Below are 57,671 nucleotides of genomic sequence, written 5' to 3'. Positions count from 1 at the left end.
GGTCGTGCGACGAATCCCCGCCGAGAACGGCGGGACAAACAAGACCACGAACCTGCTGACAGTGTGCTCGTTCTGCGAAATCGATATCAAGCAGACGGGACGCTTAAATCTGCCAGAGTCAGCGAACCAAGAGCCAGCAAGCAGTCCCGAAACGGACTCCCACAGAGTGCTTGCGTTGCAGAGCGAAGTCCCGATCACCGAGGAAGTCGAGGGCGAAACGGAGGGCAACGGGCAGTCTCGCAATGGCCCTCGTTCGGAGCCCAGCCACATTCAGACACAGTCGAAGAGTCCTCTTGCAATCACCACGACGACCGAGGAAAGCGACGAGCAGTCCGTCCAGGACGACACCGACGGGCGTGCTGGATGGCGACGGCTATTCGTCGCATCTATCGGAGGCACAGCGATGTTTCTGGGATATCTCTGTGCGATTGCTGTCGCCATTCCCTTGCCCTCGCTTGCGGGTGATGTAGCGTTCTATGGCCTCCCACTGGCTGGGCTCGTGGCGGGAGTCCGATGGCGACTGTCGACAGCTGCTGCATCCGTTTACATGATTTTGATGTACGCTGGAATCTGGCAGGCCTCCTCGGTGGAGCCGTTCATATCAGTACTGGCGTGGGTTCCTGTGGTTGCGCCACTGAGTGGGGTTGCCTACGGACTCATAGCCGAGCGTACTGAGTTCTCGCTGCGGAACCTGCCCTCAGATCCGCGATTGATGATCCAGCGCATTCGTTGACGAGATATACGCCGACAACTGGTCCACGACCGAAGGGTCGAACGAGTCAGAAACGTGTCGCACGTTCCACAGTCCAGACTGATACACCTCAGATTTCGGCGAGTGATATCCAAGCCAATCGAGGTCTGACGGTCCTGCAGATCGACGATACCTCGACACCATCGCGATGGTATTTGACTCAATCTCGGCCCTGTCGCACTCTGGTCCGGGCTTGCCCGGAACGTCAACCCACAGAAACGGCAGATCCCGGATGTACTCCGACACGCGCTGTTCGAGTTCATGTTCCTGCTCGCGAACAGTCGTTGTTCCCTCGTCGGGATTCGGTTCGCCCCAGTGGGGAAACTCGTCGTGCCAGCCGTGCTTCTCGATCAGTGCCCGTCCGACGTGGAGACGGAAGATTGAGCCACGATGGTTGCCACCGCCGGCGTACTTCCCTCGAACATTGCCTCGGTGCTGCCGGAGTCGGTTCCAGAGCGTGTTCGACGAACCGGTACTGATGCCGACGGTGCCGATCCGCGAGAGTCGCCAGTCGACCGCTGTCGTTGCCCGAAGGTCGCTTGCTGGCGAGACGAAAAAGTACACTCCTCGGTCGGGCCAGTCCAACCGCCCGTTGACATCTCCGAGGTAGTACGGCCCTCCAATCTGGTCACGCAACTCTGCTAAGACACTCAGAAACTGTCCGACAGGACTGCCACCTGACGCTGCTGTGGAACGCATATTCGACTCCCTCGCCCATCAGGGGAGTCACAAAATACGGCTCTCAAGCACGTCTGGAAAGACACCGCTCCGTCTCAGCTGGCACCTTCGACGGCGTCGATCAGCCTCGCAGCCGTCTTCGAGATTCGGTCCAGCCGGTCCCGCAGCGTCTCCGGTGCGTCGCCGTCCCACGCCGCGAGGTAGAACGCCGAGTTGTCGGGGTCCAGCCCGAAGTGACGACTGACCACGTAGGCGACTGCCTCAGCCTCGACCTCACGCTTCGACCGCTCCGCCTCATCATCGACATCGAAGTGAAGCTCTGCATGAGCGAACTCGTGAATCAGTGTACTCGCGAGGGCGGCCCGATTGTCCCGGTCAACTGCCTCCACCATCGGATTCGTGGTCATGACGTTCCGACGCTCGCAGACACCCCGTGCAGACCCATGCTCCCATTCCTCCGAGGCGACGATTCTCGCGTCGACGCCGATCTCGTCGGTGGCGTCCAACAGATCCTCGACAAGTCCATCCGGGTCGCCGTGAGCTTCTGTCTCCAGTTCGGGAAGTGGCTCGCCCTCGGTCTGAGAGATATCGAACACCGACGTTGGCCGGAACCCGACCAGTCCCCGCCGCCACTGCTCGGGGTCCGTTTCATCGTACTCGCAATCCGTGTTCTCGTGATACGACGGCGAGTTGCCGCATTCGGGGCACTTCTTCGTGATAATCGGAGCCCAGATCCAGATCGCGTCCTCGCCTTGCTGGACGTAGCGGTCGAACTCGTCTTGCCACGTATTGTAGCCGGCGACTCGGGTTGCTTCGGGACACTGGAGCTTGATGAGTAGCGTGTTCCGGGCCGAGTAATCGTGGAACTTGCTCTGCACATCGAGCCACTGCTGGAACTGCTCACTGGTCTGCGCTTCGTTCGTGAGGTCGGCGAGGTCCTCGACCCACGCATCGAGTTGGTCGCGCATCTCCTCGTCCCGGGAGTCGGACTCGTCGAAGGTGCAAGTGGTCTGCTGGCTGGACGACTGCTCTGGCGTGTCTGACTGTATCGTTGACATTGGTCTATCTTCGGGACGCGCTCTCGGGCACGCCCCCGCACCTCCACTGGGGGGGACAGAAAATCGACTGGCTGACTGAGCGAGAGCAGAGTGAGCTGGCTACCTGTACCGCTCCGGCGGGCAGAAAACGATGTGGACAGCCGAGCCAAGGTTGTACCACGATTTCGGGAGGACAGAGACTTCTAGTCCCCACTCGGCAGCGAACTCGAAGACGTCGAACCAGAGATTGTGGGGCGGCTCTGTGGAATCCAATCGCTCGATATTTCCCGGATAGACGTGCATCGAGTACAACGCCGGCTCGCCATCGTCAAGCCAGAGTGTCGAGTGGTCGTCTGCTGGCGGGCTGTGAGGCGGCCCCTTTGGGTCGCTGTCGGCGTCAAGCGGCGAGTGGGGGCACTCGTCGTCGCCCGTAATGAGACGCCGTATGCAGGCTGTCTCGGTAGGCGCATCGAGGTCGAAGGCTTGCACGAACGCATCGCGCTGGTATTCGCCCATGATCGCGCCGAGCGCTTTCCAAATGTCCGCCCACGTTGGGTCCTCTGGCTCGTGATCGAGGTAGTCGTGGACGGCCTCGCGCAGCTGCCGGTACTCGTCCCATGCCGGGACAGGCTCGTTCGGGCCGGGTGTCGGCCAGTCGGTGCGGTCCATACGCTTTGGAAAATTCTGATGGGGTATCAACTCTCGGGACGCGCCAGCACGCCGCGTCAGAGCAGGAACGTTGCCGCTAACCAACACTGAGGAGGGTGTCATAGAAGAGTTCTCACACCGTGATCACGGTACTTCCCGGATTGTCTCCGCGTTCGTAGTTTGTGATTGCGACGACGAGGCGAAGGCTCAGCGCAAGAAACACTTGCGCTCGTGCGTGGACGCGGCCTCGGGCGTGCGTTCGCCCGAGGCCGCAGTCCTTGACTGATTCATTGGTTCGTTCGACTCCTGTCCGGCGGTTATACGTCTCGTCTAGCGTCGATTGCTTCAATTGAATGCATTCACTGTGTTCCTCGATTCGATCTTCGACTCTGTACTCGATGTCTTTCGGGTCGTCAGTGTTTCGTGGGTTGTACGGAGCGACTGGCACGACCCCTGCGGCCAGCAGGTGGTCGTGCCAGTCGAGCGTGTCGTAGGCGCTGTCACCGAGCATCCAGACCGGTGTATCGACGGCGAGCGCGTCACGCGTGACGCGCATCGCCGTCTCCTCCGGCGCTTGCTTACTCTCTGTGAACTCTGCTGCGATTGGAATCTTTGAGCCGGTCGAGACGATCGTGCAGCCGTAGCCGTGGTAGTACTCTTCAGCGGTTGGATCGTAGCACTTCGACGCATCTGAATCAGCGGGCATCGCCCTCACGTCGGTTGAATCAATGCAGTAGGTCACGTCGAGCAGGCCGCGCCGGGCGGCCTGCTCGACGAGTCGGTCGAAGACATCGTCAACGACGTGTTCGAGGTCAGTGAGGAAACGATCGACCGCGTCTCTCGACGGCGGTCGATCGAAGCCACAACTCAGCCAGACAACCGTGTTCCGAAGCTCTCGTTCAACGGGACGGATACCGTAGATATCGTGGTAGTAGCAGTGGAGGAAGCCACGCATCATCTCTGGTGGCTCGTGCTCTCGTGTTCGCCCCGTCTGCGCCGGGGCGAACACGTCGAACTCTGCGAGAAATTCGAAGGAGAGATGCTCAAACAACGCTAGCGTTTCGGTCTCCGCGACATTGAAGAAGGTCTCTATCGAAGCATCATCTTGCAGGGTCGCTGAACTCATACCACCTCAGCGTTTACCCTGCTCTTTGGTGTGGTAATCGTTCTATGACACCCTCAACACTGAGTGGAATATGGGGCACTGTGTTGGTTAGCCTGCGAGTCGGCTACTCCTGGGTACCAGCCTCCCATCCCTTGTGGAAGTACACCAGCGCCATGTCGGAGTCAAAGCACTGCCCGGACGGAACGTGCTGCAAGACTTCGTGTTCTGGAATTGGCTCAACGACGCCCTCGTCAAGCAGACTGGTAACCACCTCACGGCCTCGTGGCTCGTCGATCTCGACGGTATCGAGACGCCGTCGGTCACGGTCCTGTGCGATCTGTTCGCGCTCGAAGCGTTCGTAGTCTGGAACGGTCTGGTCCATAGAGGAAAATCCCCTCACCCAGCCGGGGAGACACAAAATCAGCGCTAACCAACAACTGCGAAGTATTGCGGTCGCTGTTGGTTAGGACACACCACCGTTTCCGCAAAACCACGGGGAGCCGAGTCAGTTCGGGAGCTTCGGTGCGATCACGAACTGCATCGCTCCATCGGCGTCGGGGAACTCCGATTTCAGCACGAGCGGGACTGAGTCTCCGATATGGAGAACCCGATTCGTGCCGTCTGGCAGGCCAGCATTCGCCGATTTGACCAGCGACGAGTCAAGTTTCACTTCGACATCCGCAGGCTCGAAGGCGATGAGATCGGTGTCGTCCCACCGGTAGGTCATGCTGTCAGTGTCACCGTCTGCGGCGAACTGCATTTCTCCGGTATCGGAGTCAACAGAGAGGTCAAACCGGTCGGCAAGCATATCCGCTGCCTCAAGACCGAGCGAGATGTCATCTGGACTCAGATGGACGGTTGCCGGGATGTCTATCTCTGGCATCTCGACAGGGTAGCGGAGCGATTCAACCGCCTCAAGCTCGATGGTGCGCGTTATCCCGTCGATATTGATTTCCAGTGTGCTATTCGCTGCATCGAGTGCGAACTGTGCAAGGTCGCCTGCATCGCCGACCGAGAGTGCATCCCGAACCCTACCGACGTCCACTCCCAGTGTCCCCCTCCCTGCATCGAAGGAGCTGAACGAACTTGCAGAGACACGCAGGTCAACCATCGCGTGCCCCTGCTGGTCGGCCGCCCGGATGGCGATTCCCGACTCTGCAATCCCGAGTCGCGTCTTGTCTGTGACCGTGCCAGCCGCCGCGAAGATCCGCTCAAACAACTGGACCTCGCCGCTGATCCGAAGATGCTGCGGGGCATCGAGCGACAGGAGGTCCGCAGTGTCGAGTTCTGCGTCACCGTCCGCCGGCGTCTCTGGCACGCTCGTTTCGGCGTCGGTGGTTGCTGCTTCGGTGCTACTGGCCGCTGTAGACTGTGACATTTCGATTTCCCTCCACTTGCCGGAGGGCACACAAAATATGCCGTTGGCGGCGTCGATGGGACGTTTAGTGTGAATACGATTCTGTATCCATCAGGGTGGAAGGGCTGCTCTGTTGGTGTGCGTACTACTCGTCTACGTACTGGTATGCCGGCTCTCCGTAAACCAACTCATAAACCTCGTTCACTGCTCCCGGTATCTCGTCGATACGATCCATATCTCCGTCAAGTGTGTCGAGCGTGAACCGCTCTTCTACATCGTGAACAACATCGTGGCGAATACCCCCGATATGTTGAATCGTACTCGCTGTCTCCTCACTCACCACCCCACATTGACCCAATAACTGCTGTTTCGAGAAGTACTCGTTAACTTGACTCTTCAAAGTACCTCCTGCTTTTTTCCGGTCTTCCTCGGGCAGGATAAGCGGCATTGCTTCCTCCATTAAGTCGTCCAGTAGCTCGTACGCCATTGAGTACGTCACCGTGAGGTTGTTTCCGATGGTAAACTTCCCCGCATCCTCGGCCATAGCTTCGATTTCCTCGTCATTGAGGTCATCGTGGCTTTCCTCAAACTCGTTGTACATATCCCGCGCAGTCTCCTTGTACACGCTCGAACTTCTCGAGATGTTATCGGCGATCCTGACTGCCGTGATGTAGTGATACTCGTAGTCTGCAATATCGTCGCTGTTGCCTTCCACCACGTAGCGAGAAGCCGCTGCGCGAATCACGTCGGACATTTCAAGCGGGTTCTCATCAGCGTCAAACTCGCTCTTATCAAGTACTTCCTTGATGTAGTTGTGGATGTCGTATCGCTCAGAACGAACTTCATCATCAGTATCAGCTCCCATATTGGATGGCGTGCAAGTGTGAGACTAATACTTCCCGGTTTGCTGAACCGGTATTGAGTAATGCTCGAGGTACTGGGAATTTGAGTTGACTGGGCGGATAATCGTACATCTGTACTGACACTGTCGTCATGAATGTGGTCGCCTTACTCACGACGACCGGTCAGGGGACGACTGCCGCGAGTCGATGGGTATGGTAGTCAACTGTCCACCGCGAGTAGTTCCGTGTGATCCGGTACTCGCGAACGACTGCAACGTCTTCCAGCGACTCTTCAGGTTGTTCCCACGTAAACTCGTAGCCGGCGATCACGTCTCCCTCGTCGAGATATCCAACCGGATGCTCCGGCCCGTCCCACTCAACCGAGATTGGGTCGCCACCGCTGGGGGGCTGGACTCCATGGCCTATCCCCGCCTGGATGATGGATGGGTCGGATGTTAACCCGTGCAACTGTGCTAAGTCACTAGCCTTGATCGAAAACTTGTCCTCCTCGCCGATGAACGAGTGCTGGGTTTGCCCGCGTACTGTTGCGTGCTCTACACCCTCGATATCGACACCGAGAGCGTCGGATAGCAGGTGGGCAAACTCAGCGGCTCCCGTGCGGACTGTTTGGTTCTGTTCCTCGATCTGTAGGGTTGTCTCTGGCGTCCGAAGCTCTCTCGTGTATGGGTTCTCCGGTCGCTCGACGGGCATACAGCTGCACAAGAGCGTCCCTTCTGGACCCGTCAGAATCCACGGCTGTTTCCCACACGGGATAGCGGTATATTGCGACGCAGTGTATCGGCCACCGCCAGTGAGGACTCGCAATGCCTTTTCCAGTGCTTGGGCGTCGATGCCGTACCCGTAGCTGTCAGCGAGTCCGTCGACGAATGTGACTCGGGTGTCAATAGAGTCGAACTCGCCGTACGTGTTTGGGATTTGCAGGAGGTCGCCAGTTGCGTACTGCTCAACGTAGTCTCCGATGTCCCCGCCGACGACCCACCGGGTTTGCTGTTTGGTTGCTCGACCAGCTGACGTGTTGATTGACGACGCCGGCCGCTGCGTTGTCAGCCCCCAGTCCTCGTCCGGGGCGACCCAACTGCTGTCGTCGCGATCAGGAGCGCGACACGTCGTCGCACATCGGGCGATGCTTGCGGCATCTGGATCGAGGTCGTTGTCGGCGCTGTCTCCGTCTCCGAACGTACCGAGTGAAAGGTCAGTCATCCTCTCACCCGACAGAGGAACACAAAATTTTGGACTGGCTCACGAGCAATACAGAGAGGAATTCGGCTGTTTCGCTGTGCTTGGTAAGAGCCGACCCAGAAGGAGTGTTTCAGAGTCAGAAACACTCTGTGGGGCTTGATTATCCACTGGCCAGTATATGCAGGTAGCCGCCGGTCGGAGCAGTCCCGGAAAAATATCCGACACGCTTGCCTCATCACTCCCCAACTGACCCTCTGTGGCTGGCGACCGCCAAGTTCCCTCTGTCATACCCTCTTCACGCGCTCTATTCCCCATCTTCCACTCTTATCGATTCATTGGGCTTCCAGAGCCTACCACGTTCTCGCTATGAGTTATACTCAAATCAGTCCTATACGTACGCAGATACTGAAGCCCGACAGACTTCTTGCGGCGTCAACTCATTCATAAGCTGACCGCTTTTTGAATTCTTCCACTCCGTGATTAGAACCCACAGGGAACACGGTGAAACGAGACAGACCGACCTACTCGGCTGGCAGGGCCTCGACGGCATACTTCTCAGCCAACTCCACAATATCATAGACGTGGATCCCCGATTTGAACCATAGCACACGGTCATCTATTCCATCGAAATCCCCAGATGAACAGTCTAAGCGCTCAGATACAGCAACAATGAGATTATCTCGGTTCGCCTCGCGTATCTTCGCCAGCTTCTCATCAAGATACTCGGGTGTCCAGAAGCCAACAATCTCGAATATAACTCGCCGGCCGTCTGGATGTTCAATAGCGAAGTCAGGGAGCATAACCTCTGCACCTAAGTCCAGCACGTCATCTTCCCGGACGAGTTCCCAATCCGTGTTCGCACGGTCCCACTTCTGGGCGAGTGTCCGTTCTACGTCAGAGTCGAAATCGCTCTGCGCAGCGTAGTGTGAAGACAGGTCGTCAGTGTCATCAAGCGCAAAGGAAAGCGTCTGAGTCGTCGATCCACCCCCATCATCCAGAATGTCGGCCTCCATCTCCCACCGATCACATAACGGCAGTGCTGGCAGAAAGTTCGCCATCCGTATCCCATACTTCCGCGATTTCGAAAAGAGGGACGCCGCCCCATCTAAGATAGCTTCGTATCCGTCTGCTGCATCGGTACTCCTCACGCGTTTGCCGTTGCTGTCGATTGGGTAGATGCGGTGCATCAACCCGAATAACTTCACGTAACTGAATACCGTCGCAAACGAGTCCCAGACCCGCACCCGCATCTCGGTCGCATCGTAGAGGACAGCCTGTGCTAACGCCAGATTATAACGGGTGAGAAGCCAGTCAGGCGTAATTGTATCCGCTGCATATGATTCCTCACTATCTCCCGTCAGTTGAGTCGTAGTCGATGACTCCTCTGCATCTTGGCATTCATCGGAAACACGGTGTCCAAACCGAACAAGTCGTTTGTGTTCCTCCAAGTCGGCGTACATCCCCTGGTGGCACTCTTCGAGTGTGATACCCAGCGCATCAGCAACGGAACTGTACACTTCTAACTTCTGCGTGTCCTCACCGAGCGTGGGCTGGCGAACAATCGGATACGACTCATTTGCCTTCTCGAACAATCGCTGACGAATCTCATGTGGCTCAACTGGAGCAACCGTCTCGAACTCACACTCATCTTTCAGCAGTTTCGCCAGCCCTTGGACGACCTTGTAGTCCGTATCTGCGATGGTGAGTTGGTCAATAGTGTCCTCCAGATCACCTTTCGGTTCACCGAGATGGGCCTCAAAAATCTGAATGAGTTCCTCGGCCGTCTCTCGATACTGTTGCTCGCTGGCGTCAATGAATAACGGCGTGATAGTATCCTCGTGTGTCCGTGAGCGTGCAAGATTAGCTGTCAGCATTCGTTGCCACCCCCTGTCGTCGCTGCTCAGAAACATATGTTTCCACCGTGTCTTCAGCAATAATCTCGTAGAGACGGGCGGGTTGCCTGTCGTCCGTCGGCCGGAGAATCCGACCTAGCCGTTGCGCATACTGCCGTTTCGAGGCACTTCCAGAGAGAATAATTCCGACATTCGCAGAGGGGACATCTATCCCTTCGTCCAGTACCTGTGACGTAGCCAACATCGAGTACTCACCCGTTCGAAACCGCTCCAATATCTCTGTACGTTCGTCAGTCTCAGTTTGATGGGTGATGCAGGGCACGACGAACTCTTGGGAGATCTCGTACGCGAACTCGTTATTGGCGGTGAAAATAATGGTTCGGTCGTTGTAGTGTCGCTTCAGCAGATTGTCGAGCGTATCCAGTTTCTTTGCAGCAGTACGGGCGATGTTTTCCGCCCGTTGCTTGGCAATAAGCGCCCGTCGTCCCTGCGGGTCATACGACGTGCGTTTGAGGAACTCCTGATATCCGTTCTCCTTCCAGAGCTCGAAATCGTGGCTGTCCACGTAGTCACGGTATATCTGGTACTCCTCGTCGTACGTTGTCCGTTCCTCGTCTGTGAGTTCGACTTGGAGATGAATAGTCTCGTATTCGCTGAGATACTCCCCAGCAAGTTCATCAACCGCCTCGCGATAGACAACCGTTCCAAGCAAGTCCTCTAATTCTTCGTGTGCTCCATCGGCACGCTCGTACGTAGCTGTGAGTCCGAGTCGATACGGTGCAATCGTCATCTCGGGGATCTGCTGATATGTCGGCGCTGGTAAGTGGTGTACCTCGTCTACAACGAGAAGCCCGAACTGATCGCCATACTCGTTGATATAGCGGTAGGCAGAGTCGTAGGTTGTCACCGTGATGTCCGCTATATTATGGCTGCCACCACCGAGAACGCCCACGCCGTCTGGGAGCTGGTCACCGAAAGCGTTGGTGAGAGTCGCGTGCCACTGGTTCATCAGGTCGATGGTTGGCACGACTACGAGCGTACTCACGCCCGCGTCCGCGATAGCTTGGACGGCGAGGAACGTCTTCCCGCTCCCTGTTGGAAGAATGACACTCCCCTGTCGGCCATTGTCCTGCCACGCCGAGAGAGCGTCTTGCTGGTACTCCCGTGGTTCGATAGCGACAGACGGTGTGAGATAGAAGTCTGAGTAGGCACGAGCGTCGTCCTCTATCTCATCAACAGTCGCCGTGGATTCTTCGAGGGTCACTTGTCCATCGGACTGGGTTGCCCACTTTCGAATGGGACGATAGTGCTGCGCTTGCGCCCGATACTCGTCGACGCGATCATCCCATTCGGCATACGGCACAGCGTCAGGAGCGTCTTCAAGCAAAAGCGTGCCATCATCGAATGAGAGACGCATTCAATTCTCTCTATGCAGGTGGGATACTTGTCCTTGCTGGGGTAACATACCAACAGGGAGGACTACATTGGAATGTCGTCAGCGATTGAGCGAAGGTCGCTCTTTGTCGGCTGCCGTCCAATGTCGACGGAGTAGTCGCCGACCCAGAATCGAAACTGCTGGTGGTCAACATCGAAGTGGAGTCCACAGGAGACATCTGGTTCTGCCTGCTCGTACTCGGACTTGCTCACGTTCTCGCCCTCTTGAAGCGTCTCAAGCAGGTACTCGGCGGCGTGTGGGCGTTGCTTCATCGCCAAGATATGCTCGGTTGCCACGTGTTTCAGCACTTCTCCACCTGTGTCGTATCTGTCGCCGACCAGATAGAATTCTCCGCTGAACTCGTAGGATTCAACGTGGATGCTGAGAGCATATGTCTCGGCCATACGTGATTGTCGTCATTCTGTGACACAAACATTACGCCCCAGTTGGTGTTAGGACAAGTAATGACAACAGACCGCCGCCCTGACAAAATTGAACTGGATGAGCTTGATCAACAGTTAGCGAGCGCTGACGACGGAGATGTGACCGCCCTCACACGGGCAGTCGCAACGTACGAAACGCGGTTATCGACCGCACATGAGGACGGAGAATCCGACCGCTACCGTCGTATCTCAAGAGCCTATCGAGAACGACTCATCACCGTGCTTGACGACGCAATACAGACCGAAGGGTGGGAGATCCTCGAAGAGTTTCTCAACGCATACCATCCAGAGACAACTGATGGATTCCCACACGTGACGACAATCCTCCAGAACGTCACTGGTCGCTACCTCATCCGTACCCGACTGTCGGATAGTGTCGATGCTATTCCCGTTCCCGCTCTGGCGTTCTTCAGTTCGATTCTCGACCAAATTGAGGGAGATGGATACGATTTCATTAGAGAGGCACTTCATCCGTACGGCTGGGGAATCGGGCATCCTGACCACTCGGTTGCGGACAACATCCATCAGCACGCCTCAACAGGTCTTCCACTCGTGAATGCGATGCTCGAACACGCGTTCTACGCCGACCAGCATTCAGCGATAGAACTGCTGGAGCAACTGATCAATGACGAAGCAGTTCGACAGACGCTCCCATATCGGTCTGGCAAGATCTCGGGACCACGGTACCTGTTAGATGCTCCCGCCGGTGCGGTCAGCGAATTTAGCCCGACAATTCCACGGTACTGGGAGTGGCAGGAGGACCTTGACTACGAGTTTGTGTTAGACGCGGATGTCGAGAAACGGATTCGAGATATCGTGACTGAGGAAGGGATTGACGGCGACTTGCCCACCGACTGGACGATTGCTGACCTAACCCTGTGATGTGCCCTACCGCTGAATCTGAAGCTTAGGGAGTGAGTCGACAATATTTAATTGTTCGAGTGTTCGCTTTCTGAATGTATGACTGATCTGATAGTCAAATCTGGCGTACGGGAGACAGTGAACGACCACCCAATCTCGGCGGACTTCTACGAAGCTCTGGACGAAACGGTTGAAGAACTACTTGAGGACGCCGCTCGCCGAGCCGAAGCGAATGAGCGACAGACAGTGATGCCACAGGACTTGTAGGCGTATCTCTACGGAGACACTGACATTCTTCATCTCCGGTCGGTCACGATTCCACTGCTGATATCTGTGCAGGCATGAATCTTTAGCCAATCGTGTGTTTGTGACAAACTCCGAGGCCCATTGAAATCGTTGCGGGTCTTGTGATGCTATCACAATGCAGGTTAGATGCCAATTTTGAGTATACTTTCTGCGGCAGCGGTTGAGTATATGAACGGGTGCGGTTTATACGGTACCGTAGAAAGCACTAGCTTTTGCGAACCTCATGGGTTAATCCAGCCCTGTCCCTCAACGTTACCGATAGAGATTCTCGCGATGGCGAGCTTCGTGGACAACGATCTCGTTCTCTTCCTCGACAATGTCGACGAAGACACGGTAAGAGCCCCAGTTATACTTTCCGTCAGACTGACCGTTCCACGTCTGGTAATCCCAATCCATGGGCGACCGGAACTCCGCAGTAGCGACACGTTGAAGCTTCTTCTGAATTTGGGAAACGGCCTCGCTGTTCAACGTCTCGAACACCGTCTCGAATCCGCTTCGGAAGGAAATGTCGTAGGCCATGGGTGATTGTCCACACAGCCGCAGTTGCGACTGTGTAGGGAGGTTTCACCCTGTATGGTGGGCCAATTTCAGTTGGCCCCCAAGGCATGGCCTGTCTTGTACACAGACAAATATTGCCCAGACATATCAAATTACCGTGGGAGGGAAACACATAGATTTATATACAGCTTGAACCTGATGGATAGGTCGCTGGGTCAATTCAGATATCTTAGCCAAAGATATCAATAGCGACATCTACTCGAGAAATCCTATGTCCGATTTAATGGTGAATTGTATCGTCGTAGGTGAGTTTGACCACCAAACTATATCAGACTTTAACTCAACGGTTGTTACAATGCCATCAGGTTTTCTCCAGTCTCGTAGCGGACGTCCATGGTCCTACGATAGGACGGACGCCGAATTTGAGTTCTATCAAGGCGAAGGATCCAGTGCATTAGAGATTGTAGTCGTTAATCACGGAGAACGCCCGAACAAAGATTTCCTCCAGCGAACCTACACCGACCGCCGGGGCGGACGTGTAAACCCAATTCTCGTGGTCGCGCTCTACGATGACAAGGTGGGCCTGTGCGGGCCGAGTGGCGAAGACCCACCCGTGTTCCATAATGTCGACCGTGGCCAAGCCGAGCGCGTCTGTGATGCCGCCCTGAAAAAGCCAGATCGACACGTTGCTCAGGCTTTTCTCACAAACACGCTCCCACAACTTGACGAGGAATTGGCCGGTCTACGGAATCAGGGCCTTCTGTCAACGCACGAACTCAGGGTCGGTGTTCCGGACCGCGATGATTGGGAAGAAGCTACCGAACGCGCTCAACAAGCCCTCACGGACGACCCGCGAGACTTAGTGGAAGGCCTGAACTACGAGATTGACCGGCTTACAGACCAGAGCTACGTTCTTAAGGACACCAGTGACGGCCACGAGCGGGCGGTCGCTATGTTCCTTCAGGAGGACGAGTCGTTCGACCACAAACAGGATCGCTTCGTCAACAAGTCCCCAGTAGCGTACGCCCTCAACGAAGCCGACAAGCGAAACCTGGACTACGTTATCGGAAGTAGCGGTGACACGCTTCGACTGTACACGACGAACCCGGAGGCTGGCTTCGGCTCTCGCGGCCGCACCGACACCTACGTTGAGGTGAACACGAACCTCCTGGCCGACGAGAAGGCGGCGTACCTCTGGCTGTTGTTCTCGGCGAATGCCCTCCGCGATGATGGTGCTCTTCATCAGATTATGGAGGACTCGAAGGAGTACGCCTCCGACCTCGGAGGACGCCTTCGTGACCGTATCTATGACGATGTCATCCCTGACCTTGCGGAAGCTATTGCGGACGCAAGAGATATTGACAATCCAACGAAGGAGGAACTCGACCAGACCTATGAAATGGCTTTGTTTCTCCTCTATCGGCTCCTGTTCATTGCCTATGCCGAAGATGAGGAGTTCCTTCCACGCCGGCGCAACGGTCGCTACGATCAACATTCACTGAAACAGAAAGCTCACGATCTCCACGATCTCGTTCAAGAAGGTCGTGAGTTTGACGATTCTTTCTACGATCACTGGGACGATGTAATGCGTCTTTCGCGGGCGATTCACAATGGACACGAGGAACTTGGCTTGCCAGCGTACGAAGGGAGGATTCTCTCTGAAGACGCTGATGTCTCTGAGGCGGGCGCAAGGCTCGCGGATATTCGGTTGAACAACGCTGAGTTCGGACCCGTTCTTTTCCGATTACTCATTGACGAGAACGAGGACGGGTACCAAGGTCCCGTAGACTTTCGAAATATCGGTGTCCGTGAGTTTGGTGTGATCTACGAGGGGCTTCTTGAATCAGAACTTTCTGTTGCGGAACAACCTCTTACAACTGACGAGGAAGATCACTATCAACCGGTCGAAAGTGGGGGTCAGCAAACTCTCGGCGACAATAGCCAAGATGTTGTTGTTCAGGAGGGTGAAGTCTATCTCCACGGACAATCTGGTGAACGAAAAGCTACTGGGGCCTACTATACTAAATCTCGCTTCGTTGAACATTTACTAAACAACTCTCTTGACCCCGCGCTTGACGATCACATCGAGCGCATTGAGCGCCTCAGAGAAGAAGAAGGAGAAAATGCCGCCGCCAGGGCATTTTTCGACATCCGTGTCTCGGACATTGCTATGGGGTCAGGGCACTTTCTGGTTGGTGCCGTTGACCGAATTGAATCGAAGCTTTATAAATATCTAACTGAGAATCCGCTCACACCGGTTCAACAGGAGCTCGACAATCTGGAAGATACAGCACTCAACGCCTTTGATAACGAGGAATACGCTCCAAATATCGAGCGGGGACAACTCCTACGCCGCCAGGTTGCTCGAAGGTGTATTTATGGTGCGGATTTGAACCCACTGTCTACTGAATTAGCTCGGCTGTCTATTTGGGTGCATACTTTTGTGCCTGGTCTTCCCCTCACATTCTTAGATTATAACCTCGTTACAGGCGACTCACTCGCTGGGATTGGAACCTTAGATGAAATTGCGGAGGAATTCGGTGCTGATCCATCACGTATTGGCTGGGGTCTTTTTCCTGAACTTGAAGATACGATGGACGAGATCAGTGACGAGATTGAACAGATCGGTCGTCGCGCGGACAGTGACGCTGAACAAGTACGAGAGGCCAGAGAAACCCGTGCCGATATTGAGGAAAAGCTTGCTCAGGTAGAAGCACGCTTCGATATACTTGCCGCATCCAGGGTGGATGATGATATTGATACGGAGGGCATTTTGGATACAAGTGTTGATAGTGTAACTGATCTACCCAGTTATGAGAGAGCTCAGGAAGTTTTGGACTCTACGGATCCACTCCATTTCCCTATCGCTTTCCCAGAGTTATTCACTGGAGAAAATAATGGGTTTGACACTATTATTGGGAATCCTCCGTGGGAGGAAGCTACTTTGGAAGAAAAGGAGTTTTGGGCCAGATATATCCCAAATTTCCAGGCTAAATCCGATGAGCTACAAAAAGAATTGCGTGATGACATAGTTGATGATCGTCCCGAACTTTTGGAGAAATATAAAACTGAAAAAGAACGAAAACAAAAGACAGCCGAAATAATCAAATCTGGACCGTATGAGAGTAGCTCTGGAGGTGGTTCCGCCCCAGAATTATTTGTGTCCTTCCTAAGCCGATTCAATCAACTTGTTGGAAATAATGGCCATGTTGGTGCTGTAGTTCCAAGAACCGCATTTTCTGGAGACAATACTACCGCCTTTAGAGAAGATTTATTCAACAACTATAGAATAGATGACCTTACTGTCTTAGTAAATAATAATAATTGGGTGTTTGAGTCCGTACATGGCCAGAAAACAATCGCACTGGCTTGTTACGAAAAAACTGGAGAGCCGACTGACGTAGTCCCGCTACAGGGACCGTTTTATTCACTTGAGGAATATGAGGATGGGATCAAAAACCCACCTCACGAATTTGACTTAGAGACTATTCGAAGTCTAAATTCGGCTTTAGTTATCCCACTACCTCCAACAAAAGAGGCTGTTGATGTATTCGATAGGATGGTATCTAATAACAAGAAATTTGATTACAAAGACGGGGATTGGAGAGCCGTCCCAGTCACTCCGCTCAAATTAGCTCCTTATGAGGATGAAGTTTTGGACGACGGGACTACCCTTCTACACAGGTCAGAGTCACCGCCAGAGGATGATTTCATTCCAGTTGTCGGAGGAAAGTGTATCGACTTCTGGAAATATGATGAATCAAAGGTCAGTGTTTGGAGTGATCCGGACTTGATATATGACTATTTACAGGAAAAAAGAGAGACTTCATACGAGTACGCGGGTAGCCGTTCGCCCTTCTCTGATATGCCCGAAGACTGGGTATATGACAAATCAACCCTTCCATGCTATTCGTCCCGGGTAGTGTTCCGAGATTCAACAAATAAAACCAACACGAGGACAGTCATTCCCGCTCTGGTCCCTCCAAATGTCGCTATGTTGGATACAGCCCCATATCTAATTTGGCCGAAAGGGGACGAGAAAGATCAAGCGTATCTTATGGGAATTATGGGAAGTATCCCATTCGATTGGTGTGCCCGGACTTTCGTAGAGAGTCATGTTAGTTTTTATCTCTTACGAGGATTGCCAGTTCCGCGGGTATCTGGAGAGCATCAGTTAAGAAATAGAATTATCGAGCTCTCAGGTGCCTTAGCCGCAAATAATCAAAGATACTCAAAGTGGAGTGATGCTGTTGGGGTTGACTGTGGCTCTATTCCCGAGGAGAGGAGACAAGAGATGATGTATGAAGTCGATGCGGTGGCCGCACACCTCTATGGCCTAACCCGCGAGCACGTCGAGGTCATGTTTGAGACCTTCCACGATGGATGGGACTACGAAGAACGGTTAGAGCGTGTTCTCGACTACTACGCGAGCTGGGCGGACCGACTGGACCTCGACCACGCCAACCGCGAGGCGGAACAAGCGGCTGGCACCAGAAACGATGACTGAACGGCCACAGGTCGTCGACAACCGAGACGGCAACACACTTGCCACCGCTATCAACGCCTATCTCTCGGATCTGGATGAGCGGCTGGCAAACGACCCCGACCTCGACATTGTCACCGGCTACTTCAACCCGCGCGGATACTTTTCGGTCGCTGAGGGGTTGGAACACGTCGACCAAGTTCGGCTTCTCATCGGTGCCCAGCCCGATCAAGAAGGCAAGGAACGCTGGCGACAACCAGAGGAACCACGAGGGGAGGCGTACGAACGCAAGCGCATCGAGGAGGCACTCCAGACGCTGGATCAGAATCTCGAACGCGACCGGGACTTGCTTGGCTTCTCGCGTGATGTTGACCAAGGACTTCAGGAACTCGTGGATTTCCTCCGGAGCGACCGCGTTGAGGTGCGCCGCCACGAGGATAGCTTCGTCCACGGGAAGGCATACCTGTTCTCGGACAGTCAGGGGGCGATTGCTGGATCATCGAACTTCACCGGCGCGGGACTAAACTCGAATCTGGAGCTAAATCTCGGTACCTACGATCCTCACGTAACCGAGCGCGTCAACGACTGGTTCGAAGATCTCTGGGAAGAAAGCGAACCGTTCGACCTCGCCAGTCTCTATGAGGAACGATTCGAGCCCTACGATCCTCACCTCATCTACCTCCGGGTACTCTACGAGCGATACGGCGACGAACTGGAGGAAGAACGAGAGGAGGACGGAGGTGCCATCAACCTCACCAACTTCCAGCAAGACAGTGTCCGGCGGGCTAACCGGTTCCTCGACAAACACAACGGCGTTATCATTGCTGACGAGGTCGGGCTCGGGAAGACGTACATCGGTGGTAAGCTCCTCGAACAGTACGTCCAGGAGAACCGACAGCGTGCGCTCGTCGTCGCACCAGCGTATCTCCGGGACGGGATGTGGACACAGAAGCCGGCTGAATGGGGCGTTCAATTCGAGACGGTCTCCTATGCTGAACTCCGGAACGACAGCCAACTCGGCGGTGACGCCAACAACCTTAGCCTTCCCGTCGACGAATACCAGTTGGTCGTCATCGACGAAGCCCATGCGTTCCGTAATCCCGGAACCCAGCAATCCCACGCACTCCGGACGCTCCTCCGAGGTGATCCGCCGAAGGACGTGGTCATGCTCACGGCCACGCCGGTCAACAACTCTCTGTGGGACCTGTACTACCTCCTGAATTACTTCATCCGGAACGACGCCGCCTTTGCTAACGAAGGTATCCGGTCGCTTCGAGACCAGTTCAAGGAAGCCCAGGCGGAGGACCCGTCGGACCTCAGTCCCGATATGCTGTTTGATGTCCTCGACCAGACGACCGTACGCCGAACCCGGCGGTTCATCAAGAACCACTATGAGAACGCGACGATGCCCGACGGCGATGGTGGAGAAGTTCGGATTAACTTCCCTGACCCGAAGCCTCAGCGTGTCGATTACACTTTCACAGAGACGTTCGGCGACGAATATTTCCACGATGTCGCGGAAGGGCTGGCGGCTGGCGACCGTGATGAAGCCGAGCTCACGCTGGCTCGATACCGGCCATCGTACTACCTTGAAGGTGAGGAAGACGCTTCGGAACTCTCACTGGTCGGGCTGTTGCGGACGGGCCTCCTCAAGCGGTTCGAGTCGTCGAGCTACGCTTTCAAGAACACCCTCGACGGGATGATCTCGCAATACCAGATTGCACTCCAACTCATAGAGGAGGGCTATTTCCCTGAGACAAACGCGATTGATGAGTGGGTTGAAACGGATAGTGACGAAGGGATGGAGGAAGTCTTCGATGAGGCAAGCGACGGGAATATTTCGCTGGCGGCGGCGGATGCTGATCCCGCCGAGCTTCGGGCTGACCTGGAACACGACATCGAGATGCTGGAGCGGTGGCGTGATGGGGCACAGGCGGTCAGCCGAGACGATGACGAGAAGCTTCATGCCCTCCGCGATACGCTTGAGGACATCGTTGAGACGGCAAGAGAGGACGCTGAGGCTCGACAAATCTCTGACGAGGACATCGATTCGGCCTTCCGCCAGAACCGTAAGGTGCTGTTGTTCTCCTACTACGAGGACACCGTCGATTGGATTTACGAGTACTTGGAGTCCATTGTCAGCGAGGACGAAGACTTGTCGTGTTATGAGGGTCGCATCGCCGCTGTGTCCGGCGACGGCTCGAAGTACGGTGTCACACGCGAGGAAGCCGTCCACGGGTTCGCACCGAACTCAGGCGATGCCCCACCGGACGCCACTGACGAGTTTGATATTCTGATTGCGACGGACGTCCTGGGTCAGGGGGTCAACCTCCAAGAGGCGCGAAACGTCATCAACTACGACCTCCCGTGGAACCCGATGCGCGTGGTTCAGCGGAACGGGCGTATCGACCGCGTTAATTCCCCGCACTCGGAAATCTACCCATTCTCGTTCTTCCCTGAGGACCGACTGGATGATCTTCTTGAGCTCGAACACCGAGTTCGGGAGAAACTCACCCAAGCGGCCCGCTCAATTGGTGTGAGTGGGGGCGTTATACCAGATATGGAAACCCTCAATCAGAACTTCGCGGAGAAGGTCGAGGAAATCGACTCGATCCAGCGGGAGGAATCGGACTTCTACGAACAAGGCGGGGCTGAAGCGGCGGCGTATTCCGGCGAGGAATATCGTCAGGAACTCCGTGAGGGACTGGAGGAGCGCGAGGATCAGATCACGTCGCTTCCGTGGGCCGCTGGATCAGGATTCCGTGGTGAAGACCCAGGCTATTTCTTCTGTGCTCGGGTCGGGGACGAGGTCTTCATGCGGTTCGTCCCACACGAGATGGATGGGGAAGACGATCTCGTTCAAGACACGCTCACCTGTCTGAAGCGTATCGAATGCTCTCGTGATACTGGTCGGGCTCTCCCAGATGGAATGCGAGAGCAAATCTACGGTGCGTGGGAGACGGCACAGGAGGACATCTATCGCCAATGGCAAGAACAGACGGACCCGTTGAATGTTCAGCCAGACATCCGCCGACTGTTCCGTGAGGTCGGCCAGCATCTTCGTGACCACTGGCCGGATGATATGACCCAGGACGAGCTTCAAGAGACCGTCGAGGCGGTGGAGGCTCCTTGGGGCCGGAAGTACGAGCGTGAGCTTCGGGAAATTTACGAAGACGAGTCTCTCGGTCCTATCGACAAGTCACGGGAGCTTGTCGACAAGGTCGAGGAATTGGGGTTACAACCGTTCGAGGCTCCTGACCCACTACCGCCGATAGAGGAAGAAGAGGTGAAGTTGGTCTGTTGGATGATCGTGGCTCCTGAGGAAGATCAGGATGATCAAGAAGACCGACCGGGACTGGTGTCCCAGGTTACGTTCGACGTAGAATAACAATATCACCGGAGACAACCGATGAAATTTGATAAAATATTACAACGAAAGTCGTTCGCAAACGGAGAGTTCAACTTCGAAGATGTAGCACAGACCCAGGTCGGCCACGAAGACGGTGAATATGGGTACTTTATCATAGAGTCAAAGAGGAGAAAAAGAACACAAACAGGCACCAGTATCCCCTGGAATAACAGTGCTGTCATCTACTTTGAAGACCCCAGCCCATTCGAAGATATTTATGAGATACTCAACCGCCGGATAGGTTCTGAATTTGATCTTGAGGCCAGTACTGGATTCATACCAGCTGATGGGGAATATGAAGGCAAGGACACGGAAAACACGGACATCTCTGAGGTTCGTGTTGACGTTGAGGAATCTGGAATCAGCTTCTATTGCTTCGATGACTCACGGGATTTGATAGGTGCCGCATCAATCCCGATTGCGACCGCCTTCGAAGAAGGTGAATACACTGATGAAGAGAATTTGCAAGTATTCCATGCGATGGTTGAGGAAATCTCTGAAAGTTTCAACGACGCTCGTGAATCCCGAGAAGAAACTATGGACAAAGTACACGACACCGCGTTAGAGAAGGTTGAGCGGATTTGTAGTAGGTTCCACTCCGCGGCAAAACAGTTACGTGACACACATGGAAACTCAGATTCGTTCGAGATCGAGAACGAGTACTCCGTTCAATCCCTTCTACACTCTTATCTCAAGCTGGAGTTTGATGATGTTAGAGCGGAAGAATATAATCCAAGCTATGCTGGAAAACAGCCTCGTATTGATTTTTTGATTGAGGCTCACGATATTTTGATTGAGGTCAAACATGCCCGAGCTAACCATGGGAAAGACGAAATAAGAGAAGAGTTGGCCATTGACAAGGACCACTACCGAAAAGAAGACTATGACCAGTTGGTCTGTTTCATCTATGACCCAGATGAAATGATAACCAACCCAGACGGATTCATAAAAGATCTTGAATTTGATGAGCCTTCAATTACGGTCCTGATTTCTCCATAGAGACTCCGAATGCCATCAATCTCGATATAGCACTGATTGACCAAACTGGATTTTTGGACCCAAGTGGCTTGAGCAACCTGATTAACGAGACGAGGAAGCGGTATGGACCCGCCGGGAGTACATGAGTTATCTCACTCGTATCGGGGGAAGCGCAGGTGACCACCTTGCAGACAACCTTTCATCCAATGAATATGAAAGAGGATACTGTTTACTTGGCTTGAAATAGAGGAAGTTCGATTTGATCTCGTCCGTCATTATCAGGTCAGAGCTGAAAGGCGAGTGGATACTGTGGTCGTGATTATCGCCACAATCGGGGACGACCGCCGACCTGCATCTGTCCACGAAGTCATTAATATGCTCTCTGAGAATTGTCCGATAGCAAGATGGGGCACGTCTACTACCATCACCCTGTAGACAAGCAGTTCTCTCTCGATTTCGTCAATCCAGACGCCGAGAATATCGTGTCACAAATCGTCGACTACGACGGGGATGTAGCTGTGAAAGTCGTGGAATACGAACTTGAAACAGAGTTCTACGGTGTATACACATCTCGGGTCGGCGGCGGTGCAGTGAGCGAGATCGAACTTGACCTCAGTGACGCTCTCGCGGACATGACTGAGGACAATGGGACGATTGTCGCACGTCTCCTAGAGATATATCGTGCGCTCCTCTCACAGAACGAGGAAGAAGAGGGTACGCCTGTGGAGGCTTACAAGAACATCGACATTGAGGACCTCCCCGATGCGTTTGACGAGACGTCGTGGGAAGGGACGGCAACAGATGTCGCTGGTCGCCTCGCGTCGAACCTGATTCTCAAGCACGCTCTTCCTAACGCCAATCATCGGACCGCTGTGGCGCTGATACAGTTCTACCTGCGTCGCATCAACAGCGACTTTTCGATGCCCGAAACAAAAACCGAGATTGAGCCCGATACCTACGACTGGCGAGAGTGGGTCAACGAGTATATTAACGAATCAAAGCGTCTCCTGACTGTTCGGCGGAAGAACGTCCTGTTCAAACATTTGCGTGAGTTCGGAGCCACAACGCTTGAGCGGAAACACGAAGTCATGATCGATTTGTCAGAGTATGAGCTTGATATGTATCCGCATGAAGCGAAGGTATTCTACGCCGAAAAGCACCAAGACCTCTGGATAGAATTTGTGGAGAAAGCAGTCGAGCGAGCCGGCTTTCCAGAATTGACCGACACTACGGGGATATCTAAAGCAGAGTTCGCAGAGAAAATCCGGCGGCTTGACTAGCGGACTGCGTTAGTCTTGGAGAGTAGCGACTAATCGGCCAGTTTCCTTGGCCTCTTCGCTACGCGACATCCCATATGTCGCAAGCGCCTCGTCCACCGCTTCATCAAGGCTCATAGTTCACTTCAATATTAGCTGTGTGATTGTATAAACTCTTGCATCACCCAGCGTGCGCGCCATACAGACGTGAGAGATGTTCCTGATTATCGCGGTAATCACAACTTCGTAGAGGGAATCATCCAGATCGGCGGATTGCTCTCTAGTTTGCAGAATTGACGAGCGAAGTCTGCGTCGTCGTTGGATCGGGATCAAGCCCCAGCACGACCGATTTGGGGGGTTGGTAACGCACTGATTCGGTCCCAGTAGTCAGTTTTTCGAGCGTCATCCCCTGCAGGTGAGCGACCAGTGACAAGACCTGTCGACAATGGGGGTACCGGTCCAGCCACTCGTCGAACCGATCACCGCGTCCTGTCACAGCCAGCGTCAGTTCACCGCCGTAGTCGATTTCCCGGTGCCCCAATTCGTAGAGAACCTCGGCGATAACAGCCATTTCGTCGGAGAACGCCGGCCCGTAGGCGTCTATATCCACGTCAGGGGTAGGGGTCGTAGCCCGCGAACCACAGTCCTCACCATTGAATGACAGGCAAATCCGCCATTCCGTCGCTCGACCCGGCCCAAGATCCTCGCGTTGGATGACGCCGGCAGCCTCGAGGTCGGCAAAGTACGTCTCATTGTTCCGAAGCGTCTGTGTCGAGACGTCCAGAAGGTCGGCAAGGTCACCCGTCGCCAGGGGTTCATCGACATCCAGCAGTATCGCGACAGTTCCCGAGACAGATCGAGGGCCGATATCGGGCAAGAGTTCGGCGGCATCGAGCATCGACAGCGCATACCGAATGTCTTCGGTCGTGAGGTTCCGTGGCCGGTCCGTCTCGGCACCGAGATAGGAGACGGCCCGTGCCGCAGCGAAGGCATCGCTCGTCAGTGCATGGAGGATCGAAACCGTCTCTCGGGTCGGTTTCAGCGATTTGAGGCTGAGTTGCCGGGACAGCGCAATGGCGACGGCGTCGCGACGATCACCGTTGACGATATCGACATTCAGTATGAACGCTGAGAACCCGTCAGCCTCGTCCTGAAGATCGAGATACTCGTCAAGATTTTCGAGGTGCGAGCGCATCGAATCGACGGTCGGCCCGGCCAAGACCCAGCTGCCGGTCGTGTCACCGGTTGGGTCCGATGCGTCGACGTCGGGTGTCGCGAGAAGTTGAGACCGTTTCTCTTCGCGGTCCTCGTAGAGCACTCGGTACGCGGAGTAGAGCCCGTAGCGGCTGGACACAGCAGTCTGAGTGGCAATCATCTTCGCGAGGTGGTCCCGGCGGCGGCTATCCGAGACAGCCCAGTCAGGTACCTTGAGAACACGGGTGATATCGACACCGAGCATGTCGTAGATCCGGGACACCGTTCCGAGCAGCCCGTGTGCGGTCCGGGCCAGCATCGACAGGCCGTTGTTCTCGTCGTTGCTGTCGTCCTCAACGTCGACGTCAACACTCATCGATAGTAGGCCGTCGCGAGCCTGTCGAAGCCGGGATTGAAGCCCCTTCGCGTCGGCGTCTTGGTTTCGCAGGTAGCCCAGACAGCCGCCGTCCCGGAGTAGATACGGGTCAGTCACTGGGAGTCCATCAAGACCAGACCGGTCTGGCCCGCCAGCGAGTCTGTTCTGCGTTAAGACCTGCTGAAACGCCGGTTCTGAGAGTAACGCCGCACAAAGACGGACCAGTGTGTGGGCCTGGTAGCCGGCTGCTTCAACCTCGACAACGACCTCGTCGCGCTCCTCTAGGAATGAGTAACCGACCCCACGAGAGTCCCCAGTCGAGTCGACCGTGCGGGACGAGAGCGCGATTTCGCCGGGAGCGGCCGCCGAGACGGCTGCATCGTGGATGTGACCGTCAAGGAACGAAACGGACGATGTGGTGCTGGAGCCGCCGCGGGTGGCGGTCGCGGCCTCGCTGTCGGGCCGGTCCCCCTCCCCTCCTTTGGTGGTTGGGGTGTACACGGAACTGTGCGGAGATTTTGGGGGTCAGTAACGCCGGGTGAATCGGCCCGCTGGCTGGTACCCACTCCTTGCGTGCTCTCGTCAATACGGCCCGTACCGCCAGTAGAGGGGGCAGACGAGGTTTCGAGAGAGTAGTCCGGGTGTTCATCCAGCAACGCATAGCCCGCTGGCAGCAGGCGAACAGTCCGTTCGTGTGTGCCATAGGATGTCACCAGATCGGCGTCAGCCATCCGCTTCACCCACGCGCGTATCGCTTCGCGAGAGGACCACTCCAAGAGCGTGTGACTTTGGAGAGCATCGTAGGTCAGTTCCTCTTTTGAGGCCTCTGCGACGGCGTAGAGGCGCTTCCAGTCCTCATGGTTTGCCCCTCGGTCGGCCAAGAGGGTGCGTACGTGTTGCCGGCGGTGTTCTGTCCGGGTCGACACGGAGTCGGACCCATATAGGCTCGACTCTATGGAGTGAGTCACGCTGGCCGGCAGCACCTCATCAAACTCGGAGAGGAGATGACGCTGGACGCGCGGCGTTGCGTTCGTCAAGACGATCTCGATACCAACACTCAGCTCGACGAGGAACTCAACCAGACTCGTACGCTGTGTTCGAGAGAGGTCCCATAACTTACGCACGTCAACGGCAAGCGTGGGCTGGACGTCGGCGGCCTCAAGCATCTTGATCGGCCCCTCAAGCACATCAGCAAGCGATGAATGGGTTCCGATAGATGTTGTCCCACCGAGCTGGCGAGACACTTCTAGCAGCCGGAACCACTGCAACTGTGAGTCGGCTGCTTGGGCGGCTAGCGTCGCGTAGTGGTACTCGTCTTCCGTGCCGGGAATCTCGTCAGTAAGCGCCGTGACACCGCACTCTTCGATCAGTGTCGCCCGCCACTTGTCGCGAGGCACATCCGCGAGCAGTTGGCGTAGCGCTGTCAAGAGTGCATCCGAGAGTTGCGTGTCGGGCTTCCAGAGGGCGCGATTGAGAGCCGTAGGACTCGTTATGGCCTCTGGGCCGAGTGATAGTCGTGCGGTAGGGTCTATCGACCCCTCGGGGCGAACCTCGAAGCTCGTCATGTCCGGCGATTACGACAGTCTCACAGCTATCTGCCGACGCGACTAGGCCCAAACACAGCGCAGAGATGGCTCTCTCTGTTCGGGCGCAACGCTTATTTCATCACGGCAAGAAGCAGTAGGTGAGAACGATAGTAGGCTCACCTTTTCAGCCGGGGTCGTTGGCGCGACCCCGGCGTCCTGCCTCTCACCGATTAGCGGTGAGTGTTTTCCGTATGCTTGATGTTGATTTGGTTTGGCCGCTCCTGTCTTAAACACCGCGGCTAGTTTGTCTGCCGCACGTCAGACAAGAGTTAGTTGACTGTCTTGAGTGGACCAGCGATCCGCGATTGCCCTCCCCAGCTGTCGGCGGGGAGCGGTCCCGTCTCGCTGGTCCCTTGTTGAGTCGTTGCACCTGTATGTGACAATATCTAGTTATGTCATATGTATTTTTTCCTTTCACTTTGCCGACAGTATAGCCGAAACTATAATGACATATATAGCCTATATTCTAAATATTCTTTTAGTATCAGAATACTTATATTACTTAATTAATTATTCCTTCTCTACATATTTTCCACAGCCTGAGTATACATGGGTGCGTAAAACTACGTCATTCACGTATAATTCTACATATCAAAACCTAGAATGTTATATTCTGTTCACAAGTTATTTGGTCATTGCACTGTCAATATGTGCTGGTGGATTCAGGACAGAATTCACCAACTGTGTAAGAAAACCAATATAACGATACCAGCGGATTACCGGTGGGGAATCGGCGGGCAAGCAAGACCGCAAAATCAGAGACATCTATGTCAACACAAACCACAGCATCGAACGCATCGACCGCACAACCAACACTCTACACGCACGCGAAGCGGCGGTTTGCTGACGCCTGGCTCACGCCCGGCGTGCGACAGGCGACCCAACTGCTACTGCTCCTCACGCTGTTTGCTGGCTCGGCGATGGGCCAGACCGACGTCGGGAACATCTACTGTGACACTGCTGTCGAGGATGGCGTCAACGTCGTCTTCGGCGCACTGGCTGGTCTCGGCCTGCCAGCGACGATGGTGTTCGTCGGTCGCAGTGGCCTGTCGTACATGCGGGCCTCTGGCAACCCGAACCAGCAAAACGAGGCTCGCCGGGACCTCATCCTCTCGCTGGTTGGTCTCGGCGTCGTTGTGCTGGCAATCGTGGCTCCAGAACTCATCACGAAGTTCGGGGACAACGTCGGCTTCGGCTTCTCGGACTGTGTGACGCCATTCTGAAGATACGATGCTACCACTCCGCTCACTGCTGGTGATCGCGGCCCTTTGCTCGCTGCTCTCGACAGCCGCAGCTGCGGGGCCGGCGTCCGCTGGTGGCAACCCAGCGCAGATTGAGCGGGGGACGGCACACTCCTACACCGACGCGAGTCACGGTGGCGTGGGGGTACTCCAACAGAACGCCACCGCGCCGAGTGGCTCCAACAGCGAGGGAACACAGACGAATCGCACCGAAAACAACGAATCTAGCGTCCAAGACCCAGCAGGCAACGAGACAGCAGGCAACAGGACAACAGCCAACGGAACCGAGGGCAAAGAGTCCGTTGATCGAGGGCCAGCGGCGAACCAGACAGAGGTGAACAGGTCCGTCGAACTCGGAGCAAGGCAGAACCTCAGCGCGAAAGTCTCGTGCTACGAGAACGCCTCGAACCCGCCGGCCAATGCCTCTGTCGGGGACAACGCGACGGCAGGCGTCGTGCCCCCGAACAGGTCCTACAACCACAACCACACGTTCTTCCGTGCGCTGTGGTCTGGCGACCCTGACCATCCGAACCTTACGCGGGCCGACCGGGCCGAGGCCGAGAACGGCACGCTGGCCGTCCTCCCCTCTTGCACGGGAGATATGGTGTCTCGCGAGCCCTCGAACACGACGCTGTGGAACCGGCCCGAACACGACTCGTTCCGGACTGGCATCGAGAACGCCTCGTATCCAGTGAATGTCACGGATACTCGCTCTGGACTCTGGATTCGTGACGCCTACGTCGCGTTCTTCAGCGTAGAGCCGTCGACGGTCGTCCATCAAGAGGGAAGCACGGAACGGCTGGTCCGTCCGAACGGAACCGTGCGTGCCATCCACGACTATCGGGTGTACATCTCGGAGTTCTTCGAGGACGACTTCCGCGTCCTGAACACGTCGACGAACACGACGCTGTATGCCAACGGCACTGCGATGGACAACAGCACTGCCGCCCAGCCCACGCTCAACTACACGGAGATCAACGGGACCACGGAACTCCAGTTGGTCACGACGATCTCGACGAATCTCTCGGAGATTGGCGATGACGAGATTGACGAGTACGAACTGACGGTCACGGACTCACGGACGGTCCAGGTGGAAAATCTCTCCGAGCGGGCGATGGTCGTCGAGCCCGGCGTCGTCCCCAACGACAGAGGGGCCACGACCGACGACTATCGCATCGGGACTGTAATCCCCGGCAGCTGGCAGAGCGTCCAGTTCGATGGCGGATACGAAGTCCAGAGCAAGTGGCGGTTCTATACTCGCTCACCGCCCGGGTGGGAAAACTGGTCGGAGAACACGACGACGCCAGTACGACCGCTCGAAACCCACGCTGTCCGGACGACGGAAGGTCCGGCAGTCACGGTCAACCGCGTCCAAAATGAGAGTTCCGACGGCTGGCGGTTCGTACCGTCGCTCGAAGCGACGTATCCGACAAATGCGACGGCGAACACGACGGCAAACGCGACCACCAGGACGACGCTCCCGCCGGAGATTCGGATCAACCGTTCGGAGTCGTTCACGACGGCAGATCGGTTCACGATTCGGAGTGCGGAACAACTCCGGACGGAGAACTTCGAGATCAACGGACTCGTCCGCGGGAATAGCATCGAACAGCCAGCGGACTCGACGAACCCGACGCCAATCCGCGAGGTCAATATCACCTCTGAGGTCGTCAACTCGACCGACAACTCGACGGACCTGCTGATCCGGGTCGAACCGACGGCTGGCTTCCCGATTGCGGCAGGGAACGTCACTGTCGCAACAGGGCAGTCCCGGGTCGAACGGTCACTGTCTGGCGATGATTCGATTACGGTCACCGTCGACCAGGGCGAAGTCTCCTCAGCGATAGTCACGTATCGCCCGACTCAGATCTGGTGGGAGCAAGGGCGTGCTGTCCCGGTTCGGGATACACAAGAGCGGGTCGCCTACGAAGTGAATCTCCCAGATCTTGCGGAGTTCATCGACCTCGCTGTAGTGACGCTCCTGACGATGTTGCCGGCTATGCTGGCGCTGTATGGCTACGACGTCTGGATGAGAGGCAAATTTGTTGGTTGGTATAATCAATGACAAAGCAAGATATACCACGAAACAGCAGTATCGACCGCAGAACAGTGCTTGGACTCCTTAGCGGGAGTCTTGCCACGCTTGCAGGATGCAGTGGGCTGTCTGATGACGGCGGCGGAGGTGACGGAAGCGCCGGCCCGCCAGAAGAGCAGTCCGACTACATCGAAGAGACGTCGATTGAGATTGTCGAGAACGGCCGCCAATTGGCTCTGGAAGTGGCTGTGACCGATGAGATCGAGCCCTCATCGATCAGCATTATCACAGAGTCCGGTCGGGAGTTCGTCAGCGACTATTTCAGCCCCGGTGAAACCCGGACACGGCTCTCGCTAACAGAGGGAGAGGACTCGAATGAACCGCTGCCTCGGGGCCAGCACACGCTCTATCTCCGTGGTGACGACGTCGAAACTAAACTCCCACTCGAACTGGGCACTACGTTCGAAGTTGAAGAAGTCGTCCCTGGGACAAAGCGTCCGGAATTACTTGATGGTAGCCTAGGAGTCGTTATCCGGAATGTTGGAGAAAGAACTGGTGCAACTGCTCAGACCTTCGTAAATAACGAGAAGAAAGATGAGCTGTTTGTGCCGGTGAAGCCAAGTGGGATTGGTACTGTCGAATTCCCATTCCTTCTGAAGGACCGTGCATCTTGCATAAAAGTCGAAGAAACAGCTGAAAGAGATGAACAACTAACTGTCGGATTTCTTTGGAGCAACCCAGTTAGGCTTACTCAGCCTATCAGGTACGACACTTCTGACGGATGTGAAAGGACTCTAGCTGGCGAGCCAGAGGAGATCGCTGCAACTCCGGCAAAGACGGAGAAGGAGACGTAGCAATGCAGTCGGGAATTGGTGACCAAGTGCTTGAGGAAATTGTCGAGAGGGTAGTTGGAGAACTCTCATCGGCAATTGCAGCTGGTATCAGTGGCTTCCTCGATGACCTCAGAACGGATATCGTTGATTATCTCGATGGATTCTTCAACAGTATCATCGACCCGATGGTACGGACGCCAGCTCCTGAAGGACCGAATTCAGCAGCCCCTGTCGACATTGCATTTGAGTCTGCGAGTAATGCCCCTTGGGACTCGCTAATAGCGGGTATCTATTTTGAGGGGGTAGTCGGGCTGGCACTCGGGCTGCAGTTCATCGTCTTGGCGATGATTGGACTTAGATACGGGTCGATGAACCCTGTTATCCGGAAGAAACTCCTACGTCGGCTTGGGGTTGCATTTCTTTCGCTATTCTTCTGGCTGCCGGTGGCCTCACTGGGAACTCAGTTCTTCGACGCAATCGGTAATGCGACTTATAAATCTGGTCAGTCTGGAGAAGAGGTCGCTGCTCTCATCAGTTCAGCCCAGCAGATTGCAGAACTCAACCTTGGAATATTCCTTGTCGTCATCGTTGTCGGACTGTATGTCTACCTCAAGGCGGCGTTCATTTTCATCACCAGATGGCTGCTGGTCTTCCTGCTGACCCTGTCGATGCCGCTGGTCGCGACGTTCTGGGCGGTCGAGGTCTGGCCGCTGAACCGCTTCTCGGGACTGGCGAAACAGGTCGCCGGCGCGTACCCCGGAGTCCTCGCTGCGGGTATCCCGCCTGCAATCCTGATACGCATGAGCTTCGAGGCGACAAACTGGGGACTGGCTTCTGACCTGTCGCTGTTCATCAGTCTGGTGACGCTGTACTTGGCGGCAAAGTCCCAGAAGGTCCTCATCCAGCGCAGTAGCCGCGTGGCAATCCAAGTCAGCGAGCAGGCGCTCGCCGGCGGCAAAAAGCCACTCAAGATCGGTGCGGCGGCTGGTGGTGCAGCGGCGACAGCCGGCGCTGGCGCGGTCGGTGGCCCCGGCGCAGCAATGGCGACGGGTGGCACGATTCGAGCTGCCTCAGGCGCTGCAAAAGGGCGTGTCGGCAGTGCTGCCACGGGAGCCCAGATGGTACACCGCCAGATGGCAGCCAACCCCGCTGGCATGAAGAGGGGTTCCAGCAGCGGCCCCACCGGTTCCGGTGGCGGCAGTAGTCCCAACGGCTCCGGAGGTGGCGGCAACAGTGGCTCCGGCGGCGGTGGCTCCGGTGGGTCAGGCGGTTCCGCTCCACCCTCTGGTGGCGGCAGTGGCAGCAGCGGGTCTGGTGGCTCTGGTGGCTCACCGCCCTCCAGCGGCGGGAGTGGCAGTGGAAGTCCCCTCAACAGCCGATTCACCAACGGTGGTTCGTCCAGCTCGTCCGGCTCGTCCGGCTCGTCTGGCGACTCTAAGAGCGACGACACCCCGATTAGTGAACGCCAGACGAAGATGGAGCAGCAAACCAAGATGGAGCGCCAGACGCAGATCAACTCTGGCGATACCAGAGTCTACGAGTCTGACTCAGACCCGCCGTTCTCGGATGGGAAACCCGACGAAAACGGGACCGATACCGACTCTGGTGGGTCCGAGTCGTACGACTCGCTCAAGGATGTGTTTGCGACTGATGACGATATATTAGGGCCGGATGTGTACCGCGACGGCTTGCCGCACAAGGGGGATGACGACTAATGGCTGACTCAGAAGAAGAGTACAACACGAACATCATCCACGAATCCCTCGGAGATTCGACCAACTTCTGGGGCGACTACACGCTGGGGGAACTCATCCTGTTCCTCATCCCACCGTTTGGCTTCCTCGTCGCGATGGGAATGCCGTTCGTGCCAGCAGCGCTGTTCTTCCCCACGTTGGCACTCACAGCGGTCGTGGAAGTATTCCTCTACATCCTGCATAAAGTCCGGCCAGATCACTATCGCCTGACTGAGTGGCTGCGGGTCAAACTGTTCTGGCTCGTCAAAAAGAAGCAGTACACTCACGGCCAGGGGAATCAGGACACTCGGCAGGTCACGCGACTAGAGCGGGTCATGCCCCACGGCATTGAGTGCGTCGACGGAGCGTACGTCGGCGCGGTCGAAGTCGAGCCCGCCAATATGTCGCTGCAAGATGACGAAAAATGGGAGAAAGCCGTCAAGTCACTCACACGCCTGTCTGAATCCCTGACTGGGCGGGCGAAACTCCACGTCACGACGGCCGAAGTCGACAACGAGTCCCACATCCAAGCGCATATCGACCGACTCGACGACCCCGATGCGAAGAGCCATTCGATCTTCCGGGGCGTCCTCATGGAGTTCGTCAACCGCTACATCGACGACAGCGGCAACGTTGAGACTGAAACTGAACTCCAGCGGAAGTACTACATCGTCGTTTGGGTGACTGACGAGGATATTCACGACCTCCAGATGAACAGCGACTCCATCGCGGATTACCTGACCGGGATACCGGTCATTGGGCGGCTGTTCACTCGGTTCGACAGTGACACGCTTACTGACGCCGAACGAGAGGAGTTCAAGGCCAAGAAGCTCCACGACCGGCTCGAAACCGTCGACAGAGCAGTCAACAATATGTTCCGGTGTCGCAGCCGGTCGGTCAGCCCGCATGAGCTGGCGCACTTGACCGAGGACTACTGGGCCTGTGAAACCCGGTCGGAACGCGAGTACGAAGAGGCGGCCTCCGTCTCCCCGGTGACGTACTCGGCACGAGAACTCATCAAGCACGGCGAGGGTGCTGCAGCCCACGACGCTGCGGAGGGGATGGACACCGACGACGTCGGTGGGACCGACTACGAGGTCGACGAGACCGACTTCGTCTCCCAGTTGCATAGACCGGGAGAGAACCATCGGTCACTGGTCGCGCCGACGGATATCGAATGGGAAGCCGACCACGCCCTCATCGACCAAGAGACGTACACCCGGTGCTTCTGGATCGAGACGTATCCCGAGCATCCGACCAGTGGAATGCTGGAGCAACTGCTATTGGATACGGACCTTGCCGTCGACGTCTCAATCCACATCGACCCATACGACGCTGATACAGCAGTGTCGGTCATGAAAGAGTGGATCTCCTCGCTGAAGATGCTGCAAAACGACAAAGGAGAGTTGGAAGCGGAGGATATCGAACAGGAGGTCAACCAGGCAAAGTACATCCGGCAGATGGTCCGGCGGAACCACGCGTCGCTGTTCCGTGTCGGGGCGTTCATCCGGCTGACGGCTGAGACCGAAGAAGACCTCCGGAAGCAAACGAACCGGCTCGAAACGCTGCTGCGCGACTCGCCGTCGAACTGTGGCGTCAAGCGAACGACCCGCCGGCAGGAAGCAGGACTGGTGACCGTCTCGCCGATCGGGGCCAACGAACTCGGCCAGAATCGGCTTTCTTCGATGACCGGGGAAGCACTCGGGTCGCTGTTCCCCTTCTCGTCGAACTACCTCCGGATGGAGGACGGCATCGAGTACGGACTGCACGGGCACAACGACTCCTCGCTGTTGATCGACCCGTGGGAACTGGAAACCGGCCACTCGGAGCTGGTAACTGGAATGCCCGGCGGCGGGAAGACCCACGGCACGCAGGCTCGGGCGATGCGGATGCTGAAAAAGCGGTCGGACGTCAAGCAGATCTACATCGACCCGGTCGGGGATATGCACGGCAGCGCGAAGATGCTGGACGCAAAGACCATCACAATCAGCGGCGAGACGCCGCTGAACCCGTGCGAGATGCATCCGACGCCTCAGCATGTCCTCGAACAGTCCCCGGATATGCAGCCCGTCTCAGCGAAGAAAGACGAAGTGTACGGGGTCATCGAGAACTTCCTGCAATCCCGGGATGTCGATCTGGAGATGCACAGCGGCCTCATCACGTTCCTGATCGACAAGATATTCACTGAATCGGATATCGACCCAGCGGACCCGTCGACACATACGCCGGAGAACTCGCCGGACCTGAGTGACTTCCTCGAAGTCGTCGACCGCCTCCAGGAAGAGCCAGAAATGTTCCCGGGAGCGACGACAGAGTCCTCCCAGCAGAAAATCCAGCAGTACGCAAATGAACTCTCGATTGCGCTGCATCCGTTCCGGCCGGGGAGTACCTTCGGCAACCTCTCGAAAGAGTCGGACCTGCGGCTGATCGACGACAGCAGCAAGGCCGTCTATCTGGACCTCCAGCAGGTCGAAGGCTCGGGCAGCGGCCTCGGTAAGCAGTCGTTCATCATGCAGTTGCTGCTGAGCACGCTGTACCAGCAGGCGAAAAATATGCAGCAGAAGGTCGAGATCATCATCGACGAAGCTCACTACCTGTTCAACGACGACGCGAACTTGGAGTCGCTGAACCAGATTGCTCGGCACCAGCGCCACGCCGGACTGCGACTGGTGATGCTGTCTCAGACGCTCTCTGAGTTCGAGGACAAGGGAGCCGCTGAGGAAATCGCAGGAATGTGCCCGATCAAGGTGCATCACCGCGAGCCGGAACTGGGCGACGAAACCGCAACGAGCGCTGGGCTAACGAGCGAACAGCAGTCCTACATCCAGCACGCCGAAGCCGGCAAGGAGTCGCTGGGTGACGGACAGGGCTACTCACAAGCGCTGGTTCGCGTCGACGAACATGGCGATTACCCGCTGACGATCAAGACGTCGTGGGAGGAAAAGCAGATCATTGACCTCGACGCTGACGCGGAAGATGCGCTCGACGTTGTTGCTCACGAGGCTGACTCCCGCGCTGCTGATTTCGAAGAGTTCGTCCATTCCAAAGCAGTCGAGCAGGAGCTAGCGAATCGTGGATTGTCCCCGGAGAAGGCTGAACACGTCCTCAACGGACTCAGCGAAGACGAGTTGGTGGACGTGGTGTCTGTAGCACTTGACCAGACACAGCCAGAAGCAGTTGTCGCTGACGGTGGTATCGAGACAGAGACTGATGCGGAGTTCGGCACTACGGAGTGATTCACATGGATGAAAGTATCACATTCTCGATGAGCGCAGAGAAAAAGAAACAGATTGTAACGCAAGCTGAGAAGAACGACGAAACGGTAACTCAGTTCCTGCTTAAAGCGGCAGAACAGCGTATATCTCGTGAACTGCAGGAGCAACGTGCTAACGAACTAGGGGTTGCAGATGAACTGCAAGACCTTGCTGATAGCGTCACTGGCGAAGTGAGCGCTGCAACGGATATCGACACAGATCAAGAACTGTGTCACACTGTGGCATTGTGGGAGTTGATTTCGAGTAAGTATGATGCTGATACTCGGGCTGCCGCAATGGAGGAAGCCCCAGAGAAACTGCAGGAGCAAGTAGAGAAAGTTGGCGGAGGTGATGACTGATGACAGAGCGAGATGAAGTTCTTCAGATATACACGACCAGCGAAAACAAGGAATGGATCAAAGAGCGGGCTGAAATAGAGGGCAAGACGATCTCGGATATCGGCCACAGTCTCGTTGAAGAGTATATTGACCGCGAAACTGGTGAAACCCAGTTTGAGAGGTACGGGACTGATACGCAACTCGAACTCGTCATGGAGAATATTCGGAGTGATATCACGGCTGAGCTAGACGAGTTCAAAGCCGAGACGCTGGAGGAACTGAAGACGGTCCAGAAGGTCCGGACAGCATACACCATCGCTATCTGGAAACTACTGCAGGAGGACCACGATGATGCACATCTCAGATTAGCGATGAAGTTTGCGACCGACCGCATTGGACGGGAGCCAGCTACAGAGGCAACAAGCGAGGGTGACACAGACTCAGGAGAACAGGGTCGTGAGTCCTCGGTGGCGACTAATGCTGGGGGTGACGGTGCATGATACTGCCAACGGATTATCAGCGGAATGGAGCAGGGAATCTCGTTGATTACATCCGGCGCGACCGGGACCAGGACGCCGGCGCGACAGTTGACCTACGGAATCCGGCCGGGCGAGAACTGTCCGACCCAGAGGTGAATCGGTTCGTCGACAAGAGTCGAGAATTCGGATTTCAGCGGCATCTGATCGTCTCTCCTGACCCCACTGGAGAATACTCACCAGAAGAGGTGAATGCCAACACTCGGGAACTTATGAACCGCGAGTTCGCCCGGCAGCCGACAACTGACTACGTATACGGTGTCCACCAGAATACGGAGTTCCCACACGCACACGTCGCGGCAACTGGGGAACCAGCAGAGCTGGAGATGGATCGCGAAGATATCCGACAGATGCGCGAACAAGCAGCGGTCGTATTTGAAGAACCCGCTCGAACACGCGACCCAACGGCTGCCCCTCGCGATGCTCCGGAGGACATTGGCCGGGTCGTGGATGAAGAAGCTCGGGAGCAGTACCACGAGGCAGAACTGTCGCTGAACCCCGAAGCACAAAAAGCCCTCAAGCGGGCGACTGAGAAGAGCCAGCAGAAAGACGTCGGACACACGGCTGAGAAAGCGAGCGATGAGCGCCAAACTGAGCCACTCTCAGAACGTGCTGCGGAGAGAGCCGAAGAACAGGCGGCAACTGAACGCGAACCCGAAGTTGATATTGAACGCGAGCAGGAACCCGAACGCGAAGTCGGGTGGTGGCAGTGAGTTCTAGTTCCTCTGCACCACCGGGACAACGCTCTGGCGAAGTCCCGAATAGCCTCAAGTACGACAACGTCGTCGGGTTCGTCTGGGCCGGGTTCATGCTGCTTTTCCCACCGATGATCGTCGATAGTGACAAGGTCCTTCCGAAGCGGTTCTGGGCGTGGCGCTACATCTACCTCGGGTTCGGACTCATCAGCACGGCGTTCTTCTATGACGTGCTTGTCCAGACACCCAGCGCAGCGCTGTTGTTCCCGTTCGCACACGTTCTGGCTGCTATCTCAGTGGGGACACTGTTCGCTGACTTCACCGTGCCCGGCCTGTCACTGCCGATGGTCTCGTACTCGACCACGGTGATCCTGTATGCCATCTCAATCGGTATCGTGTTCTCAGGGGAACTACTCCGCCGGACCTCGCCGGAAATGCTCGCGATGAACCAGTGGGACCACGACGACGGAGAGTCCGTTGTCCCGCTCGAAGAAGTCTCTCACGAACACGAAGAGGCCGAAATGCCGTTCACGCTCGATCAAGATGTCTCTACAGCCGTCGTGGGCGAGACTGGGTCGGGCAAGACGTCGATGATGAAACTACTGGCCTACCAGTTCCCGTACTACAGTAACACGGCAGTCATCGCTCACGATACTGGCGAGGACTTCCAAGAGTTCTATTCGGAGCTGGGCTTTGAGGTTCAGCGCATCCGCCACGAAGATAGCGATGTGGTCTGGAATCTGTTCAAGGACGCCGATTCGGAGTCGGACTTCCGCGAGGTCGCCGGCGCGATCTTCGGCGAAGCCGACGGCCACGACCCGTTCCATCGGCCCGCAAAACAGACTTTCGCGGAGATGCTGATGTACCTGCATCTCAGCGCACAAAAGAACAATCGCCGTCACGCGCTCTGTCATGCCGATATCGTCTCACTACTCAACGAGGGCCATATCGCGCTCAAGAAAGCCCTTGACGAGTTCGACCGGCTGGACTCAGGTCATATCGACCCTGACAAGGGCAAAGGCGCACAGAACGTCTACCAGACTATCAAGGAGAACGTCGATCCCGTCTTCACCGGTGACTTCGGGGACTACGGGGAGTTCTCCCTGCAAGAGTACATCGAGAACCCGGAAGGCCGGGTCCTCATCATTGACTCGAACCCAACGGAACTGGAAACGCTCGGGCCGATGTACCAACTGCTCGTAGACTGGTCGATCCGCTACGCGATGAATGCCTCGAACCCGACAGTCCATATCCTCGACGAGATTGATGCGCTGCCGGCGCTCACTCAGGTAACGAATCTTACGGCGCGAGGCCGGAAACACAAGGCTCGGGCACTGGTCGGCGTCCAGACAATCGGCCAGCTCAAGGACACGTACAGTACAATCTCTGGGATTGTCGGCAACTGCCCGCAAGGCGTTTACTTCGGTCCGGGTGACAGCGAGTCGACGGACTTCATCCTCGACGAACTCGGCGAGAGTCGGCAGTATGACCGCTCCGAAATGGTGTCGATGAGCCACCAGGGGCGCGGCGAAAACCCGCGAACGCAGGCTCGGGACACGTACAAAGAGAAGGACAAAACACCGGTCACGTCTGGCTTGCTTCGAGACTTCCAGCCCGGCGAGTGCGTTGCCGTCTCTCGGACGACGTGGGTCCACGGGCAGTCTTATGAACTGGCTGATGTTCGCGATAGCCTCCCGGCGCAGGGTGCGGAGTCGCCGGGCAGTTCAGAACCGGAACCCTCTGAGGATGACACCGACATAGAGAGTGACAGCTGGTTCTCGTTCACTCGGGCCCGACTTGATGATGTGCTCTATGGGTCACTTGGTGAGGACGACGACGATGAGTCCAAAGAGAGTGGCCCGGATCGTGACGCCGAAGTCGAGCCGACCGTCGACGCGACAGACGGGTTGGGCGACGACGAGTCGACCGACCCACTTGACCAGACAACAGCAAACACTGCCGTCACGTCCCCGGACACAGACCACCCGAACCTATCAGATGAAGAATGTGAGTACGACGGTGGCGATCACGACCAGCAGTCCGACGACAACAGCGGTGACTTCTCCTCTGACGAGTCACCGAACCCCACCACTGATGAGACGGAAGCCGCTGAGAAAGGAGATGCTGAATCGGCCTCAGAATCAGACGCTACTGAGACTGATGAGCAAGACAAAACAGAGTCAGAAGAGAAGGGGCACGACCCGGCTGGGTTCATGTGACTGCCTCTCTACAGAGTAACGATACCATCTAAGAAATTCTATACTTTTGCGGATAATCTCTTGATCTCCCTTTGGTTGTTGACTGATAGAGTCCTTTGGCTGTAGCCCCTCAATAGAGCCATTATCAGATATCCAGTAAAGTCTCTCCAGCTAACTGATTCTGGGTGAAATCGCCAGACGGAATCGGTTTTGCTCCTATCTGAATCTATTAGCTAAGTGACTGATTCGTACAAAATCGCAATACGTGGCGGGTGTGATTCACCGAATAATTGGTCCTTTAACTTGCCGTGCTTTGCGGGGCGTTCTGAGAGCGATTTTTGCGAGAAATGCATAGGCAATCTAACAGTGGGAGAGCGGGTCGATAGACCCGACACAAACAGGGGTACGAATCCGCTCAGGCCACCTGTACTCAAACCTATTGGGGAACAGATATGTCTCACCTCACTCCCCAGAGTCCGACCGGGACTGCACACGGCAGGCCAGTCCCACCGAGCGCCATGTGAGTCCACTGCCCCAAGCACGTCGTCGGCCACCGACGTCCAGGGCCACGCCGATCACGACCACACTCGAGTTGAGCCAGTGCTGGCAGACCCACGCTCGACCCTCGCTCGCTTCGGCCCCTCGTGGCGCACACCTTGTCGCTCACCGGTCGGCGACCACACCATCATGTCCGGTGGTTTGTATCTGAAACCCAACAAGTACAACACGCCTTGTTTTCGCACTCTCCAAATACCGTAATTCAGTGTGGCATTCAGCTGGGGGACTGTCCGATTCCCGGCGGGGATCGCGCCCGCTACTGCAGGCACGATTGGACCGGCGTGAGGCGCGCGACCGCGCCGAGCGCAGCGCCCCGTCGTCCGAGTGAGTGAGAGTGAACGAGGACAGGACAGACGAGCATCGCGAGTCTGTCAGTGGCGTCGCGCGCTGGGACACTCCACCAGCCATCCAGCCCAGTTGCGCCCCGGCCGGCAGACCCACGCCTGCGCTACATCCGACACTCCGTGGAATCGGTATCTCGACGTGTGCCAGCTGGGGGAGCCAGCCCAACCCGGAGCTTTTTGAGCGATGACGGGCAAGTCTGAATCGCATCGTTCTCATGTCACAGCCACACTTTTCTCCAGAGCAACAGCCATCCGACCAGCGTCAGATTCCGAGCATGGAAACGATCGGGCCGGTCGTCGACGAAGTGATCGACATCGCCCGCCGAGAACTCGATGCACCGCTGTCAGTGAAAATCAAAACATGGGAGGATCGCGAGTTTCTGGTGCGTGTCAAGCACGGCTCAGCACCAGGCGTAAACACCCGGTATGGATACGAGACAGCAATCCAGTATCACAGTGATCGGGAAACCGTCGAAGCCTTCCTGATCGAAGAGGATACCCACACTGATGAAGCAGAACGCCTCCTGAAGATGGAACTCGGAACGATACCCGATCCAGTACCAGAAAAAATTGGGGAGTAGACGACTGATTTACTTGTCTGTCAGTTCTCGATGGCAGTCCTCACAGACCTGCTCGTACTCTTCATCGCGCTCTGGGTCGTAGAAGGACCCGGCGCGAAACCGCACGGGGTTGTACCGGGTATTGAAGACTTCCTCACAGCGTGGACACTGGACGTCACCCATTTGAGATATCACCTCCCAGCGGCCCTGTCTGGCCGCCACCCGCCTGCAGCCACACAAAATCGAGATGTTCCGCCCGGGATACCGGGACCAGAAACTGAGTCGCCCGTGCTCACCGAAGGAGTTGCTTGAGGCGGAATTTGAGCCGCCGTGACAGTGAGGCAGTGACCTTCGGATGCGTCGGGGGCAGTGCAATGTCGAATACGACCTCGGCGTCGTCTTCTGTGAAGGTCTGGTGACCGTGACTGTCTGCTTCTCTGTACGTCTCAAACTCTCTCTCGCAGTCTGGACACTCCCAGTTCATGGTTCTGACCGACGGCCCCAATTGGCCGCCACCCGCCTGCGGCCACACAAAATCGAGGTGTTTCCGCCCGAGACGCCGGGCCCAGAAAGCAACTAACCAACAGCTCCCCAGAGTGCGCCGACTTTGTTGGTTAAGACGAAGATTCCCCCACTCACCGGCAAGAGCGGTTCCCGTCCACTTCCCGGCGGCGGGCCGGGATCGCGCCCGCTACCGCAGGCACGATGGACCGCCGCGAGGCGCGCGAGAGCGCCGAGCGGAGCGTCCCGTCGGCGTCGCGCGCTGTCGCGACCCATCAACCACCCAGCCCCAGTTGCTCCTGGGCCGGCTGGCCCACGTCCACGCACACACCAGAACATCGGCTCTCTCACAGCCCCCACCAGACTGACCCACGTTGACGCGCTGGTGCGGTGGCGTACCAGTCCGTGCGCGCGGTTGTCTCGCCGCCGCCCGCTGTGCCGGAGGCGGCGGCGAGGCCGCGTGCGCGAGCACCGTCGCACCGCCCGAGGAAGCCCCCCGCTCGGTGGGGGACGCCCCCGGTGTCGGGCGTCAGTCGGCCGTCTGTCCGTTCTTCACATCCCGGTAGGTCGAGGTGAAGACCGTCACCGGCCCATCACCTTCGTTCTCAGCCTCGTCGTCTGAGTGGACCATGCCCTGATGAGTGGCGGCCCCATGCTCAGTGTCGAACAGGTCCGAACATCCGGGTTCAGGACAGCGGGCCTTGCCGAGCGTCACGGCGACCGCGCGGTCAGAATCCCGCTCGTTGGCCCACTGATGGGTGTCTGACTCGGCCTCCCACGACGCCGCCGTTCGACTATCGCCGGACGAACCGAACGAGCCGCCCCCGTGTCCGGTGGGCGCGGGACCGTCGCCGCGCTCGATGATGCACATGAGCGTGTCGCTCGTGACGGCCACCGTCTTGATACCGTTGTAGTCGTCGGGCTTGCCTCCGGAAATCCGAACTCTGTCGCCCTCGCGGAGCGTGCGCACCATCTCGCCGCCATGCATGGACTTGCCCCAGACCGTGACCTTCGCGCTCGTGCCCTCGTCGTCCTCGATATAGAGGACTTGGTACTGGTTCCGTGCGTCTGGCTCCGCGATGATGTGGGTCACTTCGCCCTCGACCGTACACTCGTAGCCGTAGGGCGAGACATCCGCGATAGGCGTGGGAGTTGCCAGTTCGTTCTGGGCCTCGTCCAAGACCGTAAAGGAAGCCTCATACAGGCTGTTACAGTCGCCCATCTGCCCGGACACAAGGGCCGCGAGTCGGCGGCCTGCTGCCGCTCGTGACAGACTGGTTTTGTCTGCCAGCGTCGCGGCCTGCTGGTTGACTCGCGCCAGCGTGTCGCGGTCCATCCACTGCCGGGGGTCAGCCGGGGAACGGAACCCGTCAGCCCGTCCGGTTTCCGCGTCGGTGAGCTGGCGAGCCGAGGCTTCGCGGTCGGCACCGTCGACGTGGGCGCGTGCGACCTCGGAGTGTCGGGCTTGCTCGGCTTCGCGTCCGTGGCGTTCTTCCTGCTGTTCCAGCGTTTCGCCAAAGCGCCGGTCCGGACCAACCTCGGTCGAGCGGGTCCAATCATATGCCTCCTCCTGCCGGGCGTAGAAGTTACCACGGCTATCGCTACCCCGATTCATCCTGAAATCGAGTTCGTCGCCGTGTTCGGTCTCTGCAACCGCCTCTAGAAGCTGTTCGGGGCCACCCTCGACGTGGGCCGAAAGGGAAACCGTCTGGTTGCTTGCCGATGCTTTCTTACCGCTGGAATTGCTAGCGTACATTGTCTTTCTGACACCACGGAAAGACACTTGTCGGGTGCTGCTACACCCGATTTCTGCGGCGTGAACTGCCCTGCCAGCGCCGCGTGCGTCGTGTCTTTCCGTACTTAATGGCATGGGTGCCGGCTAGTTAAAGGTAACGGACCATTTGGGTTGTTTCAAGTGCAATATTCGGGTGTCTGAGTGGTTTCTAAGCGGCGTCTTGTGTTTCGCGTTTCGAGGGAGAATAGTATATAAAGACTGTCGGTGGTTGACACCCCGGCGGGCGGTCCCATCGTGTGCGGTTGCGGTGAGCCAGCATCCCGCGCGGCCAAGCGAGTGCCGGATGGGTGAAAGCCCGGCAGCGCAACGAAGTGAGCAGCCCGGAACACAGCGACTGCAAGGAGCGTCCTCGTTCCGGCGAGGGAGCGCCGGCCGCGCGGGTTCCTCAGCCGGATCGCGCGCGACTCCGACGCGTGCGTTCGATTCTGCTGTGTTGTGCCGTAGCAGTCGGGTGGGACTGAAAGGGGCACGCCGCTGGCGCTTGTTGTAGTCGGGTCAGCGACCCCTATCCGAACGGAGTGAGGATATGTCGCTGAGCGACCGCCAGCGGCGTGGGGCTTTCAAGGTGTGCTGGTCCGACACCGAGTCCGTCGTCGCGATACCGTTTGGAGTGGTGCCGCCAGTCCCAGAAGTCCCGTCGAAGTCAGTCGTGCCGCCGACGTCAGCGTACCGAGTCCCGCCACCAGCAGTCCCTCAAGTCCCGCCATCCGAAGTGCTGCCTCCCCCGACACCGTCACGAGTGCCACACGACTCGCCTCCAGGCCAAGCAGTTCCAGAATCCCCTGCTCGCTACACACGAGACACATGCCACTCGCACCCTCTCCGCCGGCCATCGGTCCACGCACCGGCTCCGGCAAGAGCGAGCGTGCCGCCCAGCGGCGGCTGCCCGGTGGTCAGACGACACCCCAGCCAACCACCCGTCTCTGGCCGTCAGTCCCACGCCGACGCACACTCGTCTCTCGCTCTCTCAGCCCGCCTGCCAGCCCCACGCTGCTATCCACCAGTCATACCTCTGTTTCGCCCGGCCGTCTGCCCCACGCTGAGAGGGACCGACTGCCAGCGCCAGTGCAGTCGTGTCCCTCTCGCTCTCCAACCGCGCGCGACCCCGACGTGCGCGTCGTCACTCCCCGGAAACGCAGACCAGCGATTCTACATAACTCGCTGGTGGCCCTCCGCGCAGGTGACGACAGGCTCGGTACGCGGGTCACGAGCGCGTGGGTCTGCCTCGACGTCGACAGTCTCGGTCTTGACGATGTTTGCGTCACAATCCTTTCTCGGGCATGAATCAGGAGTCTCCGACATTCGTGTTCTTCACCAGCCAGGAACACACAAAATCGGGTTCGACGAAAACTGACTGCCGCAGCTCTCCCTCAGAAGTGGACGTCGGCGGGGACGATCCAGAGGTTATCACTCTCGTCCAGAAGCCGGTCAAGCTGCGTCCGATCGCGAATCCCGCATCCGTGTTCCTCGTACAGTGCAATCTCTGGACCCTTGGCGGCTCCGACTCTCTGGAACGCACATCGAGCGAGGTCTTTGTCGCGCATAATCTCCTCGTCTGAAAGCTCGTCGAGGGCATCTTTGACCGTCTGGAGATTACGCTCGAACGCTGACTTCGTTGTCTCCCAGCCATCCCCAAGGAGTTCTTGGCCGGCCTCGGAGTCGACCGGGGCTGCGGTCGGACGCTCGCCCCACCGGGATTGGCCTGCGACAGTGGAACTCTCGTCGAACGTGACGTAGTAGTCGAACACTGCGTTTGAGTGCCTGTCGACGCCGACCAAGTTGTCGAAAACGCCTTTGCCAGCGGCGAGTGCTGCGTCTGCTGTCGATGCCTCAACGAGCGCGTAGATGAGCATATGCATTGGTATATCGTGACCTGCCGGCGCTCCACGCACTGCAGTCAGTGCGACGCCGGCACCCTCGTCGGCGCACACAAAAGTACGCCACACGAAGCCGGTCTGACATCGAGCCCGCTCTAGAAGCTGGCGTCTTGCTTATAGGAGGCGAGCGAGGGACTGCTTGAGACGACCCTTCACGCCGGATGTTGTGAAGACTTCAATCTCGACGACACAAGAGCACAGTAGCAACAGCTCGCCACACGCGGGGCACTCCTCGTAGTCGCACAACCGATGATGTATCTCGCCGTGCTCGACGCCACACGCAGGACACGACTGGTCGCGCCACCGTTCGAGGTCGACGGTAACGGCCCGTTCGTTGCTCTGGAGGACTTGCAGCTTGTACGTGAGATACTGGCTCCCCTCGCCCCACGGGATCGGGTCATGGGCTTGCCCGTTGACGTAGTAACGCTTGTCGACACACGCCGACGCCGACCGTGGCCGGCGGCAGTCGGGACAACACATCTATCTCTCACCTCGGGGACGCCCCTGAAACACCTCGCCACTCGTCTGTGCCTGTCGGTGTTGGGCACGAATGTCTGGTCGGTCGTCGGCTTCGGTGCTTGGAGACTGTTCGTCGACGGACTGCTGTTCGGTGCTCATGTTCGGGAAACCCCTCACCCCATCGGGGGGACACAAAATACGGGTGAGTACGCGACCGACAGCACTCAGGCCTCAGCGACGTCCCAGACAGAGAGATGACCACTGGAACAGACGCCGGCGTGACGCCCGACAGCCATGCAGGGCCCGTACGCTCCGTCGACAGACGCGATGCGCTCGGCGTAGACGATCGGCGCGTCGCACTCGTCGGTTCTGCAGGTCATATGGTTGGATGAGTCAACTGGACATCACGCATCGCCCTCCATCGCTTGGTGACGGAGCTCACTTTCGTCTGGTAGATCCCAGCCGTGGTACTCGCGAGCGATGTGGTGCACTCGCCTGACGTTGCCCACGACGCCGGCTTCTGGAGACTACTGTGCCTCAACACGCTCTTTCAAAAACTCAGTTACGATTAATTAACTCTCCGCTACTAACTGGGTGTCTGCCGGTGCTACACACCATATTCCATATGAAAATCTGGAGTGTTTTGTTATGGCTTATATAACAAGTCGTTACTCATTATCTTAGGCGTGTCTTTGAGATATGGCCGCTCGGTATGTTTACGTACTGAATAGGCGGTTCTTTTTGACAGTTCTGAAAATAATCACCTTGCGAACTGTTCTGTGACACCTTACTGGCAGTGACATCCGTGGGCCGCGCACGGCGCAAAGTCCGCGCTAGCTATCAAATATGATAATTGTGCCCATGTCGTTTTTGCAAATGTCATAAAATAGCTAAATATGTCGAGTAGTGTTCAAGAGGCAATCCAAGTCCTCCATGTTGATGATGAACCGGACTTTCAGGACCTCACTGTGGAATTTCTTGAACGCGAAGACGAGCAGTTCAGTGTCGTCGTAGCTTCTGGTGCCACCGAGGCTCTAGAAATAATCGACAACGACAAGCCAGACTGTGTCATTTCAGACTTCGATATGCCCAGAGTAGATGGACTTGAATTTCTACAAATGATTCGGATAAAGTATCCACAACTCCCGGTTGTTTTCTTCACTTCGCAGGACCGTGAGACGATTATTGGTAGTGCTATCGCCGTCGGTCCCACAGGCTATGTAAAAAAGGAGGCAACTGCTGAACAGTACGAATTTCTAGCCGAACAGATTCGCAGTACGATGTAGTGACCAAACCGCGACTTATCGGACAAGTCGTAATTACGCTAACGTCGGGATTTGGAATTAACCACGACGTTCGTTGGACGCCGTAACACGCCTCGAAAAGTGAATAAGTTACGCGCGCTCTCTATCTACCTCAACCAAATATTCAATAACAAAATCCCACTCGTCGAGATCATAGTGAATCGTTGCGACGTGAGTCTTTGGCTCATATTCGCCTGGATTGATATTTGCTCGCACTGCGTCCCAGGCTGGTGTCTTGAGGTCCATTTTCTGACCGTGGTCGCTCTCATCGCGGATGTCCGGCGGTTCCGAATCAGTGGTTGAACCGAGGCCGCCAGCTTCCCTCACAACAATCTTTTCGTACCTCATACTGTCTTTACTCATCACCTTCCTTCCAGAGATAAATCTGCTCGTTTGACTCTGTTTCGACGGCGTCAATCATCGGGAGGTTGTCGGATAGTGACGCTGGATCGACCAGCGGTCATGCCGGACCAGTATTGCGACAATATGAGGGTGTCATAGAACAGTTACCACACCAAAGAGCAGGGTGAATGCTGAGGTGGTATGGACTCAGCGACCCTGCAAAATGATCCTTCGGTAGAGTCGTTCTTTAATGTCGTGGAGACAGAGACGCTTGCGTTGTTTGAGCACCTTTCCTTCGAGTTTCTCGAAGAGTTCGACGTGTTCGCCCCGACGGAGACGGGGCGAACACGAGAGCACGAACCCCCAGAGCTGATGCGTGGCTTCCTCCACTGCTATTACAAAGACATCTACGGGATTCGTCCTGTTGCAAGAGAGCTGCACAACACGGTTGTCTGGCTTGGCTGTGGCTTTGATTCACCGCCGTCCAGAGATGCGGTTGATCGCTTTCTCACCGATCTTGAACACGTCGTCGACGACGTATTCGACCGGTTCGTTGAGCAGGCCGCCCGCCGCGGCCTGCTCGACTTGACCTACTGTATCGATTCAACTGACGTGAGGGCGATGCCCGCCGATCAAGACGCGTCGAAATGCTATGATCCAACCGACGACGAGTACTACTACGGCTACGGCTGCACGATCGTCTCGACCGGACAAAAGATCCCGATTGCGGCGGAGTTCACAGAGAGTAAGCAAGCGCCAGAAGAGACGGCGATGCGCGTCACATGTGACGCGCTCGCCGTCGCCACACCGATCTGGATGATCGGTGACAGCGCCTACGACACACTCGACTGGCACGACCACCTGCTGGCTGCAGGGGTCGTGCCAGTCGCCCCGTACAACGCGCGAAACACCGACGATCCGAAAGACATCGAGTACAGGGTCGAAGACCGTATTGAGGAACACAGCGAGGACGTTCAGCTGAAGCAATCAACCTTGGACGAGACGTACAACCGCCGAACTGGAGTCGAGCGAACCAACGAATCAGTGAAGGACTGCGGCCTCGGGCGTGCGTTCGCCCGAGGCCGCGTCCACGCACGAGCACAGGTATTTATCGCCCTGTGTCTTCGTCTCGTCGTCGCAATCACCAACTACGAACGCGGAGACAATCCGGGAAGCACAATCATCACGGTGTGAGAAGAGTTCTATGACACCCTCACAATATGTTTAACACTAAACAGAACCATGACGAAGTTACTAATATCAACCGGAGGCTGCATGGGTGTTCAACGACGAACCGGGTGATAACGAGACGTTCCTGTATAAACTTGAACGGGAATCAGAAGTTCAGAAGCTCATCGCACACCTAAAACGGAGCAAGAAGACCTACGTCCGACGACGAGCGGCCACAATGCTGGGGAACATTGCAGAAATCTCGGATCCCAACGAGCGACGCCAGGCTGTCAAAGCACTGGTCAGCGCTATTAAAACGGATGAAGACGACAGCGTTCGAGCGGCTGCGATCGACGCGTTGTATCAGCGTGGCGAGGACGCGTTCGACTATCTGGTCGCAGAAATCGCTGAGATGGGAGGCTCAGAGGCAACTGAGCGAACCGCGACAACACTGCTAACCGAGTGGCTCTCAGCTGACCACCTTGAGTTCCGGATGGTCGCGGCGACGGCACTTGGCGAACGTGGTGCGACGGCGGCTGTCCCGGACCTGGTTAGGGCGTTAACTGACCCGGCCCCTCGCGTTCGAACCCGGGCTGCGCAGGCGTGTGGGCGACTGTCAGATCCGCGAGTCGTCCCACCACTAAGTGAGCGCCTTTCAGATGGTCGACAGCAAGTGCGGGAAGCTGCCGCTAACGCACTGGGGGCCATCGGCACGGACCGCGCGCTTGCAGAGTTGGTTCCCGTAACCCAGGCAGACGAGGAGGGGCTTCGGCTCATTGCGGTCGATGAACTCGGACAGTTTGGGTCGGTAAAACCTGTCGTGGTCCTTGTTGATGCCCTTGATGACGACTCAACGACGGTCCAGCGGGCAGCGATGCTCTCCCTGCTGGAGTTACTCACGACGGCCTCCACAGAGGAACTCGAACTCATTTGCGGGACCGTTGTCGACGAACTGGCTCGAGCAGATATCCAGGCAACAGTGCCGGCGCTACTTGATATCGCTGCAGACGGGACACGGCGGCGGTACCGGCAGACAGCGATTTGGTTGTTGAGCCGCATTACTGGTGACCGATATCGATCCGAAGTGATTGACTGCCTGCTCCCGGCTATAGACAAGCCCGACGAGGAAACCGCACAGCTAGCCGAAGCAGTGCTCCCAGAGCTACGGAGTCCCGAGTTAGAGAAGCGCCTTCGGGTGTATCTTAGCCGTGAACGTGGATCCGAAGAGGCACGGAGCCGCGCTCAAGCAGTTCTTGATGAGATATGCGACGGCTCCTCGGGAGAACTTGTGACAACGGGTGTCGACTATACATATGTCGACAGTCCGGCCGACTACACGAACCAGCACAGTTCGCGTGACTGACTGCACCTCTTATACGGTCCTAAATCGTGAACCCTTTGCCCGAATCTGCAGGTCGAACAGTTCCTTGAGTACGTTGATTTCTGATTCGGGCTGTGCGTTCGGATTCAGGTAATAGTGGGTGAGCGCATCCATGTTTGCCAGCCGAGAGTTTAAGACGTGAACGAACTTGAATGCCGTCTCAGTGTCGAATAAACGAAGTAGTTCGCTGAGAATATCAAATCCAACGGTTAGTCGCGAGTTGCTTGTTTGTTGTTCGTCCAAGACACGAACGAGCGTCTCACCAAGTTCGGTCATGCTTACTCCCTTATCCAAGATAGCGATGTCAAGTGGAGCCGCCTCCAGATCAATATCCGTAACATCGGCAAACGGCTGTGCTTTGGTCGTGAGGATCGTCGTCCAGGCTGGCCAGGATTGAAGCGCGTTGTCAAGAAATCGAACGCGCTCTGCTGGGTTATTAGTGACAAAAACTGCGACGTCTGCCGGCGATGTGAAATGCACGCGGGCGTTGTCGGCGCCTGCAGTTTCTAGTGGTGAGAGAATCAGGATATTACCGACCCGATCAATCCGGTCGGCCACATGAACACCAGAGTCGATGAGTGCGGAGACGTGTTTGAACAGGTGATTTTTGAATTTGGCAAGCCCCTCGTCGGCGTCGTAGCTCTGACTGGTCTGGTTGCAGTACGGGCAGTCCCACCTGAGGCTGAACTCGTCCGATTCAACGGTGTATTTGTAATGGGAGAGTAAGTGGGATTTTACTGCATCTACGAGTTCTGACTGCTTCGACGACCAGACTGTGAACTTACACTCCCGACACTGCCACTGATGGACCATTCGGGTAGGGTATAATTCACTTCGAGTCAGAAATAAACTTATCTATACGTTCTCTGCTGTGATCTAACCAAACGTAATGAGGGCGATACAGTCGATTAACTCGCCGACTGCTACTCAGCGCAAAGCGGTGGGCAAATATGGTGGTGTGGAAATCTATAGCTTATTGAATAGACTGCTCTATTGATCGCTCAGCTTTTCGCCGAAACACTCTAGGAAATCCGGCTAGTCATCTTGACATATACGGCTATGACTGACCCCGATTCACGGACCACGATGCAGGACTACCAGGCCGACATCGTCGCCGCACTCGACCTGGATGAGTTCTCGGCGGACGCCTATACGTCGGCACCGTATCTCGAAGCGGCCCTTGAGGCCGGCTTCACCGTTGTCGACCTCGCCACCGCACACGATGTCTCGAAGCGCTCCATCTATCGAGTGCTGGACCGCCACGACATCGACTACGAAACGCCACCCAAAAACGGCCCTGCCCGCCGGCTCTGGAACGCCCATCCCGACACGGTGCCCGGTGATGACTGATGGAAGCGACCGACGCAGCTGCGACCGTCGACGCTGGCGTGGACCCGGCGCTTGTGGACACAATCCAGCGCATCGAGGACGGTGATGTCCTCGTCGTCAATGGTGACTCTCGAACCTGGGATGTCACCGATGTCGTCGACCGGTCCATTGAGGACCCGAGCGACGCTCGCGAGTCCAAGCGCGTGTGCCGACTGTCCTGTGGGGCGTCGGTGTTCGGCCTGGAACTCGTCGCGTATCCGGACCGCTACACGGCGTCGATCCATGTGCTTGCGACCGAAGACTGGACTGAGGACGGCCAGGTGTTCGAGGTTCACGATGTCGAGATACTCACCCAGGATGTTCCGTGGGTGGTCGTCACCGGCGGCGCAGACCGCTACCATTTCCCGGACCCACAGGCAGCTGCGTTCGGTGAAGCACGGCCGGCCTGTGGCGGCGGCAACCCTGGGGCTTCGTATCGCGTTGTCCGTTCCAACACCGTCCGGCCCACATACTCGGGCTGTAAGGACTGTCTGCGCCACGAGAAACCCGTCGCGCTCGAGTCGGTCACGTGCCCCTCGTGTTCAAAAGCAATCTGCCATGGGATTGTTCAGGGTGGTGCAGTGGGGGCCGTCAACGGGCTGTCGATCACGTGTCCACACTGTGACTTCGACGGCGTGGTCGACGTCGACGTGGCCAGCGGCTTCGTCGGCGTGGACGATTCGACGGCATGACCCACGGTGACTGCTGACTCACAGCCGTTGAGCCGGTAAACTCTATGTTGCTATATCGAATATCTGTAGACTAGAGACAGATTGCATATCTGGATACAAAATCTAGATACAATATACAGATACACGATATGTGGGCCTGCACGCACATACAGATGACTGATCCGTGATGTAGAAACGGCGACTCAGAACTGTGTCTCTTGCCGTTCGGTGAAGGTCTTGTAGCCGTCTTCGCCGGCCTCGATGAGATCAGGCCGGACCTCCGCAAGTCCTGCCCGGACGAGCAGTCCCAGGACTGACCCGCGACTCTCCGAGTCGGTGGCATCTCTGTCGAGGTACTCGCGAACATCGGCCCCGACAGCATCGAGTTGCCCAGCCTCGTCGAGGCCACGGATCAACGCTGCGAGGTTCTGATCTCGCATGGTGAGGTTCGTCGGTACTTCGCCAGCATCGAGTTCTTCGTAGACGTCGGCGATGTACTCCTCTAACGACGACGCGTCGGGCTCAGTGTCTTGCTGCTGTGCCTCGCTTCGATGGCGTTTCTGTTCTTTCGACTGTTCGAGTAGTTCCTCTGGGTCGCGGTCGTCTGTAGTGTCGCTCATCGGTCTGTGAGTCTGCTCAGCAACTGTTCGGTGTTCGCACTGTACGCCTCACGGGCTCGCTTCCCGGTCGCATAGAGTTCGTCGTCAGGGACGGCGAAGAGCGTCCGGCCCGCGTTCTGGTTATTCCCTATGTCGGCGGTCTTCGTGACTGGTTCGCCGACGATTTCCGGATACTCCTCTGTCACATACTCGACGAACGACTCTGAGAGGGTCTCCTGACTACTGATTATCGTCGGGATGATCAACGCCAGGCCGAGGTCGACGTTGAGGTCCGCACTGATTTCCTCCAGCGTCGCATCCAGTTTCTGGAGTTGGTCACGCTCGAAGGCACCAGGCTTCAGCGGAGCGACGACGTTCCGAGCAGCGAAGAGGCCGTTGAGTGCGATGTTGTCCTCTTTGCCTGGGAGGTCGAAGATGACGAGGTCGTATTGTTCGGCGACGAGGTCCTCGACGAACCCATCGAGTTTCTGGTAGCGCTCTTCGAGGGGGACGTTCGCGAGATTGTTGTCCGCGCCACCCAGGCCTGGGTCAGCTGGGATGAGGTCCGGGCCCTCGTCGGTCGGGAACGTCATCCGGTCCAGAAGGTCATCGATGTTGTCTCGGAGGAACGCCCAGTCGTCACCGAAGACAGCCGAGATCGGGGCGTCGATCGAGACGCCGTCGTCGGCCGTCTCTTCGTCGACGATGGAGAGCCCGAAGTGTGTCGCGAGGTCGTTCTGTGTTCCGGCGAGGTCGACCAGAAGCACCTCGTGGCCCATGTTGTGTGCGGCAACGGCGATGTGGGCGGCGCTGGTTGTCTTCCCAACGCCTCCCTTTTCGACGTATGTTGCCGCCCGTTGTACTGATGCCATATACAGATACTGTATACATATCGGTGATACAAATATGTGCGTCAGACAGGCGTCCGCCCTGATATACTACTTGATACTTAATTTTAATCAACTCGACTGAACTTAACAGGAATTGTTATAACAGAATGACTATTGTTAATTGTGTATGCGTAAATGTTGGATTTTTGCACTTTTTGTTCTCTTACTTGCGGCGCTTACCGTTATCCCGGGTGCCTCTAGCCAGACATTGCCTTCCGACGCAGACATCCACGCTGGGAAAGATTCCACGTTCAAGACCACAGCTTCGCCGAGGGGGGGCCCAAACGGGCCGGTTGATTCCCGAGTGGAACGCGAGACAAAGGTGCCATATCGGATTACATCCGGTACAGCCGTCTGGCAGGGAGTGAGAGGCTATACGAACATCTCACCTGACTCCGAACTCGAAATCGAGATGGAGTCTGAGAGCGAAATGAACCGGTCCGTCCTTCGCCCGGAAGCTGATGTCAGACTTGTCGACACACACACTGCCATAGCGGACTTCAGCGAGTACTCCGCCGAGACGAACTTCAACGCCCAGACGCCCGATATTGACAGTGACAAGAACTTCAGTGACGAGAAAGGCAGTCGTATCGTTGAAGATAGGACGGCCACTGTGACCATCAGCGATCAGGAATCTGACGGTAGCGAAGTCGTCGTCGATAGCGCACAGCTGCCCGAGGGTGGCTTCATCGTCATCCACGACAGCACTCTCCTTGATGGTGGGATTCTAAGTAGCGTCATCGGGAACTCCGAGTATCTTGAGGCAGGCAGCCACGAGGACATCACGATCACACTCGACGAGCCGCAGGACGAGGACTTCGCGGCTATCGCGATGCCACACCTCGACACCAACGGCAACGAAGCGTACGACTTTCCGGACGCTGACGGTCCCTACACCGCCAACGGTTCCGCAGTTTTTGAGCGGGCAAATGTATCGGTGGGCACACCTACTGCCACACCAACTCCGACACCGACGCCCTCATCGCCCTCGGGCAGCATTTCGATCAGTGAGCAACAGTCGAACGGAGACACGGTTGTCGTTGACAGTGCTCGACTATCTGAAGGCGGGTTCATCGCTATTCACGACAGTACAATGCTGGACGGTGAGGTTGGAGAGAGTGTCATTGGGCATTCGGAATATCTAGACGATGGGTACCACCAAAGTATCGAAATACCTATCCAACGGCAGACTACCGAGTTCACGGCCATCGCGATGCTGCACCTCGACACCAACGACAACGAAGCGTATGACTTCCCGGACGCTGATGGTCCGTACACCGCCGACGGTGCCGCAGTTTCTGAGCGGGCAGATGTCTCGGTGGTCATGCCTACTGCCACACCAACGGCCACGTCAACGCCTGAACCAACGGAGATAGCTCCAGAGGGGACAACGGATGGTAGAGAGTCTGAGATACCTACCACAGCGACCGACTCGCGAACCGCGGTAGTCACAACCTCCCCCCAGATCACAACGGAACAGCAGACCGAACCACCACCTCCAGACTCGCTTCGTGAATTCTTCATGAAAATATTTCAAGCCATAGTCGGCCCAGAGATGCTTGTCGTCGTCGGGATCTCGTTAGTGACTGTTCTTATTGTCATGACGTGGCCCGAGGAAGATGACAATAACTGACACTATGACCCCGCTTGAACTTGCATCCCTGATCTGGCCTGTGATGCTCATCCTTGCAGCTACCATTCTGTTTTTATTATTGACTGCTGCCGCCGACCTCGGGGCGGGCGTACGCCGCCTCGGCACTGTAGCACTCCTCGTTTTGCTGGTCGGTTTCTATACACTTCCAGTACTCACGCTGCCAGTACGGTGGTTGCTGACGCTCTTTGGATTTGCAGCCCCAGTCGGGCTCAGCCTCGTAAGTATACGGATGGTTATAAAATCGACATGATCAGACCAGTTGTGCTGCAGGTTACCGCGTTTCTGGAGGTTCTCCCATCATGGCTTCCGACTGTCGCAATCTGTACGGGGGTGTATATGATGTTGGTTGGGATGAGCAACCACTATCTTGAGTCATACGTAGGACACGTCCCCCAATACACGTCCGTTCTAGGCAGCATAATCGTAATTTCCCTATCGACGAGTATCGCTGGAGCGACCTACGTATCCGTCATCAAGCAGGAGATGGTGTTGTTATTCGTCTTCTTTGCTTTCGTCTCAGGGCGGATGATCCAAGGGGCGATTACCGCCCGTATCATCCAGAAAGTCTACGGCTTCTTTTTCGGTCTCTCTGGTGAAGACAGCAGTGATAGCTTGGGTGGGACACTCAAAAGACTCCGCTTCCCAAAGTTTGGTGGTTCGTGTGGAGCAAAATTAAGGACCGGATTCTGATTATCACTGTATCTATGATAATTGTCTCCCAGACGACGCTGAGCATCTTCGCTGTCTACGCATTCGGTGACGGCCAGCTTATTCGAGCCATCAGGCGATTCTGGATCGGATTCTTTTTTCTCACTGTTGCTGGCATCACGTTCGACTTTCGGTATTTCGCCCCACCGGATTTCTTGGACTGCAGCGCTCGGATTAGTAATTGCGACGGCTGGCTCATTTTTGTACAGTCCCGCCGGGTTCTCAAACCTGACATCCGTTTTGGGCCCCTATCTGGAAAAACCCTGTCCCGGACTGGATGCGACTTCCGCTGGGCGCGTTTGGCTTTCTCGCCGGTTTCGTCTTCTGGGCGATTTTCTACAGGAAGCATGGGTAGTTGAACGGTTCCGTATTGTCGGTGTCGTACTTTTTTCTTGGATTCGTTGCCTGTATGCTGGTGATCAGTCGCTGCCAGCCGCCGTTGGTAATGGGTTACCTCGTCAAAACCACAGTTTGAGGCGGAAAATTCGTGGGAAAATAAAGGATCGACTCACTTTTTCAAATCGATTACCGTCCCGTAATTTGGTGTAAGTCCCATTAGAACATGGTGAGTCACGTGGAAATTACACTGTCGCTGCCACGTGCACATACCCTGCCCGTAACGGCGTCATCTGTGACGCAACCCAGTATGTACCGTACATAGGCGCGTTAGATGAGATGTCCGAGAGAGTCAGTTTCGTGAGCCAATTTTGACTGCTCCGGTGACGTGCCTGAGTGCTTTCCAGAAACGACTCCGGTGAGACGGCCTGTTGCATTGCGTTGAGCTTTGACCGAAGTTGGCCGCTCGTCGAGCGCACCAGCTCATCGTCTGGCCAGGAATACACTTCGAGCCCGTCGAAGCGCGTTGCGACTTGCTGGACCGTGTTCAGTTGTTCGAGGGCGTACTCGACCCAGTACTGGTGGCTGTCCTGCATCTGCTGGAGTTCTTCGACCACGTCGTCGTAGCCGGCTTGCTCGGCGGCAGTGAGACACTGCTGGAAATTCGCGCCACGGGGATTGATTGGTTCGTGGAAGACCACAACCTCACCAAGCGCTCTGAAGTAGCTGAGTAGCTCGTGAAAGTCGTCTTCGTCCATCGTGGGGTAATGTGGGTGACATCGAGACGAACACCGACACACCGGCCTGCTGGAGTTCGTCTACCGCTTGCAAGCGAGCCATCGTCGACGAAGATATCGACAAAGCAGGGCTAACATATTTGTGGGATATCGGACCGCTGTTGGTTAGCCATCGACACCTGTCCGACAGCATCGACTTTTCAGCGTCGCTTCCATCGTTTGATTGTCAGTTATTGCCGGAGGCGGCCTATTGGTTTCCCCTAGGTTCTTTAGCATACCTGCTACCGTCTAGAGCATTCGTCTTTAGCTAAGACTCACACCTCGGTTGTGTAGCGGTAGCGAGCGTCTCTTGTAAGATCGGTCGTTGTTGATGGATCTTCTGAGCATCCTCGATGAGCCGCTCCAGCAACGGTGGTGGTGAGTAGCCGAGGTACTCACCGAGTTCGTGGAGAACAAGCTGGGCGTGCGACCGGAAGGTCGCCGCCCAGCGTTCCGGTGGAAACACAATCTCGTCGTCAGCCTGCTCGGTGACCAGATCCAACAACTCACGGCTCACTAGCAGCGACAGCAACGCCGCATACAGCAAAATCTCCACCACAACAGGGTTGCTCGTGTCGAACTCATCTAGTTCGTATTGCGTCTTCAACTCACGAAACAGCGTTTCTACCTCCCATCGACACCGATACAGCGTCCCTAGATCTGCTGGGAGAAACTCTTCTCTCGGTAGATTTGTGATATACAGATGGTAGTCGTCGGCGTCCTCGTCCCGGACGCCGACGACGCGGAACCGCTTCGTGTCTAGCGACCGTGTTCGTACTGACCCCGCTTGAACTCCGCTTCGACCTCTACGTCAATGTACTCCCGCGAGAGATCACCGACCACGTCGTGGATCTTCTCTCCTTCCAAGGGAATGGCGCGCCCGCGCCATTCCCGTAGTTCCTCTGTTATCACCGGATTCGCGTTCTGCTTCAACCGGCTCACGAAGTAGCCGTCGTTCTCGTCGATCAGCGCAAAGCGGCGGTACTTGAAGTACGCTAGGTCGAACAAAACCAGCCGTCCATGCAGCCACGATCCCGTCTTGAACAGCGTGCTGTCGTGCGCTTTTTCATCGGTCACATCGATCCGTTCAATCGTCTGGTCGGTGGCATTGTGGAGCAGGTGGAGCTTCGCTCCAGCCTGCTCCTCGTGGCGAGCTTGGAACTCGTCGGAAAGGAACTCGTGCAACCGCAACACCGTTCCATCAGCGATCATCACGTCC

The 57,671-nt window shown here is 56.5% G+C and carries 51 protein-coding genes and 2 pseudogenes (1 of these 53 running past the window's edge); 25 read left to right on the top strand and 28 right to left on the bottom strand.

The window, feature by feature from the left end:
• Positions 1-733, top strand: the 3' portion of a protein-coding gene (locus Har1131_RS18040) for an HNH endonuclease (RefSeq protein WP_151148473.1). 152 nt of this gene lie to the left of the window's left edge; the window shows 733 of its 885 coding nt (coding positions 153-885); the start codon falls outside the window, past its left edge; its stop codon occupies positions 731-733.
• Here Har1131_RS18040 and Har1131_RS18035 read toward each other — a convergent pair.
• The 11 genes from Har1131_RS18035 to Har1131_RS17985 form a co-directional block, all read right to left on the bottom strand.
• Positions 698-1,450, bottom strand: coding sequence for a hypothetical protein (locus Har1131_RS18035; RefSeq protein WP_225308173.1), 753 nt, complete (start codon positions 1,448-1,450; stop codon positions 698-700). The genes Har1131_RS18040 and Har1131_RS18035 overlap by 36 nt on opposite strands.
• 74 nt (positions 1,451-1,524) lie before the next feature.
• Positions 1,525-2,487: an ArdC-like ssDNA-binding domain-containing protein gene (locus tag Har1131_RS18030; RefSeq protein ID WP_151147910.1), complete on the bottom strand. Its 963-nt coding sequence runs from the start codon at positions 2,485-2,487 to the stop codon at positions 1,525-1,527.
• A 99-nt stretch (positions 2,488-2,586) separates the two neighbouring features.
• Positions 2,587-3,135: a hypothetical protein gene (locus Har1131_RS18025; protein WP_151147907.1), complete on the bottom strand. Its 549-nt coding sequence runs from the start codon at positions 3,133-3,135 to the stop codon at positions 2,587-2,589.
• A 112-nt stretch (positions 3,136-3,247) separates the two neighbouring features.
• Complete coding sequence (locus Har1131_RS18020; protein WP_151147905.1) at positions 3,248-4,240, bottom strand: transposase; 993 nt, start codon at positions 4,238-4,240, stop codon at positions 3,248-3,250.
• 103 nt (positions 4,241-4,343) lie between these two features.
• Positions 4,344-4,601, bottom strand: coding sequence for a hypothetical protein (locus tag Har1131_RS18015; protein ID WP_151147903.1), 258 nt, complete (start codon positions 4,599-4,601; stop codon positions 4,344-4,346).
• A 123-nt stretch (positions 4,602-4,724) separates the two neighbouring features.
• A complete protein-coding gene (locus Har1131_RS18010; protein ID WP_151147901.1) occupies positions 4,725-5,597 on the bottom strand; it encodes a hypothetical protein in 873 nt (290 codons plus the stop codon).
• 124 nt (positions 5,598-5,721) lie between these two features.
• Entirely contained in the window at positions 5,722-6,441 is a 720-nt protein-coding gene (locus Har1131_RS18005) for a hypothetical protein (RefSeq protein WP_151147899.1), read from the bottom strand.
• Positions 6,442-6,601: 160 nt separating this feature from the next.
• A complete protein-coding gene (locus Har1131_RS18000) occupies positions 6,602-7,639 on the bottom strand; it encodes a hypothetical protein (protein ID WP_151147897.1) in 1,038 nt (345 codons plus the stop codon).
• A 500-nt stretch (positions 7,640-8,139) separates the two neighbouring features.
• A complete protein-coding gene (locus tag Har1131_RS17995; protein ID WP_151147895.1) occupies positions 8,140-9,492 on the bottom strand; it encodes a DUF790 family protein in 1,353 nt (450 codons plus the stop codon).
• A complete protein-coding gene (locus Har1131_RS17990; RefSeq protein ID WP_151147893.1) occupies positions 9,479-10,888 on the bottom strand; it encodes a DEAD/DEAH box helicase family protein in 1,410 nt (469 codons plus the stop codon). Before Har1131_RS17990 ends, Har1131_RS17995 begins: the two co-directional genes overlap by 14 nt.
• Positions 10,889-10,950: 62 nt before the next feature.
• Positions 10,951-11,310 carry a hypothetical protein gene (locus tag Har1131_RS17985; protein WP_064288229.1) on the bottom strand — a complete coding sequence of 120 codons (360 nt, stop codon included), beginning with the start codon at positions 11,308-11,310 and terminating at the stop codon, positions 10,951-10,953.
• Positions 11,311-11,370: 60 nt separating this feature from the next.
• Between Har1131_RS17985 and Har1131_RS17980 the strand changes: the two genes are divergently transcribed.
• Positions 11,371-12,231, top strand: a complete 861-nt coding sequence (locus Har1131_RS17980; protein ID WP_064288230.1) for a hypothetical protein — start codon at positions 11,371-11,373, stop codon at positions 12,229-12,231.
• A gap of 78 nt (positions 12,232-12,309) precedes the next feature.
• Complete coding sequence (locus Har1131_RS17975) at positions 12,310-12,477, top strand: hypothetical protein (protein WP_064288231.1); 168 nt, start codon at positions 12,310-12,312, stop codon at positions 12,475-12,477.
• Between the two features lie 291 nt (positions 12,478-12,768).
• Here the strand turns inward: Har1131_RS17975 and Har1131_RS17970 are convergent, their stop codons facing one another.
• On the bottom strand, positions 12,769-13,035 hold the full coding sequence (locus tag Har1131_RS17970; protein ID WP_064287901.1) for a type II toxin-antitoxin system RelE/ParE family toxin: 267 nt from the start codon (positions 13,033-13,035) through the stop codon (positions 12,769-12,771).
• A gap of 334 nt (positions 13,036-13,369) precedes the next feature.
• Between Har1131_RS17970 and Har1131_RS17965 the strand changes: the two genes are divergently transcribed.
• From Har1131_RS17965 to Har1131_RS17950, 4 genes are all read left to right on the top strand, one after another.
• Positions 13,370-17,521 carry an Eco57I restriction-modification methylase domain-containing protein gene (locus tag Har1131_RS17965; protein ID WP_064287903.1) on the top strand — a complete coding sequence of 1,384 codons (4,152 nt, stop codon included), beginning with the start codon at positions 13,370-13,372 and terminating at the stop codon, positions 17,519-17,521.
• The gene (locus Har1131_RS17960; RefSeq protein WP_064287900.1) at positions 17,514-20,885 is read left to right on the top strand and encodes a helicase-related protein; all 3,372 of its coding nucleotides are present in this window, start codon (positions 17,514-17,516) and stop codon (positions 20,883-20,885) included. The genes Har1131_RS17965 and Har1131_RS17960 overlap by 8 nt, the downstream gene beginning before the upstream one ends.
• Positions 20,886-20,906: 21 nt before the next feature.
• Positions 20,907-21,905, top strand: coding sequence for a hypothetical protein (locus Har1131_RS17955; RefSeq protein ID WP_080510064.1), 999 nt, complete (start codon positions 20,907-20,909; stop codon positions 21,903-21,905).
• A gap of 383 nt (positions 21,906-22,288) precedes the next feature.
• The gene (locus Har1131_RS17950; RefSeq protein ID WP_007190683.1) at positions 22,289-23,164 is read left to right on the top strand and encodes a hypothetical protein; all 876 of its coding nucleotides are present in this window, start codon (positions 22,289-22,291) and stop codon (positions 23,162-23,164) included.
• A 256-nt stretch (positions 23,165-23,420) separates the two neighbouring features.
• On the opposite strand, the gene Har1131_RS22255 is transcribed toward Har1131_RS17950, so the two are convergent.
• Both Har1131_RS22255 and Har1131_RS22250 read right to left on the bottom strand, forming a co-directional pair.
• Positions 23,421-24,827, bottom strand: a complete 1,407-nt coding sequence (locus Har1131_RS22255; RefSeq protein WP_225308172.1) for a helix-turn-helix domain-containing protein — start codon at positions 24,825-24,827, stop codon at positions 23,421-23,423.
• 164 nt (positions 24,828-24,991) lie between these two features.
• A complete protein-coding gene (locus Har1131_RS22250) occupies positions 24,992-26,275 on the bottom strand; it encodes a hypothetical protein (RefSeq protein ID WP_225308171.1) in 1,284 nt (427 codons plus the stop codon).
• Between the two features lie 788 nt (positions 26,276-27,063).
• Between Har1131_RS22250 and Har1131_RS17940 the strand changes: the two genes are divergently transcribed.
• From Har1131_RS17940 to Har1131_RS17895, 10 genes are all read left to right on the top strand, one after another.
• Complete coding sequence (locus tag Har1131_RS17940; RefSeq protein ID WP_058992258.1) at positions 27,064-27,519, top strand: pilin; 456 nt, start codon at positions 27,064-27,066, stop codon at positions 27,517-27,519.
• 7 nt (positions 27,520-27,526) lie between these two features.
• Positions 27,527-29,602, top strand: coding sequence for a hypothetical protein (locus Har1131_RS17935; protein ID WP_151147891.1), 2,076 nt, complete (start codon positions 27,527-27,529; stop codon positions 29,600-29,602).
• Positions 29,599-30,426 (top strand): hypothetical protein, encoded by an 828-nt coding sequence (locus tag Har1131_RS17930; protein WP_064287379.1) that lies wholly within the window; start codon positions 29,599-29,601, stop codon positions 30,424-30,426. The genes Har1131_RS17935 and Har1131_RS17930 overlap by 4 nt, the downstream gene beginning before the upstream one ends.
• A 2-nt stretch (positions 30,427-30,428) precedes the next feature.
• Positions 30,429-32,120: a hypothetical protein gene (locus Har1131_RS17925; protein ID WP_064287380.1), complete on the top strand. Its 1,692-nt coding sequence runs from the start codon at positions 30,429-30,431 to the stop codon at positions 32,118-32,120.
• Positions 32,120-35,374 (top strand): VirB4 family type IV secretion system protein, encoded by a 3,255-nt coding sequence (locus Har1131_RS17920; protein ID WP_151147889.1) that lies wholly within the window; start codon positions 32,120-32,122, stop codon positions 35,372-35,374. The genes Har1131_RS17925 and Har1131_RS17920 overlap by 1 nt, the downstream gene beginning before the upstream one ends.
• A gap of 5 nt (positions 35,375-35,379) precedes the next feature.
• On the top strand, positions 35,380-35,751 hold the full coding sequence (locus tag Har1131_RS17915) for a hypothetical protein (protein WP_151147886.1): 372 nt from the start codon (positions 35,380-35,382) through the stop codon (positions 35,749-35,751).
• A complete protein-coding gene (locus Har1131_RS17910) occupies positions 35,751-36,230 on the top strand; it encodes a hypothetical protein (protein WP_151147884.1) in 480 nt (159 codons plus the stop codon). The genes Har1131_RS17915 and Har1131_RS17910 overlap by 1 nt, the downstream gene beginning before the upstream one ends.
• Positions 36,227-36,979 (top strand): relaxase/mobilization nuclease domain-containing protein, encoded by a 753-nt coding sequence (locus Har1131_RS17905; protein WP_151147882.1) that lies wholly within the window; start codon positions 36,227-36,229, stop codon positions 36,977-36,979. Before Har1131_RS17910 ends, Har1131_RS17905 begins: the two co-directional genes overlap by 4 nt.
• Positions 36,976-39,180 carry a type IV secretory system conjugative DNA transfer family protein gene (locus Har1131_RS17900; protein ID WP_151147880.1) on the top strand — a complete coding sequence of 735 codons (2,205 nt, stop codon included), beginning with the start codon at positions 36,976-36,978 and terminating at the stop codon, positions 39,178-39,180. Before Har1131_RS17905 ends, Har1131_RS17900 begins: the two co-directional genes overlap by 4 nt.
• 1,156 nt (positions 39,181-40,336) lie before the next feature.
• Positions 40,337-40,642 (top strand): hypothetical protein, encoded by a 306-nt coding sequence (locus Har1131_RS17895; RefSeq protein ID WP_064287844.1) that lies wholly within the window; start codon positions 40,337-40,339, stop codon positions 40,640-40,642.
• Between the two features lie 9 nt (positions 40,643-40,651).
• On the opposite strand, the gene Har1131_RS21935 is transcribed toward Har1131_RS17895, so the two are convergent.
• From Har1131_RS21935 to Har1131_RS21925, 8 genes are all read right to left on the bottom strand, one after another.
• A complete protein-coding gene (locus Har1131_RS21935; protein ID WP_023842963.1) occupies positions 40,652-40,804 on the bottom strand; it encodes a hypothetical protein in 153 nt (50 codons plus the stop codon).
• 847 nt (positions 40,805-41,651) lie between these two features.
• Positions 41,652-42,878 (bottom strand): SOSS complex subunit B family protein, encoded by a 1,227-nt coding sequence (locus Har1131_RS17880; RefSeq protein WP_151147876.1) that lies wholly within the window; start codon positions 42,876-42,878, stop codon positions 41,652-41,654.
• Positions 42,879-43,477: 599 nt separating this feature from the next.
• The gene (locus Har1131_RS17875) at positions 43,478-43,750 is read right to left on the bottom strand and encodes a hypothetical protein (RefSeq protein WP_151147874.1); all 273 of its coding nucleotides are present in this window, start codon (positions 43,748-43,750) and stop codon (positions 43,478-43,480) included.
• On the bottom strand, positions 43,707-43,814 hold the full coding sequence (locus Har1131_RS22775; RefSeq protein WP_370455101.1) for a hypothetical protein: 108 nt from the start codon (positions 43,812-43,814) through the stop codon (positions 43,707-43,709). The genes Har1131_RS17875 and Har1131_RS22775 overlap by 44 nt, the downstream gene beginning before the upstream one ends.
• 473 nt (positions 43,815-44,287) lie before the next feature.
• Entirely contained in the window at positions 44,288-44,776 is a 489-nt protein-coding gene (locus Har1131_RS17870; RefSeq protein ID WP_151147872.1) for a hypothetical protein, read from the bottom strand.
• Positions 44,777-44,908: 132 nt separating this feature from the next.
• Positions 44,909-45,274, bottom strand: coding sequence for a hypothetical protein (locus Har1131_RS17865; protein WP_151147870.1), 366 nt, complete (start codon positions 45,272-45,274; stop codon positions 44,909-44,911).
• Positions 45,275-45,412: a hypothetical protein gene (locus tag Har1131_RS21930; protein WP_004966779.1), complete on the bottom strand. Its 138-nt coding sequence runs from the start codon at positions 45,410-45,412 to the stop codon at positions 45,275-45,277.
• 65 nt (positions 45,413-45,477) lie between these two features.
• Positions 45,478-45,633, bottom strand: a complete 156-nt coding sequence (locus Har1131_RS21925) for a hypothetical protein (protein WP_191907508.1) — start codon at positions 45,631-45,633, stop codon at positions 45,478-45,480.
• Positions 45,634-46,149: 516 nt separating this feature from the next.
• Between Har1131_RS21925 and Har1131_RS17860 the strand changes: the two genes are divergently transcribed.
• Positions 46,150-46,539 (top strand): response regulator, encoded by a 390-nt coding sequence (locus Har1131_RS17860; protein ID WP_004966322.1) that lies wholly within the window; start codon positions 46,150-46,152, stop codon positions 46,537-46,539.
• A gap of 108 nt (positions 46,540-46,647) precedes the next feature.
• Here Har1131_RS17860 and Har1131_RS17855 read toward each other — a convergent pair whose 3' ends face one another.
• The gene (locus Har1131_RS17855) at positions 46,648-46,905 is read right to left on the bottom strand and encodes a hypothetical protein (RefSeq protein WP_225308170.1); all 258 of its coding nucleotides are present in this window, start codon (positions 46,903-46,905) and stop codon (positions 46,648-46,650) included.
• A 195-nt stretch (positions 46,906-47,100) separates the two neighbouring features.
• Between Har1131_RS17855 and Har1131_RS17850 the strand changes: the two genes are divergently transcribed.
• Together Har1131_RS17850 and Har1131_RS17845 are read left to right on the top strand one after the other, a co-directional pair.
• Positions 47,101-48,093, top strand: a complete 993-nt coding sequence (locus Har1131_RS17850; protein WP_151147868.1) for a transposase — start codon at positions 47,101-47,103, stop codon at positions 48,091-48,093.
• Positions 48,094-48,178: 85 nt separating this feature from the next.
• Complete coding sequence (locus tag Har1131_RS17845; RefSeq protein ID WP_151147865.1) at positions 48,179-49,432, top strand: HEAT repeat domain-containing protein; 1,254 nt, start codon at positions 48,179-48,181, stop codon at positions 49,430-49,432.
• A 9-nt stretch (positions 49,433-49,441) separates the two neighbouring features.
• Here the strand turns inward: Har1131_RS17845 and Har1131_RS17840 are convergent, their stop codons facing one another.
• Positions 49,442-50,263: a hypothetical protein gene (locus Har1131_RS17840; RefSeq protein ID WP_151147862.1), complete on the bottom strand. Its 822-nt coding sequence runs from the start codon at positions 50,261-50,263 to the stop codon at positions 49,442-49,444.
• Positions 50,264-50,509: 246 nt separating this feature from the next.
• On the opposite strand from Har1131_RS17840, the gene Har1131_RS17835 reads away from it, so the two are divergent.
• Both Har1131_RS17835 and Har1131_RS17830 read left to right on the top strand, forming a co-directional pair.
• Complete coding sequence (locus tag Har1131_RS17835) at positions 50,510-50,800, top strand: hypothetical protein (protein WP_151147859.1); 291 nt, start codon at positions 50,510-50,512, stop codon at positions 50,798-50,800.
• On the top strand, positions 50,800-51,510 hold the full coding sequence (locus Har1131_RS17830; RefSeq protein ID WP_151147855.1) for a hypothetical protein: 711 nt from the start codon (positions 50,800-50,802) through the stop codon (positions 51,508-51,510). The genes Har1131_RS17835 and Har1131_RS17830 overlap by 1 nt, the downstream gene beginning before the upstream one ends.
• A 182-nt stretch (positions 51,511-51,692) precedes the next feature.
• Here Har1131_RS17830 and Har1131_RS17825 read toward each other — a convergent pair whose 3' ends face one another.
• Together Har1131_RS17825 and Har1131_RS17820 are read right to left on the bottom strand one after the other, a co-directional pair.
• Complete coding sequence (locus Har1131_RS17825; protein ID WP_151147852.1) at positions 51,693-52,109, bottom strand: hypothetical protein; 417 nt, start codon at positions 52,107-52,109, stop codon at positions 51,693-51,695.
• Positions 52,106-52,960, bottom strand: coding sequence for a ParA family protein (locus Har1131_RS17820; RefSeq protein WP_151147849.1), 855 nt, complete (start codon positions 52,958-52,960; stop codon positions 52,106-52,108). The genes Har1131_RS17825 and Har1131_RS17820 overlap by 4 nt, the downstream gene beginning before the upstream one ends.
• Positions 52,961-53,105: 145 nt before the next feature.
• On the opposite strand from Har1131_RS17820, the gene Har1131_RS22770 reads away from it, so the two are divergent.
• From Har1131_RS22770 to Har1131_RS17805, 3 genes are read left to right on the top strand one after another with little or no spacing between them, the layout of a single operon-like run.
• The gene (locus tag Har1131_RS22770; RefSeq protein ID WP_191907507.1) at positions 53,106-54,611 is read left to right on the top strand and encodes a hypothetical protein; all 1,506 of its coding nucleotides are present in this window, start codon (positions 53,106-53,108) and stop codon (positions 54,609-54,611) included.
• The gene (locus Har1131_RS17810) at positions 54,598-54,882 is read left to right on the top strand and encodes a hypothetical protein (protein WP_151147845.1); all 285 of its coding nucleotides are present in this window, start codon (positions 54,598-54,600) and stop codon (positions 54,880-54,882) included. The genes Har1131_RS22770 and Har1131_RS17810 overlap by 14 nt, the downstream gene beginning before the upstream one ends.
• An 11-nt stretch (positions 54,883-54,893) precedes the next feature.
• Positions 54,894-55,322 (top strand): hypothetical protein, encoded by a 429-nt coding sequence (locus tag Har1131_RS17805; RefSeq protein WP_151147841.1) that lies wholly within the window; start codon positions 54,894-54,896, stop codon positions 55,320-55,322.
• Positions 55,323-56,006: 684 nt separating this feature from the next.
• Here the strand turns inward: Har1131_RS17805 and Har1131_RS17800 are convergent.
• Positions 56,007-56,516 (bottom strand): annotated as a pseudogene (locus tag Har1131_RS17800) (radical SAM domain-containing protein).
• 204 nt (positions 56,517-56,720) lie between these two features.
• Positions 56,721-57,671, bottom strand: a pseudogene (locus Har1131_RS17795) (IS4 family transposase); the annotation flags it as partial.

The sequence above is a fragment of the Haloarcula sp. CBA1131 genome, assembly GCF_008728975.1.
In the GTDB taxonomy this organism is placed as follows: domain Archaea; phylum Halobacteriota; class Halobacteria; order Halobacteriales; family Haloarculaceae; genus Haloarcula; species Haloarcula hispanica.
This window is presented reverse-complemented; position numbering and strand designations above follow the sequence as displayed.

Bases quoted from the DNA above. Each gene is read 5' to 3' on its own strand.
- Har1131_RS17965 (WP_064287903.1), top strand. From the start codon at position 13,370: ATGCCATCAGGTTTTCTCCAGTCTCGTAGCGGACGTCCATGGTCCTAC.
- Har1131_RS17820 (WP_151147849.1), bottom strand. From the start codon at position 52,960: ATGGCATCAGTACAACGGGCGGCAACATACGTCGAAAAGGGAGGCGTT.
- Har1131_RS17835 (WP_151147859.1), top strand. From the start codon at position 50,510: ATGACTGACCCCGATTCACGGACCACGATGCAGGACTACCAGGCCGAC.
- Har1131_RS17975 (WP_064288231.1), top strand. From the start codon at position 12,310: ATGACTGATCTGATAGTCAAATCTGGCGTACGGGAGACAGTGAACGAC.
- Har1131_RS17875 (WP_151147874.1), bottom strand. From the start codon at position 43,750: ATGGCCGGCGGAGAGGGTGCGAGTGGCATGTGTCTCGTGTGTAGCGAG.
- Har1131_RS18025 (WP_151147907.1), bottom strand. From the start codon at position 3,135: ATGGACCGCACCGACTGGCCGACACCCGGCCCGAACGAGCCTGTCCCG.
- Har1131_RS18000 (WP_151147897.1), bottom strand. From the start codon at position 7,639: ATGACTGACCTTTCACTCGGTACGTTCGGAGACGGAGACAGCGCCGAC.
- Har1131_RS17810 (WP_151147845.1), top strand. From the start codon at position 54,598: ATGACAATAACTGACACTATGACCCCGCTTGAACTTGCATCCCTGATC.
- Har1131_RS17990 (WP_151147893.1), bottom strand. From the start codon at position 10,888: ATGCGTCTCTCATTCGATGATGGCACGCTTTTGCTTGAAGACGCTCCT.
- Har1131_RS17870 (WP_151147872.1), bottom strand. From the start codon at position 44,776: ATGCATATGCTCATCTACGCGCTCGTTGAGGCATCGACAGCAGACGCA.
- Har1131_RS17970 (WP_064287901.1), bottom strand. From the start codon at position 13,035: ATGGCCTACGACATTTCCTTCCGAAGCGGATTCGAGACGGTGTTCGAG.
- Har1131_RS21925 (WP_191907508.1), bottom strand. From the start codon at position 45,633: ATGACCTGCAGAACCGACGAGTGCGACGCGCCGATCGTCTACGCCGAG.
- Har1131_RS17905 (WP_151147882.1), top strand. From the start codon at position 36,227: ATGATACTGCCAACGGATTATCAGCGGAATGGAGCAGGGAATCTCGTT.
- Har1131_RS17980 (WP_064288230.1), top strand. From the start codon at position 11,371: ATGACAACAGACCGCCGCCCTGACAAAATTGAACTGGATGAGCTTGAT.
- Har1131_RS18035 (WP_225308173.1), bottom strand. From the start codon at position 1,450: ATGCGTTCCACAGCAGCGTCAGGTGGCAGTCCTGTCGGACAGTTTCTG.
- Har1131_RS17985 (WP_064288229.1), bottom strand. From the start codon at position 11,310: ATGGCCGAGACATATGCTCTCAGCATCCACGTTGAATCCTACGAGTTC.
- Har1131_RS18015 (WP_151147903.1), bottom strand. From the start codon at position 4,601: ATGGACCAGACCGTTCCAGACTACGAACGCTTCGAGCGCGAACAGATC.
- Har1131_RS18010 (WP_151147901.1), bottom strand. From the start codon at position 5,597: ATGTCACAGTCTACAGCGGCCAGTAGCACCGAAGCAGCAACCACCGAC.
- Har1131_RS17865 (WP_151147870.1), bottom strand. From the start codon at position 45,274: ATGTGTTGTCCCGACTGCCGCCGGCCACGGTCGGCGTCGGCGTGTGTC.
- Har1131_RS18005 (WP_151147899.1), bottom strand. From the start codon at position 6,441: ATGGGAGCTGATACTGATGATGAAGTTCGTTCTGAGCGATACGACATC.
- Har1131_RS17960 (WP_064287900.1), top strand. From the start codon at position 17,514: ATGACTGAACGGCCACAGGTCGTCGACAACCGAGACGGCAACACACTT.
- Har1131_RS21935 (WP_023842963.1), bottom strand. From the start codon at position 40,804: ATGGGTGACGTCCAGTGTCCACGCTGTGAGGAAGTCTTCAATACCCGG.
- Har1131_RS18020 (WP_151147905.1), bottom strand. From the start codon at position 4,240: ATGAGTTCAGCGACCCTGCAAGATGATGCTTCGATAGAGACCTTCTTC.
- Har1131_RS17860 (WP_004966322.1), top strand. From the start codon at position 46,150: ATGTCGAGTAGTGTTCAAGAGGCAATCCAAGTCCTCCATGTTGATGAT.
- Har1131_RS17955 (WP_080510064.1), top strand. From the start codon at position 20,907: ATGAAATTTGATAAAATATTACAACGAAAGTCGTTCGCAAACGGAGAG.
- Har1131_RS17915 (WP_151147886.1), top strand. From the start codon at position 35,380: ATGGATGAAAGTATCACATTCTCGATGAGCGCAGAGAAAAAGAAACAG.
- Har1131_RS17830 (WP_151147855.1), top strand. From the start codon at position 50,800: ATGGAAGCGACCGACGCAGCTGCGACCGTCGACGCTGGCGTGGACCCG.
- Har1131_RS17825 (WP_151147852.1), bottom strand. From the start codon at position 52,109: ATGAGCGACACTACAGACGACCGCGACCCAGAGGAACTACTCGAACAG.
- Har1131_RS22250 (WP_225308171.1), bottom strand. From the start codon at position 26,275: ATGACGAGCTTCGAGGTTCGCCCCGAGGGGTCGATAGACCCTACCGCA.
- Har1131_RS17995 (WP_151147895.1), bottom strand. From the start codon at position 9,492: ATGCTGACAGCTAATCTTGCACGCTCACGGACACACGAGGATACTATC.
- Har1131_RS17850 (WP_151147868.1), top strand. From the start codon at position 47,101: ATGGACTCAGCGACCCTGCAAAATGATCCTTCGGTAGAGTCGTTCTTT.
- Har1131_RS22770 (WP_191907507.1), top strand. From the start codon at position 53,106: ATGCGTAAATGTTGGATTTTTGCACTTTTTGTTCTCTTACTTGCGGCG.
- Har1131_RS17910 (WP_151147884.1), top strand. From the start codon at position 35,751: ATGACAGAGCGAGATGAAGTTCTTCAGATATACACGACCAGCGAAAAC.
- Har1131_RS17940 (WP_058992258.1), top strand. From the start codon at position 27,064: ATGTCAACACAAACCACAGCATCGAACGCATCGACCGCACAACCAACA.
- Har1131_RS17935 (WP_151147891.1), top strand. From the start codon at position 27,527: ATGCTACCACTCCGCTCACTGCTGGTGATCGCGGCCCTTTGCTCGCTG.
- Har1131_RS17920 (WP_151147889.1), top strand. From the start codon at position 32,120: ATGGCTGACTCAGAAGAAGAGTACAACACGAACATCATCCACGAATCC.
- Har1131_RS17895 (WP_064287844.1), top strand. From the start codon at position 40,337: ATGGAAACGATCGGGCCGGTCGTCGACGAAGTGATCGACATCGCCCGC.
- Har1131_RS17855 (WP_225308170.1), bottom strand. From the start codon at position 46,905: ATGAGGTACGAAAAGATTGTTGTGAGGGAAGCTGGCGGCCTCGGTTCA.
- Har1131_RS17840 (WP_151147862.1), bottom strand. From the start codon at position 50,263: ATGGTCCATCAGTGGCAGTGTCGGGAGTGTAAGTTCACAGTCTGGTCG.
- Har1131_RS17930 (WP_064287379.1), top strand. From the start codon at position 29,599: ATGACAAAGCAAGATATACCACGAAACAGCAGTATCGACCGCAGAACA.
- Har1131_RS18030 (WP_151147910.1), bottom strand. From the start codon at position 2,487: ATGTCAACGATACAGTCAGACACGCCAGAGCAGTCGTCCAGCCAGCAG.
- Har1131_RS21930 (WP_004966779.1), bottom strand. From the start codon at position 45,412: ATGAGCACCGAACAGCAGTCCGTCGACGAACAGTCTCCAAGCACCGAA.
- Har1131_RS17925 (WP_064287380.1), top strand. From the start codon at position 30,429: ATGCAGTCGGGAATTGGTGACCAAGTGCTTGAGGAAATTGTCGAGAGG.
- Har1131_RS17880 (WP_151147876.1), bottom strand. From the start codon at position 42,878: ATGTACGCTAGCAATTCCAGCGGTAAGAAAGCATCGGCAAGCAACCAG.
- Har1131_RS17950 (WP_007190683.1), top strand. From the start codon at position 22,289: ATGGGGCACGTCTACTACCATCACCCTGTAGACAAGCAGTTCTCTCTC.